The following is a 57671-nucleotide window of genomic DNA, read 5'->3' as shown; positions in this document are numbered from 1 at the left end:
GCGCCCTGCCCAACGAGTATCTGCACTACTACTACTTCCGCCGCGAGACCCTCGACTCCGTACGGGACACCCGGGAGACCCGCGGCGAGTTCCTCGACCAGCAGCAGGGCGGCTTCTTCGCGCGGGCCGCGGCGGCCGGCGGCCCGGACGAGGCCTACCGGCTGTGGGAGCGGACCCGGCTGGAGCGCGAGGAGACGTACATGGCGCACAGCCGGGAGGCGTCCGGCGGCTGGCAGCGCGACAGCCACGACCTGGAGGGCGGCGGCTACGACCGGGTGGCGCTGGCGCTGATGCACGCCATCCTCGGCGACAGCGGCACCCGGCTGATCCTCAATGTCCGCAACGGGACGACGGTGCCGCAGCTGGCGCCGGACGCGATCGTGGAGACGGTGTGCGAGGTGAGCGCCAAGGGCGCCCGGCCACTGCCCACCGCGCCGCTGCGCGCGGACCAACTGGGGCTGATGTTGCAGCTCAAGGCCGTGGAGCGGGCGACCGTGGAAGCGGCGACCTTCAAGGACCGCGGCGCCGCGCTGCGGGCGCTGGCGCTGCATCCGCTGGTGGACTCCCCCGCGGTGGCCGCCCGCATCCTGGAACGGGCGGCCACGGAGGGGTGAACCGGACCACCCCACAAGGCTGCGGAGCGGACCCGGAGTAAGCGTCAATTGCAGGTTGACGCTCCTGGATCGTCAACTTAAGGTTGACGTATGAGTCCACTCGACATCAGCCTCGCCGACCTGATCGCCCGCCTCGACGAGGAACTCCCCGACGCCGGCGAACTGGCCCACATCAGCGAGGCGCGACTGCGCGCCCAGACCCTGTCCGACCTCGGTGACCAGCTCATCGACCACTACGTCAGCAAGGCCAAGCAGGCCGGCGCGTCGTGGACCGAGATCGGCGACGCCATCGGGGTGTCCAAGCAGGCCGCCCAGCAACGCCACGCACCCGGCCCTTTCGAGCGGTACACCCACCTGAACCGGCACAGCATCGTGCTGGCGCAGGAGGCCGCCCGCACGCACAAGCACGACTTCATCGGCACCGAACACATGCTGCTCGGCCTGCTCGGCGAACCGCGGGGCCTGGCATACGAGGTGCTGCTCGCGAAAACCGAGTCGGAGCAGCGCATCCGCGACGCAATCGAGGAAGCACTCCCGCCGGCCGGTGAGAAGGCGCTGCGGGGTCACATCGCGTTCCGGCCGGAGAGCAAGGAGGCCATCGAGCAGGCACGCCGCGCGTCGGCCGACCTCGGCCACGACTGGGTCGGCACGGAACACACACTGCTGGGTCTGATCCGCGCCGAGGAGAGCCCGGCTGCGCAGATCCTGCGCAGCCTCGGCTTCACGTCGGACGAGCTGCGCGAGACGGTCAAGAACGAGATCGCCGAACGGTCCGCCGCGCGCGACAAGCCGTAGCGAAACGGTCAGTCGCCGCGGAGGACCGGGCCGGCACGGCCTTCCCACCCGGCACGGACCGGTGCGCCCGTGCCGCCCACCCCACCCGAGGTCACCAAAAGCCTTGTGGTGCACGGTGGGTGAGAGGCAGCCGTGCACCACGACTCCGTTCGAAACCGTCCGTCAGTGCCCCCGCTTGATCCATTCCTCCAGGTGCGGGGCCTCGTCCCCGATCGTCGTCGGGTCGCCGTGCCCGGTGCGTACCTGCGTCCGCGGGGGCAGGGTCAGCAGCCGGTCCCGGATCGAGGCGACGATCGTCGGGAAGTCGGAGAAGGACCGGCCGGTGGCGCCGGGGCCGCCCTGGAAAAGGGTGTCTCCGGTGAAGACGGTGTCCAGCTCGGGCGCGTGGAGGCAGACCGCGCCGGGCGCGTGCCCCGGGGTGTGCAGCACGGTCAGGTCCGTACCGGCGATGGTCAGCACCTGGCCGTCCGCCAGCTCCGCGTCCGGTGCGGTGTCCGGGTGGGTCATCTTCCACAACGGCAGATCGGCGGGGTGCAGATGGATCCGCGCGCCGGTGCGGGAGGCCAGGGCCGGGGCGGCGTCGATGTGGTCGTTGTGCCCGTGGGTGCAGATGATCGCGCGCAGCGTCCGGCCGCCGAGGGCCCGGAAGATGGCGTCGGCGTCGTGTGCCGCGTCGATGACGATCGCCTCGTCGTCGTCGCCGACGATCCAGACGTTGTTGTCGACGTCCCAGGTGCCGCCGTCGAGCGAGAAGGTTCCGGAGGTGACCAGGTGGTCGATGCGGACCGTCATCAGAGCGTCACCACCGAACGCAGGACGTCGCCCGCCTGCATCCGTGCGAAGGCCTGCTCGACGTCCTCGATGCCGATGATCTCGGTGACGAAGGCGCCGAGGTCGATCCGGCCCTGCTGGTGGAGGTCGATCAGCATCGGGAAGTCCCGGGAGGGCAAACAGTCGCCGTACCAGGACGACTTGAGAGCGCCGCCGCGACCGAAGACGTCCAGCAGCGGGAGCTCCAGGGTCATGTCCGGGGTGGGGACACCCACCAGGACGACGGTTCCGGCCAGGTCGCGGGCGTAGAAGGCCTGCCGGTAGGTCTCGGGGCGGCCCACCGCTTCGATGACGACGTCCGCTCCGAAGCCGCCGGTCAGCCCGCGGACCGCCTCGACGGGATCGTGGGTGCGGGAGTTGACGGTGTGGGTGGCGCCCATGGAGCGCGCCGTCTCCAGCTTGCGGTCGTCGATGTCCACCGCGATGATCCGGGCGGCTCCGGCCAGCCGCGCGCCCACCACGGCCGCGTCGCCGACGCCGCCGCAGCCGATGACCGCGACCGAGTCGCCGCGCCCGACGTTGCCGGTGTTGATCGCCGCGCCGATGCCCGCCATCACCCCGCAGCCCAGCAGCCCCGCCACGGCGGGCGGGGCCTCCGGGTCGACCTTGGTGCACTGTCCGGCGGCGACCAGGGTCTTGTCGGCGAAGGCGCCGATGCCCAGCGCCGGGCTCAGCTCCGTGCCGTCCTTGAGGGTCATCTTCTGCCGGGCGTTGTGGGTGTCGAAGCAGTACTGGGGGCGGCCGCGCCGGCAGGCCCGGCACTCGCCGCACACCGCCCGCCAGTTGAGGATGACGAAGTCACCCGGCGCCACATCGGTGACCCCGTCGCCGACCGACTCCACCACGCCGGACGCCTCGTGCCCGAGGAGGAACGGGAAGTCGTCGTTGATGCCGCCCTGCTTGTAGTGCAGATCGGTGTGGCACACCCCGCACGCCTGGATCTTCACCACGGCCTCGCCGGGGCCCGGGTCCGGCACCAGGATCGTCTCCAGCCGGACCGGTTCGTTCTTCCCCGGCGCGATCACACCGCGCACTTCCTGTGCCATCGGGACAGCCCCTTTCAAAGATCACGTACGGGACCACTGTGGCGCACCGCCACCGATCCGTGCCTCACCGTACGCGCGGCGGGCCCTCGCGCACAGGACCTCGGCCGGGTCCGTGATCAGCCGCCGACCGGGCCCTTCGGCCGCGACGCCGCCCCCTCCACACGCCGACCCTCGCGCACGGTGCCCCCGGACACCCGGCCGACCGCCAACTCCCGCCCCACGCCCAACCTTTACCAACCGTTGAATCTTCGCGCGTAGATACCGATGTGAGGCTCTGTTAGACCTACTGGAGCCGACCCATGGGTCCGCTCATGACAATTTGAGGAGCCGCGCATGCCCCGCCCCACCCGTTTCCGCACCGCCCTCCCGCGCAAGGCGCGCCTCGGTGCCGCGACGGTCGCCGCCCTGGTCACCGGCACCGCCGTGTTCGGCATCGGCCAGGCCTCCGCCGAACACTCCGTGCCGCGCACCGACAAGGAGATCCCCAACCTCACGCAGGTGCAGGACAAGATCAAGGCGTACTACGGCGACACGGTGACGGCGGACGGACAGCACTACGCCTCCCCGCACAGCAACTACGCACGGCAGGTCCGCGGCATCGAGACCAAGGCCCGCGCCTATCTGACCAAGGCTCTCGACCGGCACGGGCGGACCGGCGGCAAGGCGAAGCCGGCCATCGTGCTCGACATCGACGACACGACCCTGCTCACCTACAACTACGAGCTGCAGGTCGGCTTCCACTTCACCCCGGAGAGCCAGGACAAGTACCTCGAAAGCACCGACATGGATCCGGTCTTCGGGATGAACCGGCTCGTCGAGTGGGCACACGACAAGGGCGCCGAGGTCTTCTTCCTCACCGGCCGCAAGGAGGCGCAGCGCGACTGGAGCGTGCGCAACCTGAAGAACGTCGGCTACGGGGTGACGCTGGATCGCCGGCACGTCTACCTGAAGGACACCGAGCACCCGCCGGCCTATCTGCCGTGCGGCGCCACCTGCACGACCGTCGAGTACAAGTCGGGCACCCGCCAGCACATCGAGTCCCTCGGCTACCGCATCGTGGCCAACTTCGGGGACCAGTACAGCGATCTGAGCGGCGGTGCCGGGCAGCGGACCTTCAAGCTGCCGAACCCGATGTACTTCCTGCCGTGACCACGCCTCGGGCCCGCCCGGGCGGGGCGGGCCGGAAGGCGCCCCCGCGGTAGGCGGCCGCGGCGGCCCGCGCCGTGCGCAGGCCGCCGCCGTACGGGCTCAGCGCCCCGCGCGGTCAGCGCCGCTTGGGCAGCGGTACGCGCAAGAGGTCCTGGGCGATGGTCAGTTCGCCGGTGAAGCCCGCCGCGCGGGCCTGCCGCTCGAACTCCGCGGGGTCGGCGTAGCGCTGCGAGAAGTGCGTCAGCACCAGATGCCGCACCCCGGCCCGTGCGGCCACCCCCGCGGCCTGCCCGGCGGTCAGATGGCCGTGTTCCACGGCCAGCTCGGTGTCCTCGTCGAGGAACGTCGACTCGATGACCAGCATGTCGGCCCCCTCGGCGAGCACATGGACGCCCTCGCACAGCCGGGTGTCCATGACGAAGGCGAACCGCTGGCCGCGCCTTTGCTCGCTCACCTCGTCGAGGGTGACGCCCTTCAGCTCGCCGCGCCGCAGCAGCAGCCCGACGTCCGGCCCGCCGATCCCGTGGGCCGCCAGCCGCTCCGGCAGCATCCGGCGGGCGTCCGGCTCCACGAGGCGGTAGCCGTAGGACTCGACCGGATGCGAGAGGCGGTGCGCCTCCAGGACGTACGACGGCGTGCGGTCCAGCTCGCCGTCGGCGCTCACCGGCCGCTGGTCCAGCTGGACCGTCTCCCGGTAGGCGGTGGCGTACCGCAGCCGGTCGAAGAAGCGCTCGCCACTGGCCGGGTAGTGGGCGGTGACCGGATGCGGCACCCGGTCGAGGTTGATCCGCTGGATCACCCCGGCCAGCCCCAGTGAGTGGTCACCGTGGAAGTGGGTGACACAGATCCGGTTCAGGTCATGGGCGGCGACCCCGGCGCGCAGCATCTGCCGCTGGGTTCCCTCTCCGGGGTCGAAGAGCAGCCCCTGACCGTCCCACCGCAGCAGATAGCCGTTGTGGTTGCGGTGCCGGGTGGGGACCTGGCTGGCGGTCCCCAGGATGACCAGTTCGCGTACGGACAAGTCGGCCCCGTCAGACCAGACGCTGCAGGTCGCGGCCGCCCAGCAGATGCGCATGGGCGTGGAAGACGGTCTGGCCGGCGCCGGGGCCGGTGTTGAACACGATGCGGTAGCCGGTCTCGTCGACCTTCTCCGCCTCGGCCACCAGGCCCGCCTGGTGCAGCACGTCGCCGGCGATGGCCGGTTCCGCGGCGGACAGCTCCAGGGCGTTCGCGTAGTGCACCTTGGGGATCACCAGGATGTGCGTCGGGGCCTGGGGGTTGATGTCGCGGAACGCGACGGTGGTCTCGGTCTCCCGGACGATGGTCGCCGGCACCTCCCCCGCCACGATCTTGCAGAACAGGCAATCGGCCTGCGGTTCTCCCGCCACCGGTGGCTCCTCCCAGCTCGTCCCCGTACGCACGGTGCGTACGGCCCTCGGATGCTACCGGGCGCCGCCCACGGGGCGCGGCAAGGGCCGGGGCGGAGCGGAGGGGGGCGGCCCGTGCGGCCACCGGAGGGCGGCACCCCGGGCCCTCCGCGGCGCCCGCCCCGCGGATCACTAAGCTGGGCCCGGACATCGCTTTCGCCCACAACCGGGAGTTTTGCACCATGGCAACCACGCGCACCGCCAAGACCCACTGGGAAGGCAACCTCCTGGAGGGCAAGGGCACCGTCGCCCTGGAGTCCTCCAAGGTCGGCACGTACGACGTGAACTGGCCCGCCCGCGCGGAGCAGCCGGGCGGCGTCACCAGCCCCGAGGAGCTCATCGCGGCGGCCCACTCCTCCTGCTACTCCATGGCCTTCTCGCACGGCCTGGCGGGCAAGGGCTACACCGTCGCGGCCCTCGACACCCAGGCCGACGTCACCTTCCAGCCCGGCGAGGGCATCACCGCCATCGCCCTGACCGTCAAGGCCAGCGTCCCCGGCCTCTCGGAGGAGGAGTTCCAGGCGGCGGCGCAGGACGCCAAGGCCAACTGCCCGGTGAGCCAGGCACTGGCGGGCGTCAAGAACATCACACTGTCGGCCACCCTGGTCTGACCGGGCGCCGGCCCGGGCCGGCGCCCTTCGCGTGAACGGCGGTGCGCCGGCGGGCTGGTGAGGGCCCGCCGGCGCACCGCTGCCCGTTCACGTCCCCAGCGGTCCAGGGCCACGTCAGCCGGGTGCCGGTCGAGGAGGGACGGGGTCACTCGCCGCCCTCCGCCGGCTCGGCGGCAAGACGGCGGGCCTCCCGACGGCCCGCATGGCGTTCCCTGCGGTTGCCGGTCCTGGCCCGGCGGCGGAACACCGCAACGAGCGCGGCTGATCGGCTCGCTCACGCCGGTCGATCGAGGGGGACGCCGTCCGTGGGGAGTCGCGGAGCGACCCGGTCCAGCCCGGTCCAGCCCGGCCTGAGAACGCGGCCCGAGAGCGCGGCCCGAGAGCCCGGTCCTAGCTCCAGCGCCCCGTGCGCCCCAGCAGCAGCGCCGTCGCCGCGGTGCCCGCCGTGGACGTCCGCAGCACGGTCGTGCCCAGGCGGTAGGGCCGGGCGCCGGCCTCGGCGAAGGTGGTGAGCTCCTCGGGGGAGACGCCGCCCTCCGGCCCGACGACGAGCACGATCGAGCCCTTGGCGGGGAGTTCGGCGGTGGCCAGCGGGGCGCTGCCCTCCTCGTGGAGCACGGCAGCGAAGTCCGCGTCGGCGAGCAGGGCGGCCACCTGCCGGGTGGTCAGCGGGTCGGCGACCCGGGGGAAGGTCAGCCGGCGGGACTGCTTGCCCGCCTCACGGGCCGTGGCGCGCCATTTGCCCAGCGCCTTGGCGGCCCGCTCGCCCTTCCACTGGGTGACACAACGCGCCGCCGGCCAGGGCACGATGGCGTCCACGCCGGTCTCGGTCATCGTCTCGACGGCCAGCTCGCCGCGGTCACCCTTGGGGAGCGCCTGGACGACGGTGATCGTGGGCTGCGGCGGGTCCTCGGTGCGCAGCGCGGTGACCGCGACGGTGAGCCGGTCCTTGCCCTCGACGGCGGCGACCGTGCCGTGCGCGCCAGCGCCCTGACCGTCCGTCAGGACGACCTCCTCACCGGCCCGCAGCCGGCGCACCGACACCGCGTGCCGCCCCTCGGGGCCGTCCAGGGTCAGCGTGCCGCCGGCCCGGATGTCCGCGAGCGAATCGACGAGGAAGACGGGCGCGGTCATGAGACGCCGCCGCGGAGGGTCAACGCGGCGCGTGCCGCGTCCAGTTCGGCCATCAGCACCTCCACGAGGCGCCCGGCGGGCAGCTCCCGGGCCAGCCGGTGGCCCTGCCCCGCCCACAGGTTCATCCCCTGGGCGTCGCCCGCCTTGGCAGCGGCCTTGCGGACGGTGGAGGTCAGGTAGTGGACGGCCGGGTAGGCGGCCGGTGCGTACGGGCCGTGCTCACGCATGAAGCGGTTCACCAGCCCGCGGGCCGGGCGCCCGGAGAACGCCCGGGTCAACTCGGTATGGGTGAACAGGGGGTTGGTCAGCGCCTGCTTGTGCAGCGGGTTGGCGCCCGACTCGGGGGTGGCGAGGAAGGCGGTGCCCAGCTGCGCCATGCTCGCCCCGGCGGCCAGCACCGCGGCGAGCTGCCCGCCGCGCATCAGCCCGCCCGCGGCGATCACCGAGATCTGTACGGCCTCGCGGACCTGGCCGAGCAGCGCCAGCAGCCCCAGCCCCGCCCCGGTCCCGTCCGCATGCGGGTCGTCCCGGTGGGTGCCCTGGTGCCCGCCGGCCTCCACGCCCTGCACACACACCGCGTCGGCGCCGGACCACTGGGCGGCCTGCGCCTCGGCGGCGGTGGTGACCGTGACGACCGTGTACGTACCGACCTGCGCGAAGGAGTCGAGGACGGCGCGCGAGGGGCAGCCGAAGGTGAAGGACACCACCGGCACCGGGTCCTCCCGCAGGATCGCCAGCTTGGCCTCGTAGCCGTCGTCGCTGGGGCCCTCGGTGTCGCCGAGTTCGGTCTCGTACCAGGCGGCCTCGCCCGCGAGTTGCTCGCGGTAGACCTCGACGACGGAGCCGTCGGCCAGGGACGGCTGCGGCATGAAGAGGTTGACGCCGAAGGGCCGGTCGGTCAGCGCCCGCAGCTGTTTGATCTCCTGGTACATCCCGTCGGCGGTCTTGTAGCCGGCGGCGAGGAAGCCGAGACCGCCGGCGCCGCAGACGGCGGCGGCCAGTTCGGGCCCGGATCCGCCGCCCGCCATGGGGGCCTGCACGATCGGGTGGCGGCAGAGATCGGTGAGCGCGGTGGGCATGACCTCATCGTGTCACGCCCACCGCCTCGCCCCGCATCGGGGCCACGCTGTCGCGGCTGCCGGGACGAACGCCGTCGGACCCCGGCTCACCTGGGCTATCGCCCGTTGAAGGCGTCCTTCAGACGGGAGAACAGCCCCTGCTGACCGGGCTGGAACTGCCCCGTGGGCCGCTCCTCACCGCGGAGCTTGGCGAGCCGCCGCAGCAGCTCCTCCTGCTCGGGGTCGAGCTTGGACGGCGTCTGCACCTCGACATGGACGATGAGGTCGCCCCGGCCGCCCCCGCGCAGGTGGGTCACCCCGCGCTGGTGCAGCGGGATGGACTGGCCGGACTGGGTGCCGGGCCGGACGTCGATCTCCTCGACCCCGTCCAGCGTCTCCAGCGGGCATTGGGTGCCCAGTGACGCCGCCGTCATCGGGATGGTGACCGTGCAGTGCAGATCGTCGCCGCGCCGCTGGAAGACCGCGTGCGGCAGCTCGTGGATCTCCACGTAGAGGTCGCCGGCGGGGCCGCCGCCGGGGCCGACCTCGCCCTCCCCCGCGAGCTGGATGCGGGTGCCGTTGTCGACACCGGCGGGGATCTTGACGGTCAGGGTGCGGCGGGAGCGGATCCGTCCGTCGCCGGCGCACTCGGGGCACGGTGTCGGCACGACGGTCCCGAAGCCCTGGCACTGCGGGCACGGCCGGGAGGTCATGACCTGGCCGAGGAAGGACCGGGTGACCTGCGAGACCTCACCGCGGCCGCGGCACATGTCACAGGTCTGCGCCGAGGTACCCGGCGCCGCGCCCTCGCCGGTGCACGTCGTGCAGACGATGGCGGTGTCGACCTGGATGTCCTTGGTCGTGCCGAAGGCCGCTTCGTTCAGCTCGACATCGAGGCGGATCATGGCGTCCTGGCCCCGGCGGGTGCGCGAGCGCGGGCCGCGCTGCGACGCGGTGCCGAAGAACGCGTCCATGATGTCGGAGAAGTTGCCGAAGCCCGCGCCGAAGCCGCCCGCGCCCTGGCCGCCGCCGGCCTGCGAGAGGGGGTCGCCGCCGAGGTCGTAGACCTGCTTCTTCTGCGGATCCGACAGGACCTCGTAAGCGGCGTTGATCTCCTTGAACCGCTCCTGGGTCTTCGGGTCGGGGTTCACATCCGGGTGCAGCTCGCGCGCCAGCCGACGGAAGGCCTTCTTGATCTGGTCCTGCGAGGCGTCGCGGCCGACGCCGAGGACCGAGTAGTAGTCCGTGGCCACTTACGACTCCGCGAGGATTTGTCCGACGTAACGTGCCACTGCGCGTACCGCTCCCATCGTTCCGGGGTAGTCCATGCGGGTCGGTCCGACCACGCCGAGTTTGGCGACTGCCTCGTCGCCCGAACCGTAGCCGACCGCGACGACCGATGTGGACGTCAGGCCTTCATGGGCATTCTCATGCCCGATACGTACGGTCATGCCCGAGTCCTTGGCCTCCCCGAGCAGCTTGAGCAGCACCACGTGCTCCTCAAGGGCCTCCAGCACCGGCCGGATGGTCAGTGGAAAATCGTGCCCGAAGCGCGTGAGATTGGCGGTGCCGCCGATCACCAGTCGCTCTTCGGTCTCCTCCACCAAAGTCTCCAGCAACACCGACAGCACTGTCGAGACCGTGCCGCGGTCGTCCTGCTCGAAGGACTCCGGGAGATCCTGCACCAACTGCGGCACATCCGCGAACCTGCGGCCCACGACCCGGCTGTTGAGCCGCGCCCGCAGATCCGCCAGGGACATCTCACCGAACGGCGCCTGGCAGTCGATGAGCCGCTGCTCGACCCGTCCGGTGTCCGTGATCAGTACGAGCATCAGGCGGGCCGGGGCCAGCGCCAGCAGCTCGACGTGCCGGACCGTGGAGCGGGTCAGGGAGGGGTACTGCACGACGGCGACCTGCCGGGTCAGCTGCGCCAGCAGCCGGACCGTGCGGCCGACGACGTCGTCGAGGTCGACGGCGCCGTCCAGGAAATTCTGGATCGCCCGCCGCTCCGGGCTGGACAGCGGCTTGACGCCGGCCAGCTTGTCGACGAACAGGCGATAGCCCTTGTCGGTCGGGATCCGCCCGGCACTTGTGTGCGGCTGGGCGATGAACCCCTCGTCCTCCAGGGCCGCCATGTCGTTGCGGATCGTCGCCGGGGAGACCCCGAGCTGATGGCGCTCCGTGAGTGCCTTGGAGCCGACCGGCTCCTCCGTCCCGACATAGTCCTGGACGATGGCGCGCAGCACTTCGAGCCTGCGTTCACTGAGCATTCCGCGCACCTCCAGTCCGGCCGTCCCGGCGTCTCGATCCTCCTGGCACTCACACGGGCAGAGTGCCAGACCCGGAGCCAGTGTACGGCCGGGTAGCACGGCCACGGCAAGGGCGGCCGCGCGGAGCAACCGCCCGATGCCCGTGTTCGGCCGATCTGCCGGGCAACGCTATCGCGAGGGCGCTAGCGTCTCGGTATGCACACTGCTTGGGAAGAGGCCGGCTGGGAACGGCTCGGTGACGGTGTCACCAGGCGCCGGATGCCGGGGTGGGACGAGACGATCGGGGTGATCGCGGGGACCACCGGCGTCATGATCGTCGACACCGGCGCGACCCTTCGCGACGGCGCGGAGCTGCGCCGGACGATCCGCGGGGTGCTGGGCCGGGACGTGACGCATGTCGCGCTCACCCACCCGCATTTCGATCATGTGCTGGGCACCGCCGCCTTCGCGGGCGTCGAGGTGTTCGGCGCGGCCGGCCTCGGTGATCTGCTGCGCCGCGGCAAGGACGAGCTGCGGCACGACGCGGTACGGCACGGCGTCGACCGGGACGCCGCCGCGGAGGCCGCCGATCTGCTGGTCGCCCCGCACCACCACGTCCACGGCCAGCTGACCGTCGAGCTCGGCGACCGTCAGGTGCTGCTCGCCAACGTCGGTCCCGGGCACACCGCCCACGATCTCGCGGTCCTGGTCCCGGGCCGGCAGGGCGCCCCCGAGATCGTCTTCTGCGGCGATCTGGTCGAGGAGTCCGGTGAGCCGCAGGCGGGCCCGGACGCACTGCCGCAGCAGTGGCCCGGCGCGCTGGACCGGCTGCTGGCCCTCGGCGGCGAGGACGCGGTCTACGTCCCCGGCCACGGCGCCGTGGTGGACGCCGCCTTCGTCCACGCCCAGCGGGACGCCCTGGCGACCCGCTTCGGCGTCGCCCCCGCCTCCTGACCCCTGCCCCGACCGTCCACCGCCCGCCGCCCCCACTTCGCATCCCCCTCCTCGAACAGAACAGGCGCAGAACAGGCCCATGCAGAGCAAGCGCTACAGCCCCGACCTGACCCCGTCCTGGAAGAAGCAGCGCCCCGCCCCGGAGGTACCGGCCGACCCGGATCTGGTCGTCGAGGAGGTCACCACGGGCTTCTGCGGCGCCGTGATCCGCTGCGAGAAGACGGCCGAGGGCCCGACGGTCACCCTGGAGGACCGCTTCGGCAAGCACCGCGTCTTTCCGATGACCCCGCGCGGCTTCCTTCTGGAGGGCAAGGTCGTCACCCTCGTACGCCCCCAGGGCCGCCCGGCGCCGAGCACTCCGGCCCGTACGGCCTCCGGCTCGCTCGCCGTCCCCGGCGCCCGCGCCCGGGTCGCCCGCGCCGGGCGCATCTATGTGGAGGGCCGGCACGACGCCGAACTCGTCGAGCGGGTCTGGGGCGACGACCTGCGCATCGAGGGCGTCGTCGTGGAGTACCTGGAGGGCATCGACGACCTCCCGGCGATCGTCCGCAGCTTCTCCCCCGGGCCGGACGCCCGCCTCGGCGTCCTCGTCGACCACCTCGTCCCCGGCTCGAAGGAGTCCCGGATCGCGGCCGAGGTGACGGGCGCGGACGCCCTGGTCGTCGGCCACCCGTACATCGACGTGTGGGAGGCGGTGAAGCCGTCGTCCGTCGGTATCCCGGCCTGGCCCACCGTCCCGCGCGGGCAGGACTGGAAGACGGGCGTGTGCCGCGCACTGGGCTGGCCGGAGAACACCGGGGCGGCCTGGCAGCACATCCTGTCGCGCGTGCGCTCCTACAAGGACCTGGAGCCGGCGCTGCTGGGAAGGGTTGAGGAACTGATCGACTTCGTCACGGACGGCGGTGCGGCCTGACGTTGGGGAGGATGCCGAACTCGGTGGTGTCCAGGTCGACGTCGAGCAGCCCCAAGGGCACGGATTCGCCGAATTTGCCGATCCGCTGAGTCCGGTAGTCAGCCTCCTCGCCACTGCCGACGGGGTCGGTGAGCAGGACGCATTGCGCCATGACGGGGTCGACGATGAGGTAGGCGGGAATCCCGCCCGCCGCGTAGATGGACCGTTTCACGCCGTAGTCACGGTCGACGCTGTTCTTGGAGACGACCTCGACCAGCATCGTGATCAACTGAGCAGGCAGTAGCCGGCCCGATTCCGGCCCCGCATCGCGCTCCAACACGACGAGGTCGGGCTGGGGCTCACTGGTTTCGCTCAGCAGATCGATGTCCTGGGTCTGGAGACAGTCCCACTTCTGATCCGGGATCTGCCGCAGCACCCTCAGCACGATCCTGTTGTGGACCAGGTCCGGCCCCGCCCTCATCACGATTTCCCCCCGCAGGAGCTCCACCTTGACGTCCTCGGGAACCTCCAGGTTCTCGAAGAACTTCACCATGTTGCTCGTGGTCGGCTCGATATCCCCGTTGCCCGTGGTCGGTCGGTCATCCACAGCGGTCATCTCCGTGGCCCTCCACATCACGCCGCGTGCATTTGGCAGCAGCCTAGGGAGAGCGTAGGCAGGTGGGCAGCGCGCCCACATCGGTTCACTCGTTCGAGGATCAGTCCACCAGATCCCGCACCACCGCGTCAGCCAGCAGCCGTCCCCGGAGTGTCAGGACGGCCCGTCCGCGGCCGTACGGCCCGGCCTCCAGCAGGCCGTCCTCCAGGGCGCGGGCCGCCGCCCGTGCCCCCGCCGGGGCGAGCAGGTCCAGCGGGCAGCCGTCGGCGAGCCGCAGCTCCAGGAGGATGCGTTCGACGCGGCGGTCCTCTGCGGCCAGCAGCTCGCGGCCGGCGCCCGGGGAGCGGCCTTCGGTGAGGGCCTGGGCGTAGCCGCCCGGGTGCTTGACGTTCCACCAGCGGACGCCGCCGACGTGGCTGTGGGCGCCGGGGCCCGCGCCCCACCAGTCGGCACCGGTCCAGTACAGCTCGTTGTGGCGGCAGCGGGCGGCGTCGGTGGTGGCCCAGTTGGAGACCTCGTACCAGCGGAACCCGGCGGCGGTCAGGGCCTCTTCCGCGAGGAGGTAGCGGTCGGCGTGGACGTCGTCGTCGGTCATCGGGACCTCGCCGCGGCGGATCCGGCGGGCCAGCTGGGTGCCCTCCTCGACGATCAGGGCGTAGGCGGAGACATGGTCGGGGCCGGCGCCGAGGGCGGCGTCGAGGGACGCGCGCCAGTCGTCGTCGGTCTCGCCCGGCGTGCCGTAGATCAGATCGAGGTTGACGTGGTCGAAGCCGGCGGCGCGGGCCTCGGCGACGCAGGCCTCGGGGCGCCCGGGGGTGTGCGTACGGTCGAGGATCTTGAGGACGTGCTGCCGGGCGCTCTGCATGCCGAAGGAGACGCGGTTGAAGCCGCCCGCGCGCAGTGCGGCGAGGTAGCGGGGGTCGACGGACTCCGGGTTGGCCTCGGTGGTGATCTCGGCGCCGGGCGCCAGGCCGAACTCCTCGCGGATCGCCGCCAGCATCCGGACGAGGTCGGCGGCGGGCAGCAGGGTCGGGGTGCCGCCGCCGACGAAGACCGTCTCGACCGGGCGGGGGTCGTCGCCGAGCACCTTGCGGGCCAGCCGGATCTCCGCCACGACGGTGTCGGCGTAGTTGTCGCGCGAGGCCAGGGCGCCGCCGGAGCCGCGCAGCTCGCTCGCGGTGTAGGTGTTGAAGTCGCAGTAGCCGCAGCGGGTGGCGCAGTACGGCACGTGCAGGTAGAAGCCGAGGGGCCGCCCGGCCGCCCCCGCCAGCGCATGACCGGGCAGCGCCCCGTCCTCGGGCATGGGCTCACCATCAGGCAGTGCGGAAGGCATGGCATCCATTGTCCGTCATGCCGCGACCGGACCCGCTCCCGCGGTTACGGCGCCCCGCTCCCCGCCGCCTGGAGGACCAGCAGGGCCAGGTCGTCGTCCGGCGGGGTGGGGCCGAAGGCGTGGACGGTGGTGCGGATGTGCTCGGCGAGGGCGGTGGCGTCCAGGCCGGCGCCGGACTGGAGGGTGGTGGCCAGGCCGTCCTCGTCGTCGAAGAGCCGGCGGCCCGAGCGCCGCTCGGTCACCCCGTCGGTGACGCACAGCAGGGTCTCCCCGGGGCGGAGGTCGAACGATTCGCTGACGTAGGACGCGTCCTCGACCACCCCCAGCAGCATCTGCGGTGCCGCGACACAGCGGACCGCACCGTCCGTGCCCAGCACCAGCGGCAGCGGATGGCCGGCGCTGGCGAGGGTGCAGCGGGCGCCCCGGGAGCCGCGGGAGTCGCCGGGGTAGGGGACGATCTCCCCGTAGAGCAGGGACAGGAAGCGGGCCTGTTCGCCCTCCTCGCGGATCTCGACGGGCGCCTCGGCCCCGGCACCGGCCGCCGCCACCGCGGCCGCGACCGCCGCGACCGAGTCCGCGGCCTCCCGCGCCATGGTCTTGTTGAGCCGGTCGAGCACCGCCGCGACCCCGAAGCCGTCGCGGGCCAGCAGCCGCAGCACCGGCCGGGCGAGCCCCGTCACCGCGGCCGCCTCGGGGCCACTGCCGCAGACGTCGCCGAGGGCGAAGCACCAGCGGCCGTCCCCGGCGTCGAAGAGGTCCCAGAAGTCGCCGCCCGCCCAGGCGCCCTCACGCGGCTCGTAGACCACCGCCGACTGCACACCGGGCACCTGCGCCCGGCCGCGGGGCAGCAGCCGGCGCTGCAGGACCTGGCTGATGCGCTCCTGGCGGCTGTAGGCGCGGGCGGTGGCGACGGCGCGGGCGACCCGGCGGGCGAGGTCCTCGATCAGGGCGACCACGGCACCGGGGAAGCCCAGCAGTCCGCCGCGGCCGAGCAGCAGGGTGCCCAGCCGGCGGCCGCCGGCGACCAGCGGACAGGCCAGCGCGGCGCCGCCGGGCCCGTCGGGCTCGTCGTCACCGCCCGGTCCCTGCGGCCAGGGCCAGGCGGCCGGGACGGGGGCGCTGCCGGACGGGCCGCTGCCCGGAAGGTCCGGCGGCTGCTTCTCCAGCGCGGTACGCAGCGGGTCGATATGGCTCTCGCAGGTGTGCCAGACGCCGGCGAGGCGCTGCTCCTCACCGGCCGGTGCGATGCCCCGGCCGGGCGCCCCGCCGTCGCCGTCGTAGAGCCACACGGCACACCACTCGGCGAGCCGCGGCACGATCAACTGGGCGGCGAGCGCGGCGACCTGGTCCGCGTCGAGCTGGCCGGAGAGCAGATCGGAGGCCTCGGCGAGGAAGGACAGGGCGCCGTTGTCGGCCCCGCCCGCCTCGCGTTCCGGCCGGACGGCCCGGCGCGGCGCCGGGGCGAGGAGCTCGGCCGCCCGCAGCTCGCGCTGGAGCAGCCGGTCGTCGAAGGCGCGCTCCGGCTCCAGCCGCCCGGCGTCGTCCGGGGCCCCCATGGGCAGCCGGAACCATACGGTCTTCATGGCCCGGCGGTAGGTGATGCCCCAGGATTCGGCGACCGCGCTGATCAGCTGGAGGCCGTGGCCACTGGTTTCGGAGGCGGCGCTGTCGTCGCGGGCGCGGATCGGCTGCGTGGGGTGGTGATCGGAGACCTCGATGAGGATGCCGGGGCCCCAGGCGCCCTCGGGGCCCGCGCCGGGGGTGCCCTCCGCGTACGGCGCCGCGTACGGATCTCCGTGGCGGCCACCGTACGGCTCCGTGCCGGGCCGCGGCCCGTCCGGCGACTCCAGCCGGCAGCGCAGCTCGACGGCGGTGCCGGCGTGGACCACCGCGTTGGTCACCAGCTCGCTGACCAGCAGCTCCGCCTCGTCCGCGAGCCGGCCGGTCAGCCGGTGGGCGCCGGGGAGCTCCTGGCCCGCCCATTCGACGAATGCGGACCGCACCAGCCGCCGGGCGGCGGCAGCGGCCCGCGGATCACCGGGCAGGCTGGCCCGCAGGGAACGGGCCGCGGGGCCGCCGCCGGACCCGCCGGTCATCGTCGTGCGCGCCGCCGTGACGTCGTCGTCCCGTGGAGACGAAGTTGTCGTCCTCATTGAGCAACTCCCGAGCAGCTCCGCTACAGCGCCGGATGCGCCAACAACAGAGTGACAGAACGAGCGCAGTCATAAGCACTGAGTCACACAACTGGGTGGTCCGAGGGGTCAATTCGGCTGACGCGCCGAGGGAGTTGGCCGACGCGCGGAGCGGGGCCCGAAAGGGCTGTCCGGAGAGGGCCGGCGACCTTGCGATTCCCGCCCGTACCCGCCGCCGCCCGGCGGGTACGGGCAGCGGCGGCCGGCCCGGCCTCAGGGGCGCCGCGCCGTGCGGCTACGCCTCGCGCGACCCGGCGTACATCTCGTCGAGCAGGTCCTTGAACACCCGCTCCACCACCGGCCGCTTGATCTTGAGGCTGGGGGTCACCTCGCCGTGCTCGATGTCCAGGTCACGCGGCAGCAGCCGGAACTTGCGGATCTGCTGCCAGCGCTGCAGCCCCTCGTTGACCCGCTCGACATAGCCGTCGACCAGCTCGCGGACCCGGTCGGTGGCGACGACCTCGGCGTAGCTCTTGCCGGCCAGACCGTGCTCCGCGGCCCAGGTCATGATCGTCGGCTCGTCGAGGGCGATCAGCGCCGTGCAGAAGTTCCGGTTGGCGCCGTGCACCAGCACATTGGAGACGAACGGGCAGACCGCCTTGAACTGGCCCTCCACCTCGGCCGGCGCGATGTACTTCCCGCCCGAGGTCTTGATCAGGTCCTTCTTGCGGTCGGTGATCCGCAGATAGCCGTCCGGGGAGAGCTCGCCGATGTCGCCGGTGTGGAACCAGCCGTCCTCCTCCAGGACCTCGGCGGTCTTGTCCGGCAGGCCGTGGTAGCCCTGCATGATGCCGGGGCCGCGCAGCAGGATCTCGCCGTCCTCGGCGATCCGCACCTCGGTGCCGGGCAGCGGCTTGCCGACCGTGCCGGTGCGGTAGGCCTCGCCGGGGTTGATGAAGCTGGCGGCGCTGGACTCCGTCAGGCCGTAGCCCTCCAGGATGTGGATGCCAGCGCCGGAGAAGAAGTAGCCGATCTCCGGCGAGAGCGCGGCCGAGCCGGAGACCGCGGCACGCAGCCGGCCGCCGAAGGCCTCCCGCAGCTTGGCGTAGACGAGCGCATCGGCGATCTTGTGCTTGGCGCCGAGGGCGAAGGGCACCGAGGCGTTGCCCGTGCGGCGGAAGTTGTCCTGCGAGACCTTGGCGTACTCGCGGGCCACCTCTGCCGCCCACTGGAAGATCTTGTACTTGGCGCCGCCGCCCTGCCGGGCCTTGGCCGCGACACCGTTGTAGACCTTCTCGAAGATCCGCGGGACGGCCGCCATGTACGTGGGCCGGACCACCGGAAGATTGTCAATGATCTTGTCGACCCGGCCGTCGACGGCGATCACCTGGCCGGTCGCGATCTGCCCGGCGGTGAGCACCTTGCCGAAGACATGCGCCAGCGGCAGCCAGAGGTACTGCACATCGTCCTCGGCGACCAGCCCCGTCGACTGGATCGCGCGGGCCATGTACGACCAGCAGTCGTGCGGCAGTCGCACACCCTTCGGACGGCCGGTGGTACCGGAGGTGTAGATGAGCGTCGCCAGCTGGTCGGCGCGCAGCGCGGCGACCCGCTCCTTGACGCACTCCGGGTGGCTCTCCAGATGGGCGGTGCCGCGCTTCTCCAGCTCGGCGAGGGTGAGCACCCAGCCCTCGGGGTCCTCCGCCGCGGGCTGGACGCCCGTGTCGTCGATGACGATCACATGCGCCAGCTCGGGCAGCTCCGCACGCCGTTCGCGGGCCTTGGCGAGCTGTCCGGCGTCCTCCGCGATCAGCACCCGGCTGCCGGAGTCGGACAGGATGTAGGCGGTCTCCTCGGCGTTGGTACTGGGGTAGACCGTGGTGGTGGCGGCGCCGGAGCACAGCACACCGAGGTCGGCGAGGATCCATTCGACCCGGGTGCTGGCGGCCAGCGCCACCCGCTCCTCGGGCCGCACCCCCAGGGCGATGAGCCCGGCGGCGACGGCGTAGACGCGGTCGGCGGCCTGGGCCCAGCTGAGCACCTTCCAGTCGTCCGCCCCCTGTCCCGAGGCGGACGGGGCCGGATAGCGATAGGCCTCGATGTCGGGCGTGGCCGCGACCCGTTCCAGGAAGAGGTGCGCCACCGAGGGCGGCCGGTTTTCGATCAGCGTGTGGGTGTCCGTCACGGCGTCCTCCGGGGCCCGCTTCGTTGCTGGTGACTCGCGAGTAACCTTGAGCGTGATCAGAGTAGAGCGCGAGGCGCCGACGCGTAAGGGGCTGTGGACGACAGGTTCACGATGTGACCGGCGCAATAGGTGTACGTAGCAGCCGCAATGCCCGAAAGTACGTCGTGGCGGCCCCGCACCGCACCCACCTGGCAGAACGGATCACACCGCCTCCACAGCGGTGCTCCACAACCCTTCCACATTCCCTCCGGAATTCCTCCCGGGTTTCCCTTCGTCGTGCAGCCGCAAAGCCGTCAGGGCGCCGGCCCCCGAGGAGGCCGGCGCCCTGACGCACCGCCGCGCGCGGCCGCTTCCGGCCGGGCGCCAGGCCCTACTTCTTCGCCTTCGCGTCGCCGTCGGAGTCCGAGGACAGCACCGCGATGAAGGCCTCCTGCGGGACCTCCACGCTGCCGACCATCTTCATCCGCTTCTTGCCTTCCTTCTGCTTCTCCAGCAGCTTCCGCTTACGGGAGATGTCACCGCCGTAGCACTTGGCGAGGACGTCCTTGCGGATGGCGCGGACCGTCTCACGGGCGATGACCCGGCTGCCGATGGCGGCCTGGATCGGCACCTCGAAGCTCTGCCGCGGAATCAGCTCCCGCAGCTTGGCGACCAGCCGGACACCGTAGGCGTAGGCCTTGTCCTTGTGGCAGATCGCGGAGAACGCGTCGACCTTGTCGCCGTGCAGCAGGATGTCGACCTTGACCAGGTCGGCGGACTGCTCACCGGTGGGCTCGTAGTCCAGCGAGGCGTAACCGCGCGTCTTGGACTTCAGCTGGTCGAAGAAGTCGAAGACGACCTCGGCGAGCGGAAGGGTGTAGCGGATCTCGACCCGGTCCTCGGAGAGGTAGTCCATGCCGAGGAGGTTGCCGCGGCGGGTCTGGCACAGCTCCATGATCGCGCCGATGAACTCGCTCGGCGCCAGGATCGTGGCCCGGACGACCGGCTCGTGCACCTTGTCGATCTTGCCCGTGGGGAACTCGCTCGGGTTGGTGACCTCGTGCTCGACCCCGTCCTCCATCTCCACGCGGTAGACCACGTTGGGGGCGGTGGCGATGAGATCGAGGCCGAACTCGCGCTCCAGGCGCTCGCGGATGACCTCCAGGTGCAGCAGGCCCAGGAAGCCGACGCGGAAGCCGAAGCCGAGGGCCGCGGAGGTCTCCGGTTCGTAGACCAGCGCGGCGTCGTTGAGCTGAAGCTTGTCCAGCGCGTCGCGCAGCTCGGGGTAGTCCGAGCCGTCCAGCGGATACAGCCCCGAGAACACCATCGGCTTGGGGTCCTTGTAGCCGCCCAGCGGCTCCGTGGCCCCCTTGGTGAGCTGGGTGATCGTGTCACCCACCTTGGACTGCCGGACGTCCTTCACCCCGGTGATCAGATAGCCCACCTCGCCGACGGACAGGCCGTCGGCAGCCTTCATCTCCGGGGAGTTGGTGCCGATCTCCAGCAGCTCGTGCGCGGCACCGGTGGACATCATCCGGATGCGCTCGCGCTTGCTGAGCGTGCCGTCGACGACCTTCACGTACGTCACGACGCCCCGGTAGGCGTCGTAGACCGAGTCGAAGATCATCGCGCGGGCGGGGGCATCCTTGACGCCGACCGGGGCCGGCACCTCACGGACGACCTTGTTCAGCAGCTCGGGCACGCCGACGCCGGTCTTGGCGGAGACCTTCAGCACGTCCTCGGGGTCGCAGCCGACCAGGTTGGCCAGCTCGGCGGCGAACTTCTCGGGCTGCGCGGCCGGCAGGTCGATCTTGTTGAGGACGGGGATGATCGTGAGCTCGTGCTCCATCGCCAGGTAGAGGTTGGCGAGTGTCTGGGCCTCGATGCCCTGAGCGGCGTCGACGAGGAGGACGCAGCCCTCGCACGCGGCGAGCGAGCGGGACACCTCATAGGTGAAGTCGACGTGGCCCGGGGTGTCGATCATGTTGAGGATGTGGGTCGTGCCACTGCCCTCTTCCCCCTCGGAAGGGTCCCAGGGCAGCCGGACCGCTTGGGACTTGATCGTGATGCCGCGCTCGCGCTCGATGTCCATGCGGTCGAGGTACTGCGCGCGCATCTGCCGCTGGTCGACGACACCGGTGAGCTGGAGCATCCGGTCGGCGAGCGTCGACTTGCCGTGGTCGATGTGCGCGATGATGCAGAAGTTACGGAGGAGGGCCGGATCGGTACGGCTCGGCTCCGGCACGTTCGTAGGGGTCGCGGGCACGCAGGGTCCATTCAGTGAACGCGGGTAGGCGGGACTCGGGTATGTGACGTCTCCCCCATGGTCCCATGCGCGACGGCCTCGGTCCGGTTTGGGCGGGCCGGGGGGTGATCGTGGGCTTCCGGGAGGGTGCGGCGGGGTGGGAGGGGAGCCGCTTGAGGGCGGGGCGTTTCGGGGGACGGGGCCTCTACGGTGGGGGCAGGCTGCGAGGGCCGGCCCGGTTCGCTCGAGCGGCTCCGGGAGGGGCCGGGCGGGCCGGCTGGACGGCGGCTCCGGCCCGGTTTGGGAGGCCGTAGACCCTGCTGGTAGCCTGGTCCACTGCGCTTCGTGCCCTCTCTCGTACGTGGCGCAACTCGAAACTCCAACGAACCTGAAAAGGCTCTTTCGTGGCGAACATCAAGTCCCAGATGAAGCGGATCAAGACCAACGAGAAGGCTCGTCAGCGCAACAAGGCTGTCAAGTCCACTCTGAAGACCGCGATCCGTCGCACCCGCGAGGCCGTGGAGGCCGGTGACCTGCAGAAGGCCACCACCGCCCAGTCCGAGGCTGCCAAGAAGCTCGACAAGGCCGTCAGCAAGGGTGTCATCCACAAGAACGCCGCCGCCAACAAGAAGTCGGCGCTGGCCAAGAAGGTCGCGTCCCTCAAGGGCTGACCTTCCCTTCCGGGCGAAGCTCACCAGGCCGACCAGGCCTGATCTTCGTCCACCAGCAGCATCTCTGCAGTACCCCTGCCGACAGGGATCCAGCGGCCCCTCTCTCCGCTCCCTGACCGGTGCACCACCGCGCCGCACACGGCCTGCGTTCGCCACGCGGGTGCGGCGCACCCGGCTCGCCCGGCGTCCACCGCCGACGAAGCCATGACAGCTTGATACGAAAGCCCCGCCTTTCCCTTCCCCAGGGATGAGGTGGGGCTTTTGTCATGGGGATGAGGTGGCGGGGGCATGGTGAGCGGGGAAAGCATGGTGAGGGATTCTCTGTGGGGGCAAGGGATTCTCTCTGGTGGCATGCGTGCGGGGGATTCGCGTGAGGGATTTGGTGTATGACACCCGCCGTGGGGTTCCCGGTATTGCGGCGCTCTTACGTCCGGCGCATCTGATCTATCCGACGCATCTGATGCAGATGACGCATCCGGTATCTCTGGCGTATCTGATGTATCTGATGTATCCATTGCACCATTGCATCCCGGATATCTGGACGGTGGTGGTCGTGCGGATTGGCGGGCGGAGAGGGCGCGCCGCCGAAATTCGTCGACTCGCCTACGACCGGGAAAATCAGGTCCGCAGCGCCGGGTCCGTTTTCGGTGATGTCCGCTAATCTTCGGCCATGTCCATATCGGGGGAACAAAGCAATCCCTACGCCCAGCCTCAGCCCCACCCCTACGGTCCCGTGCCCGCGCCACAGAATTCGGCAGCCCCGCAGCAGAATCCGTACGCACCACAGCCTCCGCAGCAGGTGCCACAAGGGCCGGGCGGGGGATACGGATATCCGGCGGTCGGCATGCCCTCTCCTCCCCCGGGGCCGCCCGGCATGTCCACAGGGCTGCCCGGCGCTCGTGAAGGTACGGGCCGCGCCAACGCCGGCTGGCTCTGGGCGATCGGCGGTGCCGTCGCCGCCTCCGCGATCTGGGCGTCCCTACTGTTCGCCACCGGCAGCTTTTCCGGCGGGGCCGACCCCGACCTCGCGGGGTACGGCTACACCAGCGATCTGTGTGCGAAAACCTCGCTGACCCCGTTCGAGAACGCCCACTTCACCATCAAGGCGAGCACGTCCGCCAAGGACGCCAACCCGCAGCACAACGGTGCCCAGCAGGACACCATCGACACCATGTCGTGCAACGTCTCACTGGAGCCACAGAACGCCGCCGGTTCCGACTACTCCTCGACCTGGATGGACAACACCGTCACGCTGCACAAAAAGACCGACCCGGCACCGGAGTTCGCCGACAGCTACCGCTCGTACGAGAAACAGGAGACGTCGACCCGCTATACGGTCGAGGCCGTGCCGGGCATCGCCGACGAGGCCTATCTCGTGACACGGCAGGACGAGGGCAGCACAAGCAACAGCTCGTATGTGATCCTCGCCGTCCGGGACGGCTGGATGACATTTCAGTCGACGTGGTCGAGCTATGTGTCAAGCAGCGGCACGGCCAAGCAGCCGACCCCCGCCGAGGTGGCGACGATGCTGAAGACCAGCGCGACGGAGACGCTCAAGCGGCTACAGGGCACGCGGTCGCGCTAGGGGTCCCGAGATGGGGCCGCTATGGGGCCTGAGCGGTGGGCGATAGAGGACCGACCAGGACCCGGCCGACGGCGGCACAGCGACTCCTCGGGTGCCGCCCTTAGCCGCCCGTGCCGTACCACCACCCGGCCGTAACCCCGCAGCGCCACGGCTGCCTCAGCGCGACCGGGCCGCCCGGGCGATCACCACGACGGCCTTCTCCAGGGCGTACCCCGGATCGTCCCCGCCGCCCTTGACGCCCGCATCGGCCGCCGCCACCGCGCGCAGCGCCGTGGCGACGCCGTCCGCCGACCAGCCGCGCATCTGCTGGCGCACCCGGTCGATCTTCCAGGGCGGCATGCCCAGTTCGCGGGCGAGGTCGCCGGGGCGAGCACCGCGCGGGGCCGAGGCCAGCTTGCCGATGGCGCGGACGCCTTGGGCGAGCGCGCTGGTGATCATGACGGGGGCGACGCCGGTGGAGATCGCCCAGCGCAATGCCTCCAGCGCCTCGGCGGCCCGGCCCTCGACGGCACGGTCCGCGACGGTGAAGCTCGACGCCTCGGCCCGGCCCGTGTAATAGCGCGCGACGACGGTCTCGTCGATCGTGCCCTCGACGTCCGCAGCCAGCTGCGAACAAGCCGAGGCCAGCTCCCGCAGATCGCTGCCGATCGCATCGACCAGCGACTGACTGGCCTCGGGCGTCGCCGAGCGTCCGACCGCGCGGAACTCGCCCCGGACAAAGGCCAGCCGGTCGGCCGGCTTGGTCATCTTGGGGCAGGCGATCTCCCGGGCGCCGACCTTACGGGCGGCATCCAACAGGCCCTTTCCCTTGGCGCCACCGGCATGCAGCAGCACCAGGGTGATCTCCTCGGCGGGCGAACCGAGATACGTCTTGACGTCCTTGATGGTGTCCGCGGACAGGTCCTGGGCGGCGCGCACCACCACGACCTTGCGCTCGGCGAACAGGGACGGGCTGGTCAGCTCGGCGAGGGTGCCGGGCTGCAGCTGATCGGGGGTGAGGTCGCGCACGTCAGTGTCCGCGTCGGCCGCCCGGGCGGCCGCCACCACCTGCTGCACCGCGCGGTCGAGCAGCAGGTCTTCCTGGCCCACCGCGATCGTGACGGGGGCGAGCGGGTCGTCGTGAGCTGTCTTCCTGGCCATCGCGGTCCAGCATCCCACGCCCCACTGACAACCGGGCCCGGACCGCCCGCCGCCCCTGCCGGAACGGCCCACCCTCCCCCTGGCAGTTCGAGCCCCCTCACCTGTCGGACAATGGCCAGGTGAACGATGCTGCCCCACACCCACCGCACGATCGGCATGTACCGCACGGACCGCACGGACCGCACGGACCGCATCTACGGCACGTACTGGTACTGCCCGACCGCGACGCGGCGGAGGAGGTGGCCGAAGCACTGACGGAGCGCTTCGGTATCGCCGAGGAACCGCAGCTCGTACGGGATGCCCTGGCCGGTGAGGACGATGCCGAGGACGCTCAGTGGCTGGTGGTGGTCGAAGACCCGGACGCCGCCCACGACCCGGAGCAGCTGCACGACCTCGCGGCCGAGTACGAGGGCTGGCGCGAGGCCGAGTGACTTCCGGCGGCTGGTGAGCATCCGGGGGCGAGTGCATATCTGGGGGCGCTGAGATATGCGGAGATAACCAGACCTGGGCACCCGCGCCCTCACCCGCCTCACCTCACCCACCCGCGGGCTCACCGACCACGGGCTCCCGCTCCAGCACGATCCCGAAGTGCTCCCGGTATGCGGCAAGGACCTCGCCGTCGCCCACCTGACGCTCCTCGCGTTCGCCGTCCGCCCCGGTGAGCACGAGTGTCCGGCCGGAGAGCGTGATCCGCCCGGTCTCCGTCAGCCGGGAGCACACCAGGGACTGTGTGAAGTGCGACCGGGGCGAGGTGCGGTGCCACCAGCAGCCCACCTCGAAGTCCTTGAGCGCACGCGGGCGTTGCTCGACGCGGTACTGCGGGGAGCCGTCCCGCAGGACATCGAGATCCCCCTCGGCCGTCTCCTCGATCCGGAACACCCCGCCCGGTTCATGCTGCTCTGCGCGGCTGTCCCAGCGGAGCGGGAAGTGACAATGCCTGCCGAAGCCGACATCGGCGAGCCGCGGCCCGTCCGGTGTCACCACGCGCAGCACGAGGTGGTCATACGGGATCCCGAGCCCGTCGGGGCCGAAGACGCGGGCGGACAACAGCTCGACCCCGTAGCCGAGTGCGCCCAGCAACATGGCGAAGGCGCCGTTGAGCTCGTAACAGAAGCCGCCGCGCCGGGCTCCGACGATCTTGTCCAGCAGTGGCCGCTCCGCGAGCACGCTCTCCTCGCCGAGATGGAGGGAGAGGTTCTCGAAGGGGACGGTGCGCAGATGACGCAGGTGCAGCGCACGCAGCGCCTCGGCATCCGGGGATGCCGGGCGGGCGGCGCCTATCCGGTCGAGGTAGGCATCGGCTGCGGCGGTGTCCATCAGGTGTCCTCTCCGGGGCGAACCGACGGCGGTTCCGTCATGCCGCCGGGGCAGATCTGGCGGCCATCGTGTCAGCGACGTTCCGTGCCGGCCGGCAGGCCCACGACTCGGACGAAGCCATCGGCCGGGCGGTGGGCGCGGGCCTGCCCTCCACAATCCAGAGTCTATAGATCCTCTTTCATCGGACTTCCTTGATCGTCCGGGCCTGCGCGCGCTGGCCCGGGACCTACCGGCCGGCCTGCCACGGGGCCCACCGGCACGGGCCGGACCGGCACGGGCCGGACCGGCACGGGATCTTCGGGCACCCGCCAGGCCCGGACGCCTCTCCCCCGCACCCGCCGGCATCGCGCCGGTTCGGCGGGCACCTGCCGGCCCCGCACGGCTTCTCGGGGCGCCGGCCTGTGGCGTCAGGGTGCGGTGGCCGCTCACCGTCGCGGACAGGCTGCCGGTGGTGCCCAGGACCGCGATGGCTCCGTCGGTGTCCGTACGCAGCACCCGGACGCCCTGAGCCCGCAGGGCCGCGAGGGTGCCGACGGCCGGATGACCGTACGGGTTGCCGGTACCGCAGGAGATCAGCGCCAGCCGGGGCGCCAACCGGTGTATCAGCGGCGGGTCCTGGTAGGCGGAGCCGTGGTGCGCCACCTTCAGCACATCGACCGCGCCCAGCTCCGGATGAGCCGCCAACAACGCCCGTTGTGCGGGTGGTTCGAGGTCGCCGAGCAGCAGGATGGTGAGCCCGTGCGTACGGACGAGCAGGGTGACGCTGGCGTCGTTCGGGCCGTCGAGGGCTTCGGAACCGTTGCGGCCATCGGGGCCGGGCGCCTGGCTGCCGGGGGCACCGGGGCTACCGGGGACGCCAGGGCTGTGGGGGCCGGGAAGATCAGGGCTGTGAGGGCCGGGAAGGTCAGGGGGAGCGGGTGGCCACAGGACCTCCCAGGTGAGCGGCCCCAGGTGGCGGCGCTCGCCCGTTGCGGCACGGACGAGCGGGACCCCGGCCGCGGCAGCCGTGGTGCGCACGAACTGCGCCTGCCCCGGCGGATCTTCCAGGGTCGTGGTCTCGATCGCCCCGACCGAGCGGCCGCGGAGCGCCCCGGGAAGCCCGTCCACATGGTCGGCGTGAAAGTGCGTCAGGACGAGCAGGGGAATGCGGCGGACGCCCAGGTCGGTGAGACAGCGGTCGATGGCACGCGGCTCCGGCCCGGTGTCCACCACCAGCGCCGTACCGTCCCCGGCCGCCAGCACCAGACCGTCGCCCTGCCCCACGTCGCAAGCCACCGCCCGCCACCCGGGCGGTGGCCAGCCGGTGATGATGCGGGTGAACGGGGCGGGGCGGCAGACCGCCAGGATCACCGCCAGCGCGCAGAGCGCACACAGCCAGGGGCGGCGCAGCAATCGGCGCCCCACCGATACCAGGACCACCAGCACGACCGCCAGCATCAGCCCGCCGGCCCAGCCCCCCGGCCACTCGAATTCGGCCCCCGGCAGCCCGGCCCCCGTACGGGCCACGCCGGCGATCCACTCGGCGGGCCAGCCCGCGCACCACGCCAGTGCCCGGGCCACCGGCAGCACGACGGGGGCGGCGGCGAGTGCGGCGAAACCCAGCACCGTCGCGGGGCCCACGGCGAGTTCGGCCAGCAGGTTGCAGGGCACGGCCACCAGGCCCACCCGGGCCGCCAGCACGGCGACCACGGGTGCGCAGACCGCCTGGGCGGCGGCCGCGGCGGCGATCACCTCGGCGATCCGGGGCGGAACCCGGCGCCTTTGCAGGGCGGCGCTCCAGCGCGGTGCGAGCAGCAGCAGTGCGCCGGTCGCCAGTACGGACAGCAGAAAGCCGTAGCTACGGGCGAGCCAGGGGTCGTAGAGCACCAGCAGCAGGACCGCGGCAGCGAGCGCGGGCAGGAGGGAGCGGCGGCGGCCGGTGCCGATCGCGAGCAGTGTGATCAGCCCGCAGACGGCGGCCCGCAGCACGCTCGGATCCGGGCGGCACACCACGACGAAGGCCAGGGCGATCGCGCCTCCGACCACTGCCGTGCCACGCAACGACAGTCCCAGGCGCGGCGCCAGCCCGCGGCGTTCGGCACGCGTCGCGAGGTGCGGCGGTCCGATCAGCAGGGCGAGCACGATCGTCAGATTGCTGCCCGAAACGGCGAGCAGATGCGTCAGATCGGTGGCACGGAAGGCATCGTCGAGATCCGGTGGCACGCGCGAGGTGTCCCCCACGACGAGCCCGGGCAGCAGCGCACGGGCGTCGGGGCTCAACCCGTCGGTGGCCTCGCGCAGGCCCGCGCGCAGGCTTCCCGCCAGCCGCTCCAGGGCAGTGGGCGCACCGACCTTGACCGGCGGCGCGTCAGCGGTGACCCGCAGCACGGCCGCGACCTGATCGGCCGGGGACAGGGGCGGTGCGGCGCGCGCCACCACGCGGATACGGGTCGAGGGCAGCAGCCCACGCCAGGCCGACCAGAGACTCTCGCGAGCTGCGTCGCGGTGTGCCGGTCCCGGCTCGTACGGGGCTCCTCCGCCCCCTCCGCCCCCTCCCCCCATGCCGCGGCCCCCTCCGCGCTGCTGCACGACGACCAGCGTCGGTGTGCGGACCGCGGTGACCGTGCCGTGGGGTGCCGTGACGCGCACGGCTTCAGCCGTGAACACCAATACCGGGGGCGTCCGTTGCGAGCCCCGCACCTTGGGACGGGTCAGTCGAGGGTCGCCGGTCACCTCCAGCTCGGCCGTGACCTGCCCGAACTGCTCCGCCGTGGCCGGCAGCGGCCCCCGCCGCACATCCGCCGCATGCAACGCCGCTGACGCGGCCCCCGCCCCGGCGCACAGCAGCACCGCCGCCAAGGCCATCAACGCCCCCGCAGACCGAATGCGAGGAGAACGGGGAGGAGCCGCCCGTGTTCCTCGCCCGCGGGCGTCGCCCCTGCCTCGCCCACCGGTATCGGCCACTTCTGGCCCTTCGGTATCGGCCACTCCTGGCCCCTCGGTATCGGCTGGCGTGACGCCGTCCTCCTCCTCATCCGCCTCTGAGCCACGCCCCGCCCCGCACCGCACCACCGCCACCCACCACACGCCCACCGCGAGCAGCACGGCGACACCCACAGCCACCGCCACTCCCCCACCGGGAACGCCCAGACCGATCGCCGCAGCCGCCCAGGCCGCCAGCGCGGGCGCAACAAGCCGCAGATCGACCGGGCCCTCCTGGTGCGGGTCCGAGGAGCCGTGCCGGGATGCCGCCCGGGCGTGCACGGTGGCGCGGGTACCGGTCACGGCTCCACCAAGGGGCGCAGATCGGCGAACCGGCGATCACCGATGCCGGTCACCTGGCGGAGCTGTTCCACCGAGGTGAATCCGCCATGCTGGGTGCGGAATTCGATGATGTGGCGGGCCAGGACGGGTCCCACGCCGGGGAGGGCGTCGAGCTGCTGCTCGGTCGCCGAGCTCAGGCTGACCGGACCTCCGGGACCGCCTCCGGCGCTCGGTACCCCACTTCCCGAACCCCCGCCCCCCGCGTCAGCGGGACCTGGCCCGCCGCCGGCACCGGCCCCGCCACCGGGCGCACCGACCACGATCTGCTCGCCATCGGTCAGCCGACGGGCCCGGTTGAGCCCACGGACGCTCGCCCCGCGCAGCACTCCGCCCGCGGCCTGCAGCGCGTCGATCACCCGCGATCCCGGCGGCATCCGGTGAATTCCTGGGTGCCGGACCTTGCCCGTCACATCGACGACCAGCTGCCGCCCCGCCTCGCCCGGCGGACCGCTCGCCACCGCAGCGGCGGACGAGGACGAGGCCGGCTGCGACGAGGAACGCGGGACGGGGCCGGATGCGCCCACGGACCGCTCGGCCGCCGGGGCCCGTACCGGCTCGGGGCGTCCGGTCCAGAAGTGCTGCACGGCGAATCCCACGGCCACCACCAGCACCAGCACCAGGGCGGCCAGCGCCTTCGGGTCCGTGCCGCACCGTAACTGCACCCAGAGCGGAAGCCGTTCGCGGACGGCGAGCCACACCCGCTCACGACGGCGAGCATCCGGCGGGCCGTGCTCCGGCGGCGGCCCGGCCCCGGAGCCCGCGCCCACGGCGCCGAAGATCGCCGCAGCCCGGGCCCGCATCCGCTCCCGTTCGGGAGCAGAAGCGGAAGCAGGAGCGGAAGCAGAAACGGAATCCTGAACAGATGCGGCAGAAGGAGGAGTTGGAGAGGAGCGCGACGGGTTCATACCGACCGACGCTAAGCACCCCTCGCGGATCTCGCCGAGCTGCCTCAGATCCGGTGGACGGCGCACCGGGTGTGGATAACTTCGTCACCCACGGGGCGCTCCGCCGCCCCACTCAGCGCGGCGACACCACGGCCCCCAGCAGCCCCGGTCCCGTATGCGCGCCGATCACCGCGCCGACCTCGCTGACATGCAGCTCATGGAGCCCGGGCACCCGCTCCCGCAGCCGCTGGGCCAGCGCGTCCGCGCGCTCCGCCGCGGCGAGATGGTGGACCGCGATATCGACCTGGCCCTCGCCCGCCCGCTCCGCGGCGATCTCCTCCAGCCGTGCGATGGCCTTGGACGCCGTACGGACCTTCTCCAGCAGTTCGATCCGCCCGTCGGCCAGTTGCAGGAGCGGCTTGACGGCAAGTGCGGAGCCGAGCAGTGCCTGGGCGGCGCCGATGCGCCCGCCACGGCGCAGATAGTCGAGGGTGTCGACGTAGAAGTAGGCGGAGGTGCCGGCGGCGCGCTTCTGCGCGGCGGCGACCGCGTCGTCCGCGTCCCCACCGGCCTCCGCCGTCTCCGCGGCGGCGAGGGCGCAGAAGCCCAGGGCCATCGCGACCATCCCGGTGTCCACGACGTGTACCGGTACCGGGGCCTCCTTGGCCGCGAGCACCGCCGCGTCATAGGTGCCGGAGAACTCGGACGAGAGGTGGAGCGAGACGATGGCGTCCGCGCCGGCGGCCGCGACCGTGCGGTAGGTCTCCGCGAACACCGTGGGGCTGGGCCGGGAGGTCGTCACGGGGCGGCGCTTCTGGAGCGCCTCCGCGACGGATCTCGCGGAGATCTCGGTGCCCTCTTCCAGGGCCTGGTCCCCCAGGACGACGGTCAGCGGAACGGCCGTGATGTGGTGGCGTTCGAGAGCCGTCCGCGGCAAGTAGGCCGTGGAATCGGTGACGATCGCGACATGGCGGGACATGAATGGGAGGTTATCCGGGGATCCCGACGGCGCACAGTGCGGGCCCCTCCCCAAGATCTTCCAGGCTTCCCCAAGACTCTGCCAAGAGGCCGGTCCCCGCCGTCCCCGCTCGTCAGGGCCCTGCCGGTCTCATGTCGTCGTGCCCTCCGTCCGCGGGGCCTTCTGCCAGGGGTAGGACGGCTGGGTGCGGGGATCGCGGGTGGTGAGGGCCGGCGGGTCCTCGGACGCCGGGCCCCAGTCGTCACCACTGCCGGCCGCGCCCGCCCTCGCGGGACCGCGCCCCGCTCCCTGCGGCTGTCCCGCCGTGCCCCAGCGTTCCCGTACGGGCTCGCGCAGCGGGTCCGCGGTGCCGGTGTCCTCGGCCCGGGTCCAGTGCCGCAGCGCTCCGGACTCGACATCGATCTGGTCGCTGAGCGAGGCCAGATCGTCGTCCGCGAATTTGCGGGCACGGTCCCGGGCGGCCCAGCGCAGCGATTCCGCGGAGTGTGTGATCCGCTCCGTGCGCTCGCGGAGCTCCGCCAGACGGGCGGCGATGGTGGCCCGGTCGGGCTCGCGTTCGAGCCGCTTGAGTTCTTCGTCGAGCTCATGGCCATGGGCGCTCAGCCGCTGGAAGAGACCGGTCGCCTCACTGAGGGAGGCGTCGTCCGGCGAACCGGAGCGGAGCACGTCCTGGGTGGCGCGCATGGAGGTGCGCAGCGAGAGCCGCAGCTGGGCGAGTTCCCCGACGACGCCGGGCTGGGCGAGTTGCCGGGCGCGAAGGCCGGTGTCCTCGACGGTTCTGCGGGCCTGGGCGACCGTACGGTCCACGCCCCGCTTGGCCGCCTGCACGGCCTTGACCGCGGCGAACACCCCGGCCACGACGAACAGCACGAAGAGCAGCCCGAGGATGGCGACGACAGCTTCCATGGGCTCTCCCCAGACGTGTCGGCGGCGCCGGCGGTGCCCGCACCCTTGTACCTCCACGGTAAACGGCTCGGGCAGGTCACGGGTTCCGGACGAACCCCCAACCTGCCCGTAGGGGAAACCCCCCATGTGCCCGCTGCCGGGTGCCCGGGGCGACCCCGGGCACCCGCCGGCGACTACGCCGGGACGATGTTCACCAGCTTCGGCGCCCGGACGATGACCTTCCGGATGCCCGCTCCGTTCAGCGCCGCGACGACGGCCGGCTCCGCCAGGGCCGTGGCCTCCAGGTCCGCGTCGGAGATCGACGGGGCGACCTCCAGGCGGGCCTTGACCTTGCCCTTGATCTGGACGACGCAGGTCACGGTCTCGTCGACGACATACGCCGGGTCGGCCACCGGGAAGCCCGCGTGCACCACGGTGTCGTCGTGGCCCAGCTTGCGCCACAGCTCCTCGGCGATGTGCGGCGCCAGCGGGGCGACCAGCAGCACCAGCTGCTCCGCGACCGTGCGCGGGACGGCGCCGCCCGTCTTGGTCAGGTGGTTGTTCAGCTCGGTCACCTTGGCGATGGCGGTGTTGAAGCGCAGGTTCGCCATGTCCTGGGTGACGCCGTCGATCGCCTTGTGCAGGGCGCGCAGCGTGGCCTCGTCCGGCTCGGCGTCGACGACGGTGACCTCGCCGGTCGCCTCGTCGACGACATTGCGCCACAGGCGCTGCAGCAGGCGGTACTGGCCCACGACGGCCCGGGTGTCCCACGGCCGCGAGACGTCCAGCGGGCCCATCGCCATCTCGTACAGGCGCAGGGTGTCCGCGCCGTACTCGCCGCAGATCTCGTCGGGAGTGACGGCGTTCTTCAGGGACTTGCCCATCTTGCCCAGGACGCGGCTGACCTTCTCGCCCTGGTAGTAGTAGCCGCCGTCGCGCTCCTCGACCTCGGCGGCCGGGACGGCGATGCCACGGCTGTCCCGGTAGACGAAGGCCTGGATCATGCCCTGGTTGTACAGCTTGTGGAAGGGCTCGGAGGACGAGACATGGCCCAGGTCGTGCAGCACCTTGGACCAGAAGCGGGCGTACAGCAGGTGCAGCACGGCGTGCTCCGCGCCGCCCACGTACAGGTCGACGCCGCCGGCCGGCCGGCCCTCGCGCGGCCCCATCCAATACTGCTCGATGTCCGGGGCGACCAGCGCCTCGGCGTTGCGCGGGTCCAGGTAGCGCATCTCGTACCAGCACGAACCCGCCCAGTTGGGCATGGTGTTGGTCTCGCGGCGGTAGCGCCGGATGCCGTTGCCGTCGCCCAGGTCCAGGTCGACATGGACCCAGTCCGCGTTGCGGGACAGCGGCGTCTCCGGCTGGGTGTCGGCGTCGTCCGGGTCGAAGGTGCGCGGGGAGTAGTCCTCGACCTCGGGCAGCTCCAGCGGCAGCATGGAGGCGGGCAGCGCGTGGGCGACGCCGTCCTCGTCGTAGACGATCGGGAAGGGCTCGCCCCAGTAGCGCTGCCGGCTGAACAGCCAGTCGCGCAGCCGGAAGTTGACCGTGCCCGCGCCGATGCCCCGGTCGGCCAGCCACTCGGTGATCTTGGCCTTGCCCGCGGTCACGCCCAGGCCGTCCAGCGAGATGTCCGCGCCGGACGAGTTGATGATCTTCGCTTCATAGGAGGCGAAGGCGTCGTCCCAGGTCGAGGGGTCGGTGCCCCGGTCGTCCGACGGCTCGACGACGCAGCGCATCGGCAGCTCGAAGGCGCGGGCGAAGGCGAAGTCACGGCTGTCGTGCGCGGGCACCGCCATGATCGCGCCGGTGCCGTAGCCCATCAGGACGTAGTCGGCGATGAAGACCGGGACCTGCTCGCCGCTGACCGGGTTGGTCGCGAAGGCGCCGGTGAAGACGCCGGTCTTGTCCTTGGCCTCGGCCTGCCGCTCGACGTCCGACTTGGCGGCGGCCTGCTTGCGGTACGCGGCGACCGCGTCGGCCGGGGTGGCGTGGCCGCCGGTCCACACGTCGTGGGTGCCCTCGGGCCAGGCGTCCGGAACGATCGCGCCGGTGCCGGTGCCGTTCTCGGCGCCGGCGATCAGCGGGTGCTCGGGCGCCAGCACCATGTACGTGGCGCCGAACAGGGTGTCCTGGCGGGTGGTGAAGACGGTGATCTTCTCGTCGCCCACCGGGAAGTCGACCCGGGCGCCCTCGGAGCGGCCGATCCAGTTGCGCTGCTGCAGCTTGATGGCCTCCGGCCAGTCCAGCGCGTCCAGGTCGTTCAGCAGCCGGTCCGCGTAAGCGGTGATGCGCATGTTCCACTGGCGCAGCTTGGCCTTGAAGACGGGGTAGTTGCCGCGCTCGGAGCGGCCGTCGGCGGTGACCTCCTCGTTGGCCAGCACCGTGCCCAGTCCGGGGCACCAGTTGACCGGCGCGTCCGAGGCGTACGCCAGGCGGTACTCGCCCAGGACGTCGGCGCGCTCCAGGGCGCTCAGCTCGCTCCAGGCCCGGCCGTCGGGGGTGGGGCGGGTGCCGGCCTCGAACTGGGCGACCAGGGTGTCGACCGGACGGGCCGCGTCCGCCTCCGGGTCGTACCAGGAGTTGAAGATCTGCAGGAAGATCCACTGGGTCCACTTGTAGTACGCCGGGTCGATCGTCTCGACCGAACGGCGCTGGTCGTGGCCCAGGCCCAGGCGGCGCAGCTGGCGCCGCATGTTCACGATGTTGGCCTCGGTGGAGACCCGCGGGTGGGTGCCGGTCTGCACCGCGTACTGCTCGGCGGGCAGGCCGAAGGCGTCGAAGCCCAGGGTGTGCAGGACGTTGTGGCCCGTCATCCGCTGGTGGCGGGCGTAGACGTCGGTGGCGATGAACCCCAGGGGGTGGCCGACGTGCAGGCCCGCGCCCGACGGGTAGGGGAACATGTCCATGATGAACTTCTTGGGGCGCGCCGCCACCTCGGCGTCGCCGGCCAGCTCGCCGCTGGGGTTCGGGGCCTCGTAGGTCCCGTTCTCCTCCCAGTAGGCCTGCCAACGTGCCTCGATGTCGGCGGCCAGCGCGGCCGTATAGCGGTGCGGCGCTGCCACCTCGGCAGCGGTGGTCGTCTCGCTCATCGTCCTCAAAGCTCCATCGATCGTCTCTGCCTGCGGTAACGCGCCAGATCCCGGGCGCGCCGGAAACAAAAAGACCCCTCGCACAGGAGGGGACGCCGCGCCGATGCCGACAGGATCTGTGATCCTTCGGTACTGATCAGCGCGGCCCGCTAAGCAGAAGGCGTACGGCACGCATGGCGTCAGGGTACCGCAGGGCGTACGGGGCCCGCGCTGAGGATGACCCCAGCGCGGGCCCCGCCGCCGATACCCCGTACTCCTCTCGGCGTGTACCGCCGTGTACCGCCGTGTACCGCCGCGTCATGGAGCCACGGGCGGGGCGGGGGGGCGGTGCCGCGTCCCCGCGTCAGGGGCGGTAGGAGCTCACGTAGCCGGTGCCCGGCGAACCCACGCCGGTGACGTCGTCGTAGCCGACGCCCGCGTGCAGGGAGCTGTCCTTGCCCAGGCTGCGCAGCGAGGTCGTGGTGCCCTTGCTGCTGTCCACTCCGTTGACGTAGTCGACGCGGACGACGGCCAGGTCACGGCCGGCGCCCAGCGGGTGGTCGGTGACGTCGTGGTACGCCGGGGTGCCGTAGCGCTGGTAGATGCCGGGGTTGGCGAAGCCGATGGCGACGCCGTGCCGGGCCTGCTGGGCCAGCGCCTGGACTCCGGCGATCACCGGAGCGGCCAGCGAGGTGCCGCCGATGCGGTACTCGTCGTAGCCGAGCTTTCCGCTCGGCAGCGTCTGGGTCTGGCCGACCAGGAAGCCGGTGTTGGGGTCGGCGACCGCGGCGATGTCCGGGACGGTACGCATCGCGCCGCCGCCGTTCGCCTTCGCGAGCCCGTCCGGAACGACTCCGCGCTGGTAGAAGGGCTGCGCCACGCTCGTGCTGGTGCCGCCGCCGGCGCCGCCGTTGAACGCGCCCGGGAAGCCGGTCCAGTCGTTGCCGTCCTTGGACAGCAGCGCCTTCTGGGTGCCCCAGCCGGTCTCCCACTGGTACGCGTCGTGCTTGCCGACGGCCAGGGAGGTGCCGCCGACCGCGGTCACCCAGGGGGAGTTCGCCGGGCTGTCGACCTGCTTGGTGCCCGTCTTGGCGACCTCGTCACCGTCGTCGCCGGAGGAGAAGTAGAAGCCGATGCCCTGCACCGCGCCCTGCTGGAAGAGCTGGTCGTAGGCGGCCGCCGAATCCGGGGTCTCGTTCGCCTCCAGGTCGCCCCAGGAGTTGGAGACCATGTCGGCGAGGTGCCCGTCGACGACCTTGCCGAGCGAGTCGATCAGGTCGTCGTCCATGCAGGAGGCGCCGCCGACGTAGACGATGTCGGCGTCGGGGGCGACCGCGTGGACGGCCTCGACGTCGAGGGTCTCCTCGCCGTACCAGCCGGCCGCGCCGCACTCCTTGATGTGGGTGTAGTCCGCGGGCAGCACCTGGGACAGCTGGCCGTGGCGGTAGCGGGGGTCCCCGTTACGGCCGGCGTAGGTGTCCGCGTCCTTGGCGATGCTCGGCGAGGCGTACGCGTCGGTGATCGCGACGGTGACGCCCTTGCCGGTCCACTTCTTCGCACCGTAGGCGGCACGCAGCTGCTTGCCGGTGTAGCCCTTGATCGCGTACGGCGCCTTGTTCCCGTAGGCGGACGGCAGCTTCTTGTCCGTCTTGGAGCCGTAGTACGAGGAGAAGGGACCGGAGTTGTGGAACACGCCCTCCGGCGGCGGCAGTTCGCTGGAGTGGTGCGTGGCGCGGCGCGGCGCGTTGTCCAGACCCGTGACGGTCAGGACCGCGTGGGCCAGCGCGGCGGGCGCGGAGGCCGTGGTCGACGGCGCGTGGTAAGTGTGCCCGCTCTTGCGGTAGTTGTGCAGGTCGGTGGCGAAGGCGCGCTCGGCCGCGGCGGCATCGCCCTTGACCGCGAGATAGCGCTGCGTGCTGCCGGTGACCGTCAGGCCGGACTTCTTCAGCCAGTCGGTCACCTTGGCTATCTGGTCGTGCGTGGCACCGAAGCGCGAGCGCACCTGGGCGGGGCTCAGGTACTTCCCGTACGCGGCGGAGTGCGGGTCGGACACGGCCCGGGCGTAGTCGGCGAGGCCCTTGGCGTCGCGGCCGGCCAGGTAGACGCGGGCGGTGACGGCCGCGGACGCGGACGTGGCGCCCTGGTCGGCCCGCGAGGTGGCCCACAGCGGCTTGGTGCCCTGCAGTGCGTGCCGACCCCCGTCGTGGCCCGCGGCATCGGCGGCCGGCGCCCCCAGCGCGAGCGCGCCGGCGACCAGCGGCAGCGTCGCTGCCCAGGCCAGACCGGCACGGGCGCGCAGTGATCTGGTGCGGCTTGATCTCATGTAACCCCCTGCTGTGGCAATGCGGTGCGCTGCGGGGTGCCGCGCTGCGCCGGGGCGCCAGGTGTGCGGCACCGCACGAGCGATGAATGCGTCGGATGTGACGCTCACGCGATTCGCCACTCTTTCGGTGAACCGTTCATGTCAGGGGCATGCGATCACCAAGAAGAGACCAAGGAATGGCAAGGGCTGGTCAGGAATGAGCACAGAGCGAACGACCAACTCGCCATAACGGACGCTTGGTTGACCGGATCTCCACGCAACCCCGGGAGCACGACGGCCGGGTGCGAGCCCCCGGGCCGCCCGGGACGGACCCGCGCGACGAAGCGGGCCATCCCACGAAGCGGGTCACACGACAAAGCAGGCCATCCGCATCGGATGACCTGCTTCGCTCACTGTGGAGCTAAGGAGAATTGAACTCCTGACCTCCTGCATGCCATGCAGGCGCTCTACCAACTGAGCTATAGCCCCGTATTCTGTTCCCGCGCGGTTCCCCGCTGCGGCATCGCCTACATTACACGGACCTCCCCGCCTTCTGCCAAATCGTTCCGGCCGGGGCCCGGGGGGCGACACGCGGTACTCTCGGCAGGCAGTGTCCGATTCGTCCTGGGGGGCCGTACGCCGTGACCGCGCTGGAGCTGCGACAGCCCACCGACCCCGGCGGCGCACACCCCGGCACGGGCCTCCTCCGCCGGCACCCGACCCTCATGGCGGCCCTCGCCTGCCTGGTCTCCTTCACGGCCTTCTGGACCGCACAGCGCCTGGCGCACGTGACGATGATCGACCTCATGGTCTACCGCGCCGAGGGCTTCACCGTCCGCGGCGGCGGGTCCCTCTACGACATGGTGGCGACCTCGGCGCAGCTGCCCAACACCTACCCGCCCTTCGCGGCACTGCTGTTCACCCCGCTCACCCTCGTGGACGTCCCGGCGATGCGGACCCTGGCCACCGCCGGCAACCTCCTGCTGCTCGTCGCCGTCGTCCACCTCTCGCTGCGGCTCGCCGGCCGCCCGCGGCAGCTGCCCCGCCCCGCCGCCGCGCTCGCGCTCTCCGCCGTGCTGGTCTGGTGCGAGCCGGTGTGGACGACACTGCGCTACGGCCAGATCAACCTCCTGCTCACCGCGCTGGTGCTGTGGGACCTGACCCGCAGGGACACCCACCGTCTCGCGGGCGTCGGCATCGGCCTCGCGGCCGGGCTCAAGCTCACCCCGGCGCTGTTCGCCGTGTTCCTCGCGCTGACCGGGGCCGTCCGGGCCGGGCAGCTGCTCCGCTCCGGCGCGGGGGTGCGCGCCGCCTGGAACCCCTGGCTGCGGCGGGCCGCCGTCGCCACCGCCACCTTCCTGGCCACGGTGCTGCTCTCCGCGCTCGTGCTGCCACGCGACGCGCACCGCTTCTGGACCGAGATCGTCTTCGCCGCCGACCGGGTCGGCGAGGTGGAGATCACCGCCAACCAGTCGCTGCGCGGCGCACTCGCCCGGCTGCTGCACACCCACGACCCCGGCGCCGCCTGGGCCGTGGCCGCCGGTCTGACGGCGGCCGCCGGACTGGCGCTGGCGGTCGCGGCGCTGCTGCGCGGGGAGCGCGCCTGGGCGACCGTGGCCTGCGCCGCGACCGCCCTCCTGATCAGCCCGATCTCCTGGTCGCATCACTGGGTGTGGTGCGTCCCGATGCTGGTGCTGCTCGGCTCCGAGGCGCTGGGCCGGAGCGGCGCCGCGGCCCGCCGCCGGTGGGCGGTGGCGGCCGCGCTGGGCCTGATGTTCTGCTCGTTCGCGCTGTGGTGGGTGCCGCATCACTGGCACCACCACCAGGAACTGCACCAGAACGGCGGCCAGATGCTGCTCTCCGCCGTCTATCCGCTCGCCGGCCTGGCCGTGCTGGCACTGACCGCGGTCCGGCTGCGGCGGACGGCGGGCCGCGGGCAGGCGCTGAGCGAAGGAATAGCCACGGGGCCGGCCGCCGTGCCCGGCAGGGACGGACAGCTGCGGGTCCCCTGATGCCGTGTCAGTTCGACGGCGGGCAGGGCCCGGCAGGCTCCGCTCAGGCCGTGGCGAAGGAGTAGAAACGCTTCAGCGTGCAGTGTTCTTCGAGCAGCCGCCCGTAGATCGGCTCCCCGTCGAGCTCCCGGTAGGTCTCGATCGGGTCGCCCTTTATGACCAGGGCGCGGGCGCATTCCTCGCACCAGTACTGGTAGTCGGCGTTGACGGGTTCCATGTCACGCACGATCGGCGTACCGCTGCCGCACCAGTCACATTTCCTGCTGTGGGCGCCCATCCATCAGCTCCAACTGTGGCCGCAGGCCGTACAAACGAAGGAAATGCCGCCGTTGTCGCCCAGCACCTGCGCGACATGGGAGGAACCGCACGAGGGGCACTGCAGCGCGGTACCGTCGCGGCCGCGGCACGGGGAGACGGGCCCGTCAACGGGGCAGGTGAAGCGGAGTACATATTCCGGCAGCCAGTCGTACCCCTGCGCCTCGGCGATTTCGAGCAGGTCGTTGACCTCCTCGAGGATGCTCGTGGGCATCGCGATCTCTCCTCCCCTGCCGGCGCCGTCCGATTCTGCCACGGACCGCCGACCGGGTCAGGCCCATCTTTTGCGCCACCCGGCGCGTCCGTGGACCCGCACCGCATGGGAGGGCGGGCACCACTGGTCATGGCGGACGGCCGGCCCACGGGTCGGACAACGCAGAGATCCCGCCTCCGGTCGGAGGCGGGATCATCCGGGCTGTGGAGCTAAGGAGAATTGAACTCCTGACCTCCTGCATGCCATGCAGGCGCTCTACCAACTGAGCTATAGCCCCGGGTCTTGTTCCGCTCCCCCGGGTTTCCCCCGGCGGCGCCGCGAACAAGAAGAACTTTAGCCTGCGACCTGCCCGGATGTGAAATCCGGGTCGGCCGGGGCCGCTCGGTGGGCTCAGTCGTCGTCGCCGAGCACCGGCTCCGGCAGGGTGCCGGCGTTGTGCTCCAGCAGACGCCAGCCCCGCGCGCCCTCGCCCAGCACGGACCAGCAGCAGTTCGACAGTCCGCCCAGGCCCTCCCAGTGGTGGGCGTCCAGGCCGAGCAGGCGCCCGATGGTGGTGCGGATGGTGCCGCCGTGGCTGACGACGACCAGGGTGCCGTTGTCGGGCAGCTTGTCGGCGTGGTTGAGCACGACGGGCGCGGCCCGGTCGGCGACCTCGGTCTCCAGTTCGCCACCGCCTCGCCGCACCGGCTCACCGCGCTTCCACGCGGTGTACTGCTCGCCGTGGCGCACGAGGATCTCCTCGTGCGTCAGCCCCTGCCAGGAGCCCGCGTAGGTCTCGCGCAGGGCCGCGTCATGGGTCACCTCGAGCCGGGTCAGCGCGGCCAGCTCGCTGGCCGTCGTCGAGGCCCGCTGGAGGTCGGAGGCGATGATGGTGTCCGGTCCCAGGGCGGCGAGCAGCCGGGCGGCGCGGCGCGCCTGGGCCAGGCCCTCCTCCGTCAGCGCGATGTCCGTCGACCCCTGGAAGCGGCGCTCCAGATTCCAGGCCGTCTGGCCGTGGCGCCACAGGACGATGCGGCGGCCCCGGCCGCCCTTCGTGCCGTTCAGAGCAGCTCTCCGTCCTGGTCACCCGCCGTGGCATCGGCGTGCGCCGCGGCCTTGCCCCGGGTGGCCCTGGCCTCCTCGGGGAGGTCGATCTCGGGGCAGTCCTTCCACAGGCGCTCGAGGGCGTAGAACACGCGCTCCTCGCTGTGCTGGACGTGCACCACGATGTCGACGTAGTCGAGCAGGACCCAGCGGGCCTCGCGGTCGCCCTCGCGGCGGACCGGCTTGGCGCCGAGGTCCTTGCTGAGCCGCTCCTCGATCTCGTCGACGATCGACTTGACCTGGCGGTCGCTGGGTGCCGAGGCCAGCAGGAAGGCATCGGTGATCGAGAGGACGTCACTGACGTCGTACGCGATGATGTCGTGCGCAAGCTTGTCGGCCGCGGCCTGGGCTGCGGCGTTGATGAGCTCGATGGAGCGGTCCGTGGCGGTCACAAGCGGCTTTCGGTTTGAGGGCGGCCTTTTCCGGCCCGGCCGGGCGGCGGAGCCGGCTGCTGAGCGCGGCGCGCGCCCGGGCCGATGGGCGGCCGGTCGGCGGTCAGGTACCCCACAAGGGTCTCACGGACCACCGACACTCCCGGCCGGGAATCCGGGCCCGCCGCCCGCTCACGGTGTCCGTGCTGGTCAGCGCCGGGACGGGGGCGGCCCGGCGCCGCCGCCGGGCCGGCAGCGGCGGGTCCGGGCGCGCCCCGCCCGTCAGCCCTTGTAGTCCCGCCCCAGGACCACGGCGATGTCGGCGTTCGAGGCGGCCTTGCCCTGCCGGACCACGCCCGCCGGCAGGCCCAGCGTCTTGGCGACCTCCGCGGCCTTGGCCTTCTGGGCGGCGTCTGCGTAGGTGACCTGGGAGGTGGCCAGGGCCGTGCGGCCGGTGCCGCCGTCGACGAAGCTGTAGCCGCCGTTGACCAGCGCGACCTGTGCTTTGCCGGTGGCGGCCCGGGTGCCGGTGGCGTTGCGGACCTCGACCCGGGCGGTGGTGTCGGGCGCGGTCTTCTTGACCGTGCCGCCGAGCACGTCCTTGACCACGCTCGCCGCCGTGGTCCGGCTGAGCGCGCCGTTGGCCTGTACGGGCAGCATGGTCGTGCGGTAGGCGCCGGTCTTCGCCAGCTCCGCCCGCTGCGCCAGCGAGCTGCCCAGCTGGCCCTCGGTGAGCGGCGGGTCGAGCACCTGGAGCAGCGACTTCACGGTGGCGGTGGCGCCGTCGGCGTCGCTGGAGACCTTCTTCAGGGTCGCCTGCATGACCTGGCCGAAACGCTGCAGCTGCCTGGTCTGGGGCTCGCCCGGCGCCTGGTAGGTGGCGTAGGCGACCGCCGCCTGGCCGTTGAGGTCCTGGGCGCTGCCCTGTTTGACGACCGGTGAGGCGCCCTTCTTGGCGCCGGGCACGGTGGCGTCGGTGTCGAGCGTGATCCCGCCGACCGTCTCGACGAGGTTCTCCAGATACGGGGTGTCCAGCCGCCAACTGGCCTTGAGGTCGGCGCCCAGGAGGCTGTTGAGGGAGTCCCGGGTCGGGTCGGTGCCCTCGTCCTTGACGGACTTGCCGAGCGTGGTGGTGGTGCCGTCGTCCTTGGAGACGATGAGGTTGTTGGGCAGGAGGACGGTGGTGCCCTTGTGGGTGGTCTCGTTGTCCACCAGCAGCGCCGTCGAACTGTTCCCGCTCTTGGTGTCCCGCAGATGCACGACGAGGACATCGCGCTTCTGCCCGGCGGCCGCGGCCGCCGTACCGGCTCCCGGACCGGCCAGTCCCGGCAGCTTGCCCGCCCACCACAGATAGCCCACGCCGCCGGCCACCAGCAGGGCCAGGACCACGGACAGCGCGACGATCCGGCTGCGGCCGCGCCGCTTGGCCTCCTCGCGCCGCTCGGTGCGGCTCTCGGTGAACTTCAGCCAGTCGATGACGTCTTCGGAGTCCTCGTCCGGCTCCTCGATGAAGGAGAACTGCTCGTCCTGGAACTCCGGCCCGTCCCCGGAGTCCGGCGTGGCGGTCGGCTCCACGGTCTCGTCCGACGGGGCACGGCGCTGCGCCGGCGGCCGGTGCGGCCCGTCCTGGCGCGGTGCGCCGGGCTCGCCATGGTGGGGCTGCTGTGTGTAGGAGGCCTGCTCGTACGGGGACTGCTGGGCCTGCTGGGCCTGCTGGGGGACCCACTCCTGCGGGTGCGAGGGCTGCTGGGGGGCGGCGTAGGGGTCGTAGTGCTGCGGAGCGCCGGGCTGGGCCTGCACCTGCCGGCCGCCGTAGGGGTCGTAGCCGTACGCGGTCTGTCCCTGGTAGGCCTGAGCGCCCTGGTGCCCGGGCTGGGCCTGTTGGCCGCCGTAAGGGTCGTAGCCCTCATAGGCGGGCGGGGCGGCAGGCTGTCCGTACGCGTCGTAGTGCTGGGCGTACGGCGCCGCCGCGGCGTCGGGATGCACCGGCTGCCCGTAGGCGTCGTAGGTGTAGCCCTGCTGCCCTTGCTGCCCCTGGGCATACGGGTCGTGGGCGTACGGGTCCTGCGGCCCGTAAGGATCCTGTCGGTCGCTCACCGGTGCCCCTTTCCGTCAAGCCCCGTCAGCGGTCGTTGCGGTACAGCTCTTTTTTGTCGATGTAGCGCACCACACCGTCCGGCACCAGGTACCAGACCGGATCCCCCTGGGCCACGCGCGCCCGGCAGTCGGTCGAGGAGATGGCCAGTGCCGGCACCTCGACCAGGGACACCGCCCCCTCGGGCAGCCCGGGGTCCGCGAGGACATGGCCGGGCCTGGTCACCCCGATGAAGTGGGCAAGTGACACCAGCTCCGCCGCATCGTGCCAGGTCAGGATCTGGCTGAGGGCGTCGGCGCCGGTGATGAAGAACAGATCCGCGTCACGGTGTTCCGCCCGCAGATCACGCAGCGTGTCTATCGTGTACGTCTTGCCGCCGCGGTCGATGTCGATGCGGCTGACGGAGAACTGCGGGTTCGACGCGGTCGCGATGACCGTCATCAGATACCGGTCCTCGGCCGGGGACACCTTCTTGTGGCTCTTCTGCCACGGCTGTCCCGTCGGTACGAAGATGACCTCGTCGAGGTGGAACTGACTGGCCACCTCGCTGGCGGCGACCAGGTGTCCGTGATGGATCGGGTCGAACGTCCCGCCCATCACTCCGAGTCGCCGCTTCACGGGCCCTGTGTGCTCTCCCATGCGTGCAGACCCTACTGGGCGGCGCGCGATGCCGGGGGCCGGGTGCCGCGGCTCAGCGGTCGCGGTTGAAGCGGGTGGTGATCCAGAGCAGGAGGAGCAGGACAAACAGGGCGCCGCCGCCGGTCACGAAGGGGCTGAGGCTGGCGTGACCGCCCTCGTGACCGGGTTCGGCGGCGAGGGAGACCAGGGACTGTGCGGTGGAGTGCAGGCTCATCGTCGGCAGGACCAATCCGGGCTGGGGTCGGGCAGAGACTTCCACCACATCGTATGCGGCGTCTCACCGCGGGCCCACGGCGACTCCACCCGGACGCGTCCGGGCGAGCCGACCGGACGTCAGTCCCGGCCGTAGCCGCGCAGCAGGAACCAGGCGAGCAGCGCCGCGCCCACGACGCCGACGATGATCACGGTGCGCAGGATCCATCCGGGTCCGCCGTCCCTGGCGGTCTCCTGGGCTGCGGCGAGCAGCACGCTCGGATACGACATGACGGTGCGCTCCCTCGGATACCGGCCCGTGCGCCCTTCCGGACGGACCTGTGCGGTGAACTGGTGCGATCGCCAGCGTACGCCCGAGCATCCAATCCGCTGTCGGCGGCGTCCTCTAGGCTGAAGCACACGCAGTCGAACAGGGGGAGGCCCCAATGACGGAGAGCCCAGACGGCAGCGCCAACGTACCGAGCCGGGACCGGCGGCGGTTCCCCGGCATCTCGTCGCGGTCGTACGAACACCCGGCGGACCGCTCGGCGCTGGTGGCGCTGCGCAAGCTCAGCGGGTTCGACACCGTCTTCAAGACGCTCAGCGGCCTGCTGCCGGAGCGCAGTCTGCGGCTGCTGTTCCTGTCGGACTCGGTCCGGGTCAGCGACCAGCAGTTCACCCACCTCAACGACATGCTGCGGGACGCCTGCCACATCCTGGACCTGGAGAAGGTCCCGCCGATGTACGTCAACCAGGACCCGCAGCCCAACGCCATGTGCATCGGCCTGGACGAGCCGATCATCGTGGTGACGACGGGCCTGGTCGAGCTGCTGGACGAGGAGGAGATGCGGGCGGTCGTCGGCCACGAGGTCGGACACGCGCTGTCCGGGCACGCCGTCTACCGCACGATCCTGCTGTTCCTGACCAACCTGGCCATGAAGGTCGCCTGGATCCCGCTGGGCAACGTCGCGATCATGGCGATCGTCACGGCGCTGCGCGAGTGGTTCCGCAAGTCGGAGCTGTCGGCGGACCGTGCCGGACTGCTCGTCGGGCAGGATCTGCAGGCCTCGATGCGCGGTCTGATGAAGCTGGCCGGCGGCAACCATCTGCACGAGATGAATGTCGACGCCTTCCTCAAGCAGGCGGAGGAGTACGAGACCGGCGGCGATCTGCGCGACTCCGTGCTGAAGATCCTCAACCTGCTGCCGCGCAGCCACCCGTTCACCACCGTGCGGGCGGCCGAGCTGAAGAAGTGGGCGGCCAGCCGCGACTACCAGCGGATCATGGACGGCCACTACCCGCGCCGGGACGAGGACGGGGACACCTCGGTCTCCGACTCCTTCCGGGACTCCGCGGCCCACTACGCCGATTCGGTGCGCAACAGCAAGGACCCGCTGATGGGTCTGGTGCGCGACATCGCGGGCGGCGCGGGCGATTTGGGCGGCAAGCTGCGCGACACGGTCTTCCGGGGCGGCTCGCGTCCCGGTGGTGCCAACGGCACCGGCGGGCCGGAGAACCACGACGACGCCTAACGGATCGGATGGCTCGGCTTCGGCTGAGCCGCCGGCGCCAGCTCACCGCAGAGCGAGGGGTTGACCCGGTTCCTGGCGAAGGGATCGGTGCCCGTGGGCCGGTCGTCGCCGGCGTGCTGTCCCGCGAACAGCGGGTGCAGCGCGTCGGCCGGCTGCGAGGAGCAGGCCAGCGGCCCTGCCTGCAGGCTGCTCTGCAGCACCTCCAGGCGGTGGTCGTTGAGGTTCTCGCGGCTCAGCCGGAAATGCACCTCGCGCCGCACGGTCACCAGCGAGGCCGCGCCCGGGGTGGCCTTGCCCACGCCCTGGCCCGGGGCGGAATGCTGCACGCCGGGGGCGGGCCGTACGGCGTAGACGAAGGTGTAGTCGGCGCTGACGTCGAGGGCGTCCGGGCTGAGTTCGGAGGCGCTCAGGGTGCCGTCGACCCGGACGTTGTGGTCGGCGAGGCGGGTCTGCTTCGGGTCGAAGCGGACCAGCCAACCGGTCGCCGCGTTCCGGCCGTTGTCGTCGGGGTGCGCCAGGCTGCGGTCGAACTGGTCGAGTTGGCCGGTGTCGAGCAGCAGCCGCACGGGCCGTACGGAGCCGCCGGTGAGGGTGGCCGGGTCCAGCGAGGAGCGGACGAGGTAGTCCTTGGCGACGGTCAGGGCGGAGACGACCTGGCCGCCGGAGAAGTGCTCGGTGCGGGTGACCGCGGGCAGATTCACCCCGGCGGCGCCGATCCGGTAATTCGCCGCGGGGCTGTGCGCGAAGAGATCCCCCGGCTTCGCCCCCGGGACGGTCCCCCGGGGTACCAGCGGCACGACCGTGGAACGCAGCGGCTGTGCCCGGAGTGTCTCCGGATTCTTGTAGGGGTGCCGGATGCCCATGTAAACGGCGGTGCCGAAGGCGAGCACGATCAGCAGTACCAGCAGGACCGCCTGTCGGGAGCCGCCGAGCCGCCGCCAGGCGTGCCGGGTTTTGACGGCCGGCGAATGGTGTTCACCGAGCCGCTCGTCCGCGGAGAATTCCTGCAGTCGCGCAGCACGAACGAACGATTCGTCGAAGACGACGGATCGGTATTCGTCCTCACCACCACCCGGGGCGCCGTTGGGCGTCCCTTCGGGAGGGTCACCAGGCCCGGTCATACAACAAGAGTAGGTCTGACGGGGCGAACGTAAACGCGGGGACGCCGGGCAACTTCACCGGAGGATTCCCGTTTCAGGTGTCCGTTTTGCGGGCACCGCGGCACGGCGTTCAGTGCGGCCCCGGCGCCGCCGGGAACTACGGGCGCAAAGAGTCGGCCGAGGGCAGCGACGGCAGGCCCGGACGGGCCGTGGGGACGCTGTCCCGGCCCGTCGTGGGCGCGTCCACCCCGCTGGAGGCCGGCGCCGGGGTGGGGCTCTGGGTCCGGCCGGAGGAGCCGCGGTAGACGGCGCTGAAGGCCAGCGCGACCAGTCCGATGCCCATGACCACGGCCAGCACCCAGGCCACCGGCCGGTGCCAGCGGGTGCTGCGGTAGGGGCGCAGCGCGCCGCCATAGGGGCCGTACGGGCCGTACGGCGGGTAGTCGCCGTACTCGCCGTCGTCCTCGTACTCTCCGTAGTCGCCGAATCCCTCGTGGTCGCCGGCCTCGCGGGCCCGGCGGCCGCGGAAGGCGGCGTCGTCCCCGTCGTCGCCCTCGGCACCGAAGCCGGGTCCGGAGCGGGCCGCCTCCGCCTCGGCGCGCGCCTCGGCGGCGGCCAGCATCCGCTCGACCGCCGAGGGCTCATGAATCTGTGCGGACCGGACGAATTCCTCGTCGAAGACCACGGAGGCGAATTCTTCGTCCGCATTTCCGTGGCTCCCGTGGTGGTGCTCGTCGGGCTCTTCACCGTCCGGGAACGGCTTGCCCCCCACGTCGTCCGGCACCCGTCCAGGTTAGCCCCGGCGGCTCATTTTGGGCAGAGAGAACGGGGAATCCGGGGGACCCTTCAGCGGGTGTGGCCGTCGCCCGTGACGATGTACTTCGTCGAGGTCAGTTCCGGCAGCCCCATGGGCCCGCGGGCGTGCAGCTTCTGAGTGGAAATGCCGATCTCCGCACCGAAGCCGAATTGGCCGCCGTCGGTGAAACGGGTCGAGGCATTGACCGCGACGGTGGTGGAATCGACCAACTGGGTGAACCTGCGCGCCGCGGCCTGCGAGGTGGTGACGATGGCCTCGGTGTGGCCGGAGGTCCAGCGCCGGATGTGCGCCACCGCCGCCTCCAGGTCGGGCACCACGGCGGCCGCGATGTCGTACGAGAGGTACTCCGTCGCCCAGTCCTCGTCGGTGGCGGGGGCGACCAGCCCGGGGCCCGCCTGCTGCCAGGCGGCGTCGCCGTGCACGATCACGCCGGCCTGGGTCAGCGCCTCCAGGGCGCGCGGCAGGAACTTCTCGGCGATCCCGGCGTGCACCAGCACCGTCTCGGCGGCGTTGCAGACGCTGGGGCGCTGGGCCTTGGAATTGACCAGGATGTCTACCGCCATGTCGAGGTCGGCGGCCTCGTCGACGTAGACGTGGCAGTTGCCGGTACCGGTCTCGATCACCGGGACCGTGGACTCCTCGACGACCGTACGGATCAGGGACGCGCCGCCGCGCGGGATCAGCACGTCCACCAGGCCGCGGGCACGCATCAGCTCGCGCACCGACTCACGGGTCTGACCGGGCACCAGCTGCACCGCGTCGGCGGGCAGCCCGGCGCTCTGCACGGCGTCCCGCAGCACGTCCACCAGGGCGCTGTTGGAGGCGTACGCGGAGGACGAGCCGCGCAGCAGCACGGCGTTGCCGGACTTCAGGCACAGCGCCGCGGCGTCCACCGTCACATTGGGCCGGGCCTCGTAGATGATCCCGATCACACCGAGCGGGACCCGGACCTGCCGCAGGTCGAGACCGTTGGGCAGGGTCGAGCCGCGCACCACCTCGCCGACCGGGTCGGGCAGCGCCACGACCTGGCGGACGTCCGCGGCGATGGCCGCGATCCGCTCGGGGGTGAGGGTGAGCCGGTCGACGACCGACTCGGGGGTGCCGGCCTCCCGCGCCGTGGCGATGTCCTCGGCGTTGGCGGCGACGATCGCCCCGGTCCGCTCCACGAGGGCGTCGGCGATGGCGAGCAGCGCGGCGTCGCGGGCCGTCCGCGGCAGCGGCGCCAGTACGGCGGCCGCCTCCCGCGCCCGGCGGGCGGTCTCGAGGACGGGTGTGGACTGCGATGCGCTGCTGGTCATGGCCGCAGCCTAGCCGGGCGGCAGGCCACGGTTCACGCCGCATCTCACAGCGCGGGACAGGGCGCCCACCGGTCAGAACGGATGGACGCCGACCGGAGAGGCCGGCGGCGGTCCGTAGCCCTCGGCGATGCGCTGGTGGTAGGTCTCGCGGTCGATGACCTCCAGCCCGACGATCTCCCACGGCGGCAGCTTGGCCGTGGCGCGGTGCTCGCCCCACAGCCGCAGCGCGACCGCCGCGGCGTCGTGCAGGTCCCGCGCCTCCTCCCAGTAGCGGATCTCGGCATGATCGTTGGCGTAGCGGCTGGTCAGCAGGAAGGGGTGGTCGTGGGCGAGCTGTTCCAGCGCCCGCCGGACCTCCTTCAGCGGGGACTCGGTGCCCGAGACGCTGAGGGTGATGTGCCACAGCCGGGACGCCTCGCGGCGCTCGCCCCCGGCCGGGTACGGCGCCGTCCTGCCACGGTCGGCGTACCGGTCGTCCGGCCGGCCGGCGTCCTCGCCGGTGCCGACGCTGGTCAGTGTCCGCTCCGCCGTTCCTCGGGGCAGCGCCCCTGGGCGCCCTCGTCTCACCGGCGGCCTCCTGTGATGCGAATCGCTCCGCCCCGGGGGGTGCGGAACCGTCGTACGTCGGTGTGTGCGCGTGTGCGCTGCGGGCGCCGCTCCCCCAGGCGCCCGTGCAACAAAGTTGACCAGCCCGTGGCCCGTCGCGGGGGCGTTTTTGCGAAGGTCTCCGTGGAAAGGCTGGTCTGCACACCGCACCGGTGACGGTGTTCGAGGGCCGCGACGGCCGTCGGCCGGGGAGCCGCCTCAGGGACGCAGCAGCACCAGATCGTCGCGGTGGATGACCTCCCGCTCGTAGGCCGGGCCCAGCTCGCGGGCCAGATCGCGGGTCGAACGCCCCATCAATCGGGGGATTTCCCGGGCATCGAAATTGACGAGGCCGCGGGCGACCGCGCGTCCCTCGCCGTCCCGCAGCTCGACCGGGTCCCCGGCGGTGAACTCCCCCTCGACGGAGGCGATTCCGGCCGGGAGGAGCGAGGAGCCCCGTTCGACGACGGCCCGCACGGCCCCGTCGTCGAGCACCAGGGCGCCGCGCGGCGTGGAGGCGTGCGCCAGCCACAGCAGCCGGTCGGCGGAGCGGCGGCCGGTGCGCAGGAAGTGCGTGCCGGTCAGCCCGCCGGCCAGGGCGTCCGCGGCGTGCACAGCGGAGGTCAGGACGACCGGGATGCCGGCCGCGGCCGCGATCCGGGCCGCCTCGACCTTGGTGACCATGCCGCCCGTGCCGACGCCGGCCCGGCCCGCGCTGCCGATGGAGATGCCCGCCAGATCCCCGGGCCCGCGCACCTCGGCTATCCGGGAGGTGCCGGGGGTGGCCGGATCACCGTCGTAGAGGCCGTCGACGTCGGAGAGCAGGATCAGCAGGTCGGCGCGGACGAGATGGGCGACCAGGGCCGCCAGCCGGTCGTTGTCGCCGAACCGGATCTCGTCGGTGGCGACGGTGTCGTTCTCGTTCACGATCGGTACCGCGCCCATGGCCAGCAGCTGGTCGAGGGTCCGGTAGGCGTTGCGGTAGTGCGCCCGGCGGCTGGTGTCGTCGGAGGTCAGCAGGACCTGGCCGACCCGGCGGCCGTAGCGGGCGAAGGAGGCGGTGTAGCGGGCGACCAGCAGGCCCTGGCCGACGCTGGCGGCGGCCTGCTGCCGGGCCAGGTCACGGGGCCGCCTGGGGAGCCCCAGCGGCGCCAGACCGGCCGCGATGGCGCCGGAGGAGACCAGCACGATCTCCTTGTCCTGGTGCTTGGCGAGCACATCGACCAGCGCGTCCACACGGTCGGCGTCCAGTCCCCCGGTTGCCGTGGTCAGCGAGGAGGAGCCGACTTTCACCACGATCCGGCGGGCGTCCTTCACGTCCTGCCTTGCGCCTGCCACCTGCGTACCCCTGTGCTCGCCGTTCCCACCGCCGTACGGAGAGGATTCTGCCCGCTCCGCACCACGGCCCTACCCGCGCAATCTACGGCAGAGCGGCCGGCCGGCGCTTGGCGATATCGCCTGGCGGACGCCGTGCGGGGGTGGCGGTGCCGGGCCCGTGGACGGCACGGCGGGGCCGGGCGGGCACAATGGAGGCCGGAGTTCCGGTCCTCGCCCCGGGCCGGATGCCTCCTGTACTGCGGACTGCGTGCTGCGGACTGCGGTGTTCTCCTCCTGCGGTTCTCCTTTAGACGGAAGAGGCGTCCGAGGGGTTGCGTTCGATTGGTCCGCTTTCGCGGTGATCAGAGCCACAGCAGATTGTCACCAGGGCCAACGAGGTCATACGGTCGGGTGTCCATCGGTCCCGTTTCGCCGCTCCGGCGGCGTCGCAGCGCGGGACCCGGCCGCCCCGCTCGGCCTCCCCCTGACCTTCGTGCTGCCAGGAGCCCTCCCCCGTGCCTTCCGCCGGAATCGTCCCCCGCCGAGCCGTACAGCTCGCGGCACTCTTCGCGATGATGGTCGCGTTCACCGCGCAGCTCGTCGGTGCGCTGTTGCCCGTCATCCCGCTGTTCATCGCCGCATCCGTGGTCAACCTGGGACTCGACCTGGTCCTCCAGCACAAGCAGCCCGGCCTGCTCGCGGTGCTCGGCCGGATCAGGTTCGACGTCACCGTGCGCCAGCTGCTGCGCGACATGCTGATACTGGTCGGCCTGCTGCACATCGACGGCATCAATCCGCTGGAGGAGCAGGCGCCGCTCACCATCACCCTGCTCCTCTTCTACGGCACCCACTTCGTGTGCCAGGCGGTGGCGGTGCTGGTCCGCCGGACCCGCAGCCTGCCCTTCGTGACCCGCAACATCGACGCGAGCGCGCTGCGGCTCTGCGACGCCCCGCCCCGCATCCTCTCCCGCCAGACCGGCCGGCGCCTGCTGCGCTTCTCGGTGCCCACCACGGCGGGCATGATGCTCACCTCGATCACCACGGACGCGTCCTGGGGCGGCGTCGGCCTCGCCGTCTCCCTGGCCCTGTCCGCCGGCGGCACGCTCTACCTGGGCACCTGGCTGCTGCCCAAGAAGCGGGTGGCCACCGAGAGGCAGGCACTGGCGTGGCTCGACAACTGGCTGGCGGACTACCGGCCGACGGTCGGCATGTACTTCTCCGGCGGCGCCTCCTCCGCCTACCAGGCCAACATGTGGCTGAGCACCCTGGCCGCCCTGGACGGCAACCCGATCATCGTGCTCCGCGAGCGCTTCATGGTGCAGAAGATCGAGGCCACGGACGTGCCGATCATCTGCATCCCCAAGGTCGCCAATCTGATGCGGCTGGAGCACTCCACGCTCAAGATGCTGCTGCACCCGGCGAACTCCGGCAAGACCTCGCAGATCCTGCGCATCCCGTCCATCAAGCACGCCTTCACCAACCACGGCGAGAGCGACAAGCTGTCCTCCTGCAACCCGTACGCGAAGGCGTATGACGAGGTGTGGGTCGCGGGCCCGGCGGCGCGTGACCGCTACCAGCTGGCCGACATCGGCGTCGAGGACAAGGACGTCATCGAGGTCGGCCGCCCCCAACTGGCCCCGATCCAGCCGTACACGGGCGCCCCGGCCGGCCGGATGACCACCGTGCTGTACGCCCCGACCTGGGAGGGCTGGGACGGCAACCCGGGCAACACCTCGGTGATCCTGGCGGGCGAGAACATCGTCCGCGAGCTGCTCGCCGACGAGAAGGTGCGGCTGCTGTACAAGCCGCACCCGATGACCGGTTCCGTGGACCCGTGCGCGGGCGCCGCCAACTCCCGTATCCAGGCGATGATCACGGAGGCGAACGCCGGCCGCAGCGGGGCCCGGCCCGGCGCGGAGGCCGCCGCCGAACTCGCCCGCCGCACCGAGGAGCTGGACGCGCTGACCACCTCCGCCTTCCGCAAGAGCGCGGACGAGCTGGAGCGGATGCGGCTGCAGGGCACCCCGGACGAGGGCCGCGCGGCCGCCGTGGACGCGGCCGTCACCGCCTGGGAGGCGGCGTACTGGAACTCCTTCCCCGAGTGGGAGCACCGCGTCATCACCACCGCCCGCCCCAGCATCTTCAGCTGCTTCAACGAGGCGGACGTGCTGATCAGCGATGTCTCCAGCGTGGTGTCCGACTACCTGACGAGCGAGAAGCCGTACGCGGTCGCCAACACCTCGGGGATGAGCGAGGACGACTTCCGGGCGAACTTCCCCACCGTGCGGGCGGCGACCATCCTCACGCCCGAAGCCGGCGGCGTGGGCGGTCTCCTCGACGCGGTGCGCCACCCGGAGAAGGACACCCTGGCCGCGGAGCGCGCCGAGCTCAAGGAGCACCTGCTGGGCCCGTCGGACCCGCCGTCCTCGGTCCGCTTCAACCAGGCCGCGCTGGACCTGTGCACCAAGGCCGACGAGCGGCGCATCCGGATGGAGAGCCGGCTGTCCGGCATCCCCGGCCAGCGCTCCCAGGAGGACGTGAACGACTCCGGGACGGCCGGGCACGAGACCAGCGGCGCCTCGGACACCACGGCCGCCGTCTGAGCCGCAGCGGGCCGCTCACGGCCTCGGTGCAGAAGAACGGGGAAGGCCCCCGGGAGGAGAACTCCCGGGGGCCTTCGCCGTTCTGCGGTGCAGCGGACCGCCAGACGGACCGTCAGAAGGGCTTGAAGCCCTTGTACTCCTCGTCGGCCTCGTCCCGCGCCTCGTCCCGGTCCCTGCGGCGCTGCGCGGCCGGACGGGGCGCCTCCATCCGGTGGTCCTCACCACGCCGGCCCAGCATCTCCGCGCCGGCCGCCATCATCGGCTCCCAGTCGAAGACGACGGCGTTGTCCTCGGGGCCGATGGCGATGCCGTCGCCCGCGTGCGCGCCCGTCTTGCGCAGCGCGTCCTCGACACCCAGACGGCTGAGGCGGTCGGCGAGGTAGCCGACGGCCTCGTCGTTGGTGAAGTCGGTCTGCCGGACCCAGCGCTCGGGCTTCTCGCCGCGCACGCGGAAGAAGTTCTCGCCCTCCTCCGTGACCGTGAAGCCGGCGTCGTCCACGGCCTGGGGCCGGATGACGATACGGGTGGATTCCTGTACGGGCCTTGCCGCACGGGCCTTGGAGACGACGTCGGCGAGCGCGAAGGACAGCTCCTTCAGGCCCATATGGGCGACCGCGGAGACCTCGTAGACGTGGTAGCCACGCTCTTCCAGGTCGGGGCGGATGATGTCGGCGAGGTCCTTGCCGTCCGGGACGTCGATCTTGTTGAGGACGACCATCCGGGGCCGGTTGTCCAGGCCGCCGTACTGCTTGAGCTCTTCCTCGATCATGTCGAGGTCGGAGACCGGGTCACGGTCAGCCTCCAGGGTCGCGGTGTCCAGGACGTGGACGAGCACCTCGCAGCGCTCGACGTGCCGCAGGAACTCCAGGCCCAGGCCCTTGCCCTGGCTCGCGCCGGGGATCAGGCCGGGGACGTCCGCGATCGTGTAGACGGTCGAACCGGCCGTCACCACACCGAGGTTGGGCACCAGGGTGGTGAAGGGGTAGTCGGCGATCTTGGGCTTGGCGGCGGAGAGTACCGAGATCAGCGAGGACTTGCCGGCGCTCGGGTAGCCGACCAGCGCGACGTCCGCGACGGTCTTGAGCTCCAGCACGATGTCGCGGGCCTCGCCGGGCACACCGAGCAGCGCGAAACCGGGGGCCTTACGGCGGGCGGAAGCCAGCGCGGCGTTGCCGAGGCCACCGCGGCCGCCCTGGCCGGCGACGAAGGTGGTGCCCTGGCCGACGAGGTCGGCGAGCACATTGCCCTCGCGGTCCAGGATGACGGTGCCGTCGGGGACCGGCAGGACCAGGTCCTGGCCGTTCTTGCCGGAGCGGTTGTCGCCCGCGCCCGGCTGGCCGTTGGTGGCCTTGCGGTGCGGGTGGTGGTGGTATTCGAGAAGCGTGGTGACGTCCTGGTCGACGACCAGGATCACATCGCCGCCGCGGCCGCCGTTGCCGCCGTCCGGGCCGCCCAACGGCTTGAACTTCTCCCGCATCACGGAGGCCACGCCGTGGCCTCCGTTACCCGCGGCGACGTGCAGCTCGACGCGGTCCACGAAGGTGGTCATGGTGGGGGTGCCTCCAGATAACTACGGTTATGTCGCTGTACTGCGCTGATGTCTCTGTACTAACACGCAAGGGCGGACCGGCCTTCCCGCTCTCGCGGGAAAAGGCGGTCCGCCCCTGAGTGGTACTGATGCTGAGCTATCGCTCGGCCGGGCCGGTGATTACTCGGCGACCGGAACGATGTTCACGACCTTGCGGCCACGGTGGGTGCCGAACTGCACCGCGCCTTCCGCAAGGGCGAACAGGGTGTCGTCGCCGCCGCGGCCGACGCCCGTGCCCGGGTGGAAGTGGGTGCCACGCTGGCGGACCAGGATCTCACCGGCGAGGACGGCCTGACCGCCGAAGCGCTTCACGCCGAGCCGCTGAGCATTGGAATCGCGACCGTTCCGAGTGGACGATGCGCCCTTCTTATGTGCCATGTCTCCTCAGTCCCTTACTTCGCCGGAGCGTCGATGCCGGTGATCTTCAGCGCCGTGTGGAGCTGGCGGTGGCCGATCCGCTTCTTGTAACCGGTCTTGTTCTTGTACTTCTGGATCCGGATCTTGTCGCCCTTGTGGTGGTCGACGACCTCGCCCTGGACCTTCACGCCGGCCAGGACCCACGGGTCACTGGTGACCGAGTCGCCGTCGACAACCAGCAGCGTCGAGAGTTCGACGGTTTCGCCGACCTTGCTGGTGGAAATGCGGTCAACCTCGATGACGTCGCCGACAGAAACCTTCTGCTGGCGTCCGCCGGTGCGCACGATCGCGTACACGCGGAACTCTCTCTCGCTAGGAATCGGATCCTCTGATGCCAGCCGCTCACACGGGCTCGGGATGGGGCCCGTGAAATCCGAGTGGACGAGCGGCCTCCCTCGGCGGACCGAGAGGTGTGTGCTCAGGGGTTTGGTGTCACAGACACCGACGGTCAAGGTTACGGGGCCTTGACCTGGGGGTCAAACCGGCCCCGGACCGCGGACGGTCCGGGGCGCGGGCCGCTCAGTCCTCCGCGGAAGCCGACACCGCCGACACCACTGCCACCGGGGCCTGCTCGGCGGCCGCGGTCTTCTTGGCTGCCGCCTTCTTGGTCGTCGCCTTCTTCGTGGTGGTCTTCTTCGCCGTGGCCTTCTTGGCGGTGGTGGTCTTCTTCGCCACCGTCTTCTTGGCCGTGGTCTTCTTCGCCGCGGTCTTCTTGGCGGTGGTCTTCTTCGCCGCCGCCTTCTTCGCGGTCTTCTTGGCGGCGGGCGCCGCCTCCGCCTCGTCAGCGGCAGCCGCCTCGGCGGGCTCGGCCGGGGCCGGCTCCGCCGCGGGTGCGGTGATGACCACGGTCGCCGCGGAGTCGTCGGTGACCTCCGGCGAACCCGCCGGAGCGGTCGCCTTACGGGTCGCCCGGCGGCGCGGACGGGCCGGTGCGGGCTCCGGGGCGGGCGCCTCGGCGACCGGCTCCGGGGCCTTCGCCGGCTCGGGTGCGGCCACCGGCTCGGCCGGCAGCACGATCGCGGCGGTCTCCTCGGCGGCGGCCCTGGGGGCACCCGCCGGAGCGGACGCCTTCCGGCTCGCCCGGCGACGGCCACGGCGACCGGCGGCCGCCTCGGCCTCGGCCGGGCTGCCGAACCACTCGTCGGCCTCGGCCACCGCGGGCTGCAGCTCGGCCTCCGTCACGGCAACCGGCTCCAGCTCCGGCTCGCTCTCGTCCGGGGTCGGCTCGGCCGCCTCGTGGACGTGCGGCTCGGGCTGGGCACCCTTGCCCTTCTTCTTGCGCTTGCCACCGCCGCCGGCCACCGTCGGCTGGTCCATGTGGACGATGACGCCGCGGCCGTTGCAGTGCACACACGACTCGGAGAAGGACTCCAGCAGGCCCTGGCCGACCCGCTTGCGGGTCATCTGGACCAGGCCGAGCGAGGTGACCTCGGCGACCTGGTGCTTGGTGCGGTCCCGGCCGAGGCACTCCAGCAGGCGCCGCAGCACCAGGTCCCGGTTGGACTCCAGCACCATGTCGATGAAGTCGATCACGATGATGCCGCCGAGGTCGCGCAGCCGCAGCTGACGCACGATCTCCTCGGCCGCCTCCAGGTTGTTCCTGGTGACCGTCTCCTCGAGGTTGCCGCCCTGGCCGGTGAACTTACCGGTGTTGACGTCGACCACGATCATGGCCTCGGTCCGGTCGATCACCAGCGAACCGCCGCTGGGCAGCCAGACCTTGCGGTCCAGCGCCTTCATCAACTGCTCGTCGATGCGGTACGTCGCGAAGACATCGACGTCCGACGTCCACTTCTGCAGCCGGTCGGTGAGGTCCGGGGCGACGTGCGCGACATAGCCGTGGATGGTCTGCCAGGCCTCGTCACCGCTGACGATGACCTTGGAGAAGTCCTCGTTGAAGATGTCGCGGACGACCCGGACGGTCATGTCCGGCTCGCCGTAGAGCAGCGTCGGCGCGCTGGCGCTGTTGCTCTTGGCCTTCTTCTGGATCTCTTCCCACTGCGCCTGCAGCCGCTGGACGTCGCGCGCCAGCTCGTCCTCGCTCGCGCCCTCCGCGGCGGTGCGGACGATGACGCCCGCGTCCTCGGGGACGATCTTCTTGAGGAT

General features: G+C 71.7%; 50 protein-coding genes and 2 tRNA genes (2 of these 52 running past the window's edge). 13 read left to right on the top strand and 39 right to left on the bottom strand.

The features are described 5' to 3' along the window. Window positions 1–614, top strand: the final stretch of a protein-coding gene (locus tag OIU81_RS25060; protein WP_329151395.1) for a family 4 glycosyl hydrolase. It extends 727 nt beyond the left edge of the window; the window shows 614 of its 1341 coding nt (coding positions 728–1341); the start codon falls outside the window, past its left edge; the stop codon is at window positions 612–614. A 90-nt stretch (window positions 615–704) separates the two neighbouring features. Continuing rightward, window positions 705–1409, top strand: coding sequence for a Clp protease N-terminal domain-containing protein (locus OIU81_RS25055; RefSeq protein ID WP_329151394.1), 705 nt, complete (start codon window positions 705–707; stop codon window positions 1407–1409). A gap of 162 nt (window positions 1410–1571) precedes the next feature. Here the strand turns inward: OIU81_RS25055 and OIU81_RS25050 are convergent, their stop codons facing one another. Together OIU81_RS25050 and OIU81_RS25045 are read right to left on the bottom strand one after the other, a co-directional pair. Next, window positions 1572–2201 (bottom strand): MBL fold metallo-hydrolase, encoded by a 630-nt coding sequence (locus tag OIU81_RS25050; RefSeq protein ID WP_329151393.1) that lies wholly within the window; start codon window positions 2199–2201, stop codon window positions 1572–1574. Continuing rightward, a complete protein-coding gene (locus OIU81_RS25045; protein ID WP_329151392.1) occupies window positions 2201–3286 on the bottom strand; it encodes an S-(hydroxymethyl)mycothiol dehydrogenase in 1086 nt (361 codons plus the stop codon). The genes OIU81_RS25050 and OIU81_RS25045 overlap by 1 nt, the downstream gene beginning before the upstream one ends. 333 nt (window positions 3287–3619) lie before the next feature. On the opposite strand from OIU81_RS25045, the gene OIU81_RS25040 reads away from it, so the two are divergent. Next, on the top strand, window positions 3620–4435 hold the full coding sequence (locus tag OIU81_RS25040) for an HAD family acid phosphatase (protein ID WP_329151391.1): 816 nt from the start codon (window positions 3620–3622) through the stop codon (window positions 4433–4435). 115 nt (window positions 4436–4550) lie between these two features. Here OIU81_RS25040 and OIU81_RS25035 read toward each other — a convergent pair whose 3' ends face one another. Continuing rightward, complete coding sequence (locus OIU81_RS25035) at window positions 4551–5456, bottom strand: ribonuclease Z (RefSeq protein ID WP_329151390.1); 906 nt, start codon at window positions 5454–5456, stop codon at window positions 4551–4553. 10 nt (window positions 5457–5466) lie between these two features. Then, the gene (locus tag OIU81_RS25030) at window positions 5467–5823 is read right to left on the bottom strand and encodes a histidine triad nucleotide-binding protein (RefSeq protein WP_329151389.1); all 357 of its coding nucleotides are present in this window, start codon (window positions 5821–5823) and stop codon (window positions 5467–5469) included. A gap of 221 nt (window positions 5824–6044) precedes the next feature. Between OIU81_RS25030 and OIU81_RS25025 the strand changes: the two genes are divergently transcribed. Further along, window positions 6045–6473, top strand: a complete 429-nt coding sequence (locus tag OIU81_RS25025) for an OsmC family protein (RefSeq protein ID WP_329151388.1) — start codon at window positions 6045–6047, stop codon at window positions 6471–6473. A 390-nt stretch (window positions 6474–6863) separates the two neighbouring features. On the opposite strand, the gene OIU81_RS25020 is transcribed toward OIU81_RS25025, so the two are convergent. The 4 genes from OIU81_RS25020 to hrcA form a co-directional block, all read right to left on the bottom strand. Next, complete coding sequence (locus OIU81_RS25020) at window positions 6864–7607, bottom strand: 16S rRNA (uracil(1498)-N(3))-methyltransferase (protein WP_329151387.1); 744 nt, start codon at window positions 7605–7607, stop codon at window positions 6864–6866. Next, a complete protein-coding gene (locus OIU81_RS25015; protein WP_329151386.1) occupies window positions 7604–8686 on the bottom strand; it encodes a nitronate monooxygenase in 1083 nt (360 codons plus the stop codon). The genes OIU81_RS25020 and OIU81_RS25015 overlap by 4 nt, the downstream gene beginning before the upstream one ends. 95 nt (window positions 8687–8781) lie before the next feature. After that, window positions 8782–9918 (bottom strand): molecular chaperone DnaJ, encoded by a 1137-nt coding sequence (dnaJ, locus tag OIU81_RS25010; protein ID WP_329151385.1) that lies wholly within the window; start codon window positions 9916–9918, stop codon window positions 8782–8784. After that, complete coding sequence (gene hrcA / locus OIU81_RS25005; protein WP_006605685.1) at window positions 9919–10935, bottom strand: heat-inducible transcriptional repressor HrcA; 1017 nt, start codon at window positions 10933–10935, stop codon at window positions 9919–9921. Window positions 10936–11130: 195 nt separating this feature from the next. Here hrcA and OIU81_RS25000 point away from each other — a divergent pair, with 195 nt between their 5' ends. Next, on the top strand, window positions 11131–11868 hold the full coding sequence (locus tag OIU81_RS25000) for an MBL fold metallo-hydrolase (protein WP_329151384.1): 738 nt from the start codon (window positions 11131–11133) through the stop codon (window positions 11866–11868). Window positions 11869–11947: 79 nt separating this feature from the next. Beyond that, window positions 11948–12781 (top strand): DUF3097 domain-containing protein, encoded by an 834-nt coding sequence (locus OIU81_RS24995; protein WP_329151383.1) that lies wholly within the window; start codon window positions 11948–11950, stop codon window positions 12779–12781. Here OIU81_RS24995 and OIU81_RS24990 read toward each other — a convergent pair. From OIU81_RS24990 to lepA, 5 genes are all read right to left on the bottom strand, one after another. Continuing rightward, window positions 12759–13376 carry a Uma2 family endonuclease gene (locus tag OIU81_RS24990; protein ID WP_329151382.1) on the bottom strand — a complete coding sequence of 206 codons (618 nt, stop codon included), beginning with the start codon at window positions 13374–13376 and terminating at the stop codon, window positions 12759–12761. The two genes, OIU81_RS24995 and OIU81_RS24990, sit on opposite strands and share 23 nt — an antisense overlap. Window positions 13377–13476: 100 nt before the next feature. Then, window positions 13477–14709, bottom strand: a complete 1233-nt coding sequence (gene hemW, locus OIU81_RS24985) for a radical SAM family heme chaperone HemW (protein WP_329151381.1) — start codon at window positions 14707–14709, stop codon at window positions 13477–13479. A gap of 44 nt (window positions 14710–14753) precedes the next feature. Beyond that, window positions 14754–16862, bottom strand: a complete 2109-nt coding sequence (locus OIU81_RS24980) for a SpoIIE family protein phosphatase (RefSeq protein ID WP_443074040.1) — start codon at window positions 16860–16862, stop codon at window positions 14754–14756. A 274-nt stretch (window positions 16863–17136) separates the two neighbouring features. After that, window positions 17137–19026, bottom strand: a complete 1890-nt coding sequence (locus OIU81_RS24975; RefSeq protein ID WP_329151380.1) for an AMP-dependent synthetase/ligase — start codon at window positions 19024–19026, stop codon at window positions 17137–17139. A gap of 370 nt (window positions 19027–19396) precedes the next feature. Beyond that, entirely contained in the window at window positions 19397–21271 is a 1875-nt protein-coding gene (gene lepA / locus OIU81_RS24970) for a translation elongation factor 4 (RefSeq protein WP_329151379.1), read from the bottom strand. Between the two features lie 383 nt (window positions 21272–21654). Here lepA and rpsT point away from each other — a divergent pair, with 383 nt between their 5' ends. From rpsT to OIU81_RS24955, 3 genes are all read left to right on the top strand, one after another. Continuing rightward, window positions 21655–21921, top strand: a complete 267-nt coding sequence (rpsT, locus tag OIU81_RS24965; RefSeq protein WP_329151378.1) for a 30S ribosomal protein S20 — start codon at window positions 21655–21657, stop codon at window positions 21919–21921. A 382-nt stretch (window positions 21922–22303) separates the two neighbouring features. Beyond that, window positions 22304–22582, top strand: a complete 279-nt coding sequence (locus tag OIU81_RS24960) for a hypothetical protein (protein WP_329151377.1) — start codon at window positions 22304–22306, stop codon at window positions 22580–22582. A gap of 213 nt (window positions 22583–22795) precedes the next feature. Continuing rightward, entirely contained in the window at window positions 22796–23506 is a 711-nt protein-coding gene (locus OIU81_RS24955; protein ID WP_329151376.1) for a hypothetical protein, read from the top strand. Window positions 23507–23662: 156 nt separating this feature from the next. Here the strand turns inward: OIU81_RS24955 and holA are convergent, their stop codons facing one another. Then, window positions 23663–24646: a DNA polymerase III subunit delta gene (gene holA / locus OIU81_RS24950; RefSeq protein ID WP_329151375.1), complete on the bottom strand. Its 984-nt coding sequence runs from the start codon at window positions 24644–24646 to the stop codon at window positions 23663–23665. 206 nt (window positions 24647–24852) lie between these two features. Between holA and OIU81_RS24945 the strand changes: the two genes are divergently transcribed. Then, on the top strand, window positions 24853–25077 hold the full coding sequence (locus tag OIU81_RS24945; RefSeq protein ID WP_329155338.1) for a hypothetical protein: 225 nt from the start codon (window positions 24853–24855) through the stop codon (window positions 25075–25077). Window positions 25078–25180: 103 nt separating this feature from the next. On the opposite strand, the gene OIU81_RS24935 is transcribed toward OIU81_RS24945, so the two are convergent. From OIU81_RS24935 to OIU81_RS24905, 7 genes are all read right to left on the bottom strand, one after another. Next, entirely contained in the window at window positions 25181–28807 is a 3627-nt protein-coding gene (locus OIU81_RS24935; protein ID WP_443074039.1) for a ComEC/Rec2 family competence protein, read from the bottom strand. Window positions 28808–29223: 416 nt separating this feature from the next. Beyond that, the gene (locus OIU81_RS24930; protein ID WP_329151374.1) at window positions 29224–30066 is read right to left on the bottom strand and encodes a ComEA family DNA-binding protein; all 843 of its coding nucleotides are present in this window, start codon (window positions 30064–30066) and stop codon (window positions 29224–29226) included. 217 nt (window positions 30067–30283) lie between these two features. Next, entirely contained in the window at window positions 30284–31129 is an 846-nt protein-coding gene (locus OIU81_RS24925; RefSeq protein WP_329151373.1) for a DegV family protein, read from the bottom strand. Window positions 31130–31258: 129 nt separating this feature from the next. Continuing rightward, window positions 31259–32035, bottom strand: a complete 777-nt coding sequence (locus OIU81_RS24920) for a hypothetical protein (protein ID WP_329151372.1) — start codon at window positions 32033–32035, stop codon at window positions 31259–31261. A gap of 173 nt (window positions 32036–32208) precedes the next feature. Next, window positions 32209–35106, bottom strand: a complete 2898-nt coding sequence (locus OIU81_RS24915) for a leucine--tRNA ligase (protein ID WP_329151371.1) — start codon at window positions 35104–35106, stop codon at window positions 32209–32211. Between the two features lie 343 nt (window positions 35107–35449). Beyond that, a complete protein-coding gene (locus OIU81_RS24910; RefSeq protein WP_329151370.1) occupies window positions 35450–37408 on the bottom strand; it encodes a S53 family peptidase in 1959 nt (652 codons plus the stop codon). A 395-nt stretch (window positions 37409–37803) separates the two neighbouring features. After that, window positions 37804–37876, bottom strand: a tRNA-Ala gene (locus tag OIU81_RS24905). Between the two features lie 152 nt (window positions 37877–38028). Here OIU81_RS24905 and OIU81_RS24900 point away from each other — a divergent pair. Next, window positions 38029–39399, top strand: a complete 1371-nt coding sequence (locus OIU81_RS24900) for a glycosyltransferase 87 family protein (RefSeq protein ID WP_329151369.1) — start codon at window positions 38029–38031, stop codon at window positions 39397–39399. Window positions 39400–39442: 43 nt separating this feature from the next. On the opposite strand, the gene OIU81_RS24895 is transcribed toward OIU81_RS24900, so the two are convergent. The 9 genes from OIU81_RS24895 to OIU81_RS24855 form a co-directional block, all read right to left on the bottom strand. Then, window positions 39443–39676: a hypothetical protein gene (locus OIU81_RS24895; protein ID WP_147245244.1), complete on the bottom strand. Its 234-nt coding sequence runs from the start codon at window positions 39674–39676 to the stop codon at window positions 39443–39445. A 3-nt stretch (window positions 39677–39679) separates the two neighbouring features. Beyond that, the gene (locus OIU81_RS24890; RefSeq protein WP_329155622.1) at window positions 39680–39928 is read right to left on the bottom strand and encodes a hypothetical protein; all 249 of its coding nucleotides are present in this window, start codon (window positions 39926–39928) and stop codon (window positions 39680–39682) included. Window positions 39929–40132: 204 nt separating this feature from the next. Then, a tRNA-Ala gene (locus OIU81_RS24885) sits at window positions 40133–40205 on the bottom strand. A 113-nt stretch (window positions 40206–40318) separates the two neighbouring features. Beyond that, window positions 40319–40972: a histidine phosphatase family protein gene (locus OIU81_RS24880; protein WP_329155334.1), complete on the bottom strand. Its 654-nt coding sequence runs from the start codon at window positions 40970–40972 to the stop codon at window positions 40319–40321. Then, window positions 40969–41403, bottom strand: coding sequence for a ribosome silencing factor (gene rsfS, locus OIU81_RS24875; protein ID WP_006605662.1), 435 nt, complete (start codon window positions 41401–41403; stop codon window positions 40969–40971). Before rsfS ends, OIU81_RS24880 begins: the two co-directional genes overlap by 4 nt. A gap of 261 nt (window positions 41404–41664) precedes the next feature. Then, window positions 41665–43479 carry an LCP family protein gene (locus tag OIU81_RS24870; protein WP_329151368.1) on the bottom strand — a complete coding sequence of 605 codons (1815 nt, stop codon included), beginning with the start codon at window positions 43477–43479 and terminating at the stop codon, window positions 41665–41667. A gap of 25 nt (window positions 43480–43504) precedes the next feature. Beyond that, window positions 43505–44116: a nicotinate-nucleotide adenylyltransferase gene (nadD, locus tag OIU81_RS24865; RefSeq protein WP_329151367.1), complete on the bottom strand. Its 612-nt coding sequence runs from the start codon at window positions 44114–44116 to the stop codon at window positions 43505–43507. Between the two features lie 52 nt (window positions 44117–44168). Continuing rightward, window positions 44169–44330 carry a hypothetical protein gene (locus OIU81_RS24860; RefSeq protein WP_329151366.1) on the bottom strand — a complete coding sequence of 54 codons (162 nt, stop codon included), beginning with the start codon at window positions 44328–44330 and terminating at the stop codon, window positions 44169–44171. 119 nt (window positions 44331–44449) lie between these two features. Then, the gene (locus OIU81_RS24855; RefSeq protein ID WP_329151365.1) at window positions 44450–44599 is read right to left on the bottom strand and encodes a hypothetical protein; all 150 of its coding nucleotides are present in this window, start codon (window positions 44597–44599) and stop codon (window positions 44450–44452) included. Between the two features lie 155 nt (window positions 44600–44754). On the opposite strand from OIU81_RS24855, the gene OIU81_RS24850 reads away from it, so the two are divergent. Then, window positions 44755–45840 (top strand): M48 family metallopeptidase, encoded by a 1086-nt coding sequence (locus OIU81_RS24850; protein WP_329151364.1) that lies wholly within the window; start codon window positions 44755–44757, stop codon window positions 45838–45840. Here the strand turns inward: OIU81_RS24850 and OIU81_RS24845 are convergent. From OIU81_RS24845 to proB, 5 genes are all read right to left on the bottom strand, one after another. Next, window positions 45837–46961 carry an SCO2583 family membrane protein gene (locus OIU81_RS24845; RefSeq protein WP_329151363.1) on the bottom strand — a complete coding sequence of 375 codons (1125 nt, stop codon included), beginning with the start codon at window positions 46959–46961 and terminating at the stop codon, window positions 45837–45839. The two genes, OIU81_RS24850 and OIU81_RS24845, sit on opposite strands and share 4 nt — an antisense overlap. A gap of 136 nt (window positions 46962–47097) precedes the next feature. Continuing rightward, window positions 47098–47724 carry an SCO2584 family spore wall biosynthesis protein gene (locus OIU81_RS24840; RefSeq protein WP_329151362.1) on the bottom strand — a complete coding sequence of 209 codons (627 nt, stop codon included), beginning with the start codon at window positions 47722–47724 and terminating at the stop codon, window positions 47098–47100. 62 nt (window positions 47725–47786) lie between these two features. Continuing rightward, window positions 47787–49055, bottom strand: coding sequence for a glutamate-5-semialdehyde dehydrogenase (locus OIU81_RS24835; RefSeq protein ID WP_329151361.1), 1269 nt, complete (start codon window positions 49053–49055; stop codon window positions 47787–47789). Window positions 49056–49127: 72 nt separating this feature from the next. Then, window positions 49128–49622, bottom strand: coding sequence for a hypothetical protein (locus OIU81_RS24830; protein ID WP_329151360.1), 495 nt, complete (start codon window positions 49620–49622; stop codon window positions 49128–49130). 237 nt (window positions 49623–49859) lie between these two features. After that, entirely contained in the window at window positions 49860–50978 is a 1119-nt protein-coding gene (gene proB / locus OIU81_RS24825; protein ID WP_329151359.1) for a glutamate 5-kinase, read from the bottom strand. A gap of 494 nt (window positions 50979–51472) precedes the next feature. On the opposite strand from proB, the gene OIU81_RS24820 reads away from it, so the two are divergent. Then, entirely contained in the window at window positions 51473–53560 is a 2088-nt protein-coding gene (locus tag OIU81_RS24820; RefSeq protein ID WP_329151358.1) for a hypothetical protein, read from the top strand. 112 nt (window positions 53561–53672) lie between these two features. Here the strand turns inward: OIU81_RS24820 and obgE are convergent, their stop codons facing one another. The 4 genes from obgE to OIU81_RS24800 all read right to left on the bottom strand — a co-directional run. Further along, window positions 53673–55109, bottom strand: a complete 1437-nt coding sequence (gene obgE / locus OIU81_RS24815) for a GTPase ObgE (RefSeq protein WP_329151357.1) — start codon at window positions 55107–55109, stop codon at window positions 53673–53675. 159 nt (window positions 55110–55268) lie between these two features. Then, on the bottom strand, window positions 55269–55526 hold the full coding sequence (gene rpmA / locus OIU81_RS24810) for a 50S ribosomal protein L27 (protein WP_329151356.1): 258 nt from the start codon (window positions 55524–55526) through the stop codon (window positions 55269–55271). A gap of 14 nt (window positions 55527–55540) precedes the next feature. Next, window positions 55541–55861, bottom strand: coding sequence for a 50S ribosomal protein L21 (gene rplU, locus OIU81_RS24805; RefSeq protein ID WP_329151355.1), 321 nt, complete (start codon window positions 55859–55861; stop codon window positions 55541–55543). Window positions 55862–56084: 223 nt separating this feature from the next. Further along, on the bottom strand, window positions 56085–57671 hold the end of the coding sequence (locus OIU81_RS24800) for an Rne/Rng family ribonuclease (protein WP_329151354.1). It continues 2190 nt past the right edge of the window; the window shows 1587 of its 3777 coding nt (coding positions 2191–3777); its start codon lies off the right edge, out of view — the gene reads right to left on this strand; the stop codon is at window positions 56085–56087.

The organism is Streptomyces sp. NBC_01454 (assembly GCF_036227565.1).
Taxonomy (GTDB): Bacteria; Actinomycetota; Actinomycetes; order Streptomycetales; family Streptomycetaceae; genus Streptomyces.
Note: the sequence above shows the minus strand (reverse complement) of the source record. Positions and strands in the feature narration are given on the sequence as shown.

What these genes read in the sequence shown, in the direction of transcription:
- hrcA (WP_006605685.1), bottom strand. Translation starts at nt 10,935, where the DNA reads ATGCTCAGTGAACGCAGGCTCGAAGTGCTGCGCGCCATCGTCCAGGAC.
- OIU81_RS24910 (WP_329151370.1), bottom strand. Translation starts at nt 37,408, where the DNA reads ATGAGATCAAGCCGCACCAGATCACTGCGCGCCCGTGCCGGTCTGGCC.
- OIU81_RS24995 (WP_329151383.1), top strand. Translation starts at nt 11,948, where the DNA reads ATGCAGAGCAAGCGCTACAGCCCCGACCTGACCCCGTCCTGGAAGAAG.
- OIU81_RS24835 (WP_329151361.1), bottom strand. Translation starts at nt 49,055, where the DNA reads ATGACCAGCAGCGCATCGCAGTCCACACCCGTCCTCGAGACCGCCCGC.
- OIU81_RS25000 (WP_329151384.1), top strand. Translation starts at nt 11,131, where the DNA reads ATGCACACTGCTTGGGAAGAGGCCGGCTGGGAACGGCTCGGTGACGGT.
- OIU81_RS24990 (WP_329151382.1), bottom strand. Translation starts at nt 13,376, where the DNA reads ATGACCGCTGTGGATGACCGACCGACCACGGGCAACGGGGATATCGAG.
- OIU81_RS25050 (WP_329151393.1), bottom strand. Translation starts at nt 2,201, where the DNA reads ATGACGGTCCGCATCGACCACCTGGTCACCTCCGGAACCTTCTCGCTC.
- OIU81_RS25015 (WP_329151386.1), bottom strand. Translation starts at nt 8,686, where the DNA reads ATGCCCACCGCGCTCACCGATCTCTGCCGCCACCCGATCGTGCAGGCC.
- OIU81_RS24850 (WP_329151364.1), top strand. Translation starts at nt 44,755, where the DNA reads ATGACGGAGAGCCCAGACGGCAGCGCCAACGTACCGAGCCGGGACCGG.
- OIU81_RS24980 (WP_443074040.1), bottom strand. Translation starts at nt 16,862, where the DNA reads ATGAGGACGACAACTTCGTCTCCACGGGACGACGACGTCACGGCGGCG.
- OIU81_RS24860 (WP_329151366.1), bottom strand. Translation starts at nt 44,330, where the DNA reads ATGAGCCTGCACTCCACCGCACAGTCCCTGGTCTCCCTCGCCGCCGAA.
- OIU81_RS24930 (WP_329151374.1), bottom strand. Translation starts at nt 30,066, where the DNA reads ATGCGGGCCCGGGCTGCGGCGATCTTCGGCGCCGTGGGCGCGGGCTCC.
- rpmA (WP_329151356.1), bottom strand. Translation starts at nt 55,526, where the DNA reads ATGGCACATAAGAAGGGCGCATCGTCCACTCGGAACGGTCGCGATTCC.
- OIU81_RS24925 (WP_329151373.1), bottom strand. Translation starts at nt 31,129, where the DNA reads ATGTCCCGCCATGTCGCGATCGTCACCGATTCCACGGCCTACTTGCCG.
- OIU81_RS25055 (WP_329151394.1), top strand. Translation starts at nt 705, where the DNA reads ATGAGTCCACTCGACATCAGCCTCGCCGACCTGATCGCCCGCCTCGAC.
- OIU81_RS24855 (WP_329151365.1), bottom strand. Translation starts at nt 44,599, where the DNA reads ATGTCGTATCCGAGCGTGCTGCTCGCCGCAGCCCAGGAGACCGCCAGG.
- OIU81_RS24920 (WP_329151372.1), bottom strand. Translation starts at nt 32,035, where the DNA reads ATGGAAGCTGTCGTCGCCATCCTCGGGCTGCTCTTCGTGCTGTTCGTC.
- OIU81_RS24895 (WP_147245244.1), bottom strand. Translation starts at nt 39,676, where the DNA reads ATGGGCGCCCACAGCAGGAAATGTGACTGGTGCGGCAGCGGTACGCCG.
- hemW (WP_329151381.1), bottom strand. Translation starts at nt 14,709, where the DNA reads ATGCCTTCCGCACTGCCTGATGGTGAGCCCATGCCCGAGGACGGGGCG.
- OIU81_RS24935 (WP_443074039.1), bottom strand. Translation starts at nt 28,807, where the DNA reads ATGGCCTTGGCGGCGGTGCTGCTGTGCGCCGGGGCGGGGGCCGCGTCA.
- nadD (WP_329151367.1), bottom strand. Translation starts at nt 44,116, where the DNA reads ATGGGAGAGCACACAGGGCCCGTGAAGCGGCGACTCGGAGTGATGGGC.
- holA (WP_329151375.1), bottom strand. Translation starts at nt 24,646, where the DNA reads ATGGCCAGGAAGACAGCTCACGACGACCCGCTCGCCCCCGTCACGATC.
- OIU81_RS24915 (WP_329151371.1), bottom strand. Translation starts at nt 35,106, where the DNA reads ATGAGCGAGACGACCACCGCTGCCGAGGTGGCAGCGCCGCACCGCTAT.
- obgE (WP_329151357.1), bottom strand. Translation starts at nt 55,109, where the DNA reads ATGACCACCTTCGTGGACCGCGTCGAGCTGCACGTCGCCGCGGGTAAC.
- OIU81_RS24890 (WP_329155622.1), bottom strand. Translation starts at nt 39,928, where the DNA reads ATGCCCACGAGCATCCTCGAGGAGGTCAACGACCTGCTCGAAATCGCC.
- OIU81_RS25040 (WP_329151391.1), top strand. Translation starts at nt 3,620, where the DNA reads ATGCCCCGCCCCACCCGTTTCCGCACCGCCCTCCCGCGCAAGGCGCGC.
- OIU81_RS25025 (WP_329151388.1), top strand. Translation starts at nt 6,045, where the DNA reads ATGGCAACCACGCGCACCGCCAAGACCCACTGGGAAGGCAACCTCCTG.
- OIU81_RS24955 (WP_329151376.1), top strand. Translation starts at nt 22,796, where the DNA reads ATGTCCACAGGGCTGCCCGGCGCTCGTGAAGGTACGGGCCGCGCCAAC.
- OIU81_RS25020 (WP_329151387.1), bottom strand. Translation starts at nt 7,607, where the DNA reads ATGACCGCGCCCGTCTTCCTCGTCGATTCGCTCGCGGACATCCGGGCC.
- OIU81_RS24845 (WP_329151363.1), bottom strand. Translation starts at nt 46,961, where the DNA reads ATGACCGGGCCTGGTGACCCTCCCGAAGGGACGCCCAACGGCGCCCCG.
- OIU81_RS25045 (WP_329151392.1), bottom strand. Translation starts at nt 3,286, where the DNA reads ATGGCACAGGAAGTGCGCGGTGTGATCGCGCCGGGGAAGAACGAACCG.